Source organism: Dactylosporangium sp. NPDC000555 (assembly GCF_040300025.1).
Taxonomy (GTDB): domain Bacteria; phylum Actinomycetota; class Actinomycetes; order Mycobacteriales; family Micromonosporaceae; genus Dactylosporangium.
In genome coordinates this window covers 1-46760 of record NZ_JBEPDB010000076.1, presented here as the reverse complement: position 1 = coordinate 46760, position 46760 = coordinate 1, and the positions used below count along the sequence as shown (strand labels likewise).

Here is a 46760-nt window from a genome sequence, read left to right as displayed (position 1 = left end):
CACGGGCGGCACGGACGGCACGGGCACGGGCGGCACGGACGGCACGGGCACGGGCGGCACGGACGGCACGGGCACGGGCGGCACGGACGGCACGGACGCGGGCGGCACGGGCTGGGTCGGCGGTGCGCCGGCGCGCCTCCGGCGAAGGATCAGGCCGGTCACCAGCACGACAACGCCGGCGATCGCGGTCAGGGCGCCTACGATCCCAACGGCCAGCAGGTAGCGCTGCGGGGTGCGGCTGGGCACGAGCAGGAAGTCGATTGGCGAGCATTCCATCGACAGGAGCGCCTTCGTGCGGTCGCCGCGCAGGGTGCCGTAGTAGCTGAAGTCGTAGTCGGCCACGCCCTCCTTGCCGGCCCGGGTGTCGAAGTGCGTGATCCGCTCCGGCGCGGCCGCGGGGCGCTCGGAGTGGCGCACCACCCAGGAATCCTCAGGGGAGTTGGCGACGTTGCACGGCACGGTGTCGGGCCACGTCTGCTCGATCGGCTGGTAAATCCAGTACTCGTCGCCCTCGTACATGTCGAACGTCGTGAAGCCCTTGCCGCCGATCCTGGAGGCCAGCTTGACGTCCTGCTCGGTCCGCGAGACCGGCCCGAGCAACACGCCGGCGCCGATGCCGCACACCAGCAGCGAGACAATCAGCAGTACTCCGCCGACGATGGTGGCGACCGGGCGACGAGAACGCATGATCGGAAAACCTAGCAGCCGAGACAGGATGCCGCGAGCCCCGCCACCCCGTACATTGCCGGTTCTTGGCACCGCGGGCCTGGCAGGACCAGAGCCATGGCCAGGGACACACGCAGCGGCGACCCGCGGTGCGGGCGGGGCGTCGACGGAGCGTTTCGTAGTGGTCGCGGCGGAGGTTCTGCGTGAACGCGTGGCCAGCGATGACCACCTGGTCCCTGCTGTTGCCTGGGCCGTTAGCGTATGAACGTGGGTACCTGGGAGAGTGGCAACTTCGACAGCGACACGGCTGCGGACCATCTGTCGATCCTGACCGCGCGGCTGGTGCGTGAGGTCGAGGACGCGATGGCCGGCGATCCGGTCGAGCTGGAGCCGGACGAGTACTGGGGCGTCGCCGTCCCCTGCAACCTCGAGATCCTGTACGTCCTGGCGAGCCAGGCCTGGGTCGGCGTCGTGCTGCCCGAGGTGGAGACGGTCGAGTCGTGGAGGGCGACCTACCTGGCCGTGTGGGACGCGAGCATCGACGGGCTGGAGCCGACCCCGGAGCACAAGACGCAGCGGCGAGCGGTGCTGGAGCGCACGTTCGACCAGCTTGCCGAGGCGATTCGCGCCAAATAGCCCGAGGAATCTGGACGGACGGTGACGGTCGCCAGCGATCAGCAACACTCGATCGGCGGCAAATCCGGTGTGGCCTCCCGAGATTCCCGAGGCCGAGGCGGGCGCGATCGAAGCTATCAGGAGACCGAGTCCAGGTTGCAGGTGCGCGACCCGAGCGCCGTCGTCTCCCAGGCGAGCCGAGCAAGGTGCCAGCCGAGTTCCGGGCGTCAATGCCGTGTGGACCTGACCGGAAGCGCCACTCGTTCAGCCCTACCGGTCCAGCAGACTGCCGATGCCGTCGATGGCGCCGTCGGGGTACTCGCCGGACACCTCCGGGGCGGCCTGGAACGGCAGGATCCGGTCCACGTCGCCAGGCCGGGCGACGCGAACCTCGGACAGGTCCTCCGGCAGCACCCAGACCTGCACTGTCGCGCCCGGCGTGAGCGCCGCGGCGTCGTCGGAGCGCAGGCGGTACCCGAGGAACTCCAGCACATGCTCCTCGACGCCCTCGAAGCGCAGCTGCAGCCGCACCTTGCGCAGCCGCGACACGTACGGGCGACCGAGCGGGACGATCTCGGCCGCGACGATTTCGGCGCTCAGCCGCGCGCCGCGTCGCAGGATGCGCCGATTTCGCCGGTACGCCCCGAGGCCCACAGCCACGCCGGCGCCCACGGCCACGACCACCAGCGCCCATCCGAGGGCTGCCGGAACCGGCGCCAATCCGATCGCCATCAGCGCAGCATATCGTTCGACCACACGACGCGACTGCTCCTCAAGGTCGTCATGCAGACGACCCGCTGGGCCGCCCTCGGGCTGTCCGTCGGCGACTTGGTCATGGCTCGACGACAGTTGCTGAATCTGAAGCGGCTTGCCGAGCGCCGCCAGGATGAGGGCATGGCCACGGAATGAAGGTCAGGCCAGGAGCCCGCAGCCGAGGATCCGGCGTTGTCTGGCCAGCGACGCCGCCGCCCCGTTCGCGGTGGCCGCTCAGTCGAGACAGAACTCGTTTCCCTCGATGTCCTGCATCACAAGGCACGACTCGTTGACGCCGTCGGCGCGCAGCAGACGCACGCGTACCGCACCGAGCGGGACCAGACGAGCGCACTCGGCCTCGAGGGCAGCCAAGCGTTCCTCACCGACGAGCCCGGTGCCGACCCGCACGTCAAGGTGCAGCCGATTTTTCACGACCTTGCCCTCGGGAACTCGCTGAAAGAACAGTCGCGGACCCACCCCCGAGGGATCAACGCAGGCGAACGCCGAACCCTGCCGCTCCGGTGGCAACGCGCGCTGGAAATCGTCCCAGCTGGCGAACCCCCGAGGTGGCGACGGCACGACGTACCCCAGCACCTCGCACCAGAAACGAGCGACGCGCTCAGGTTCCGCGCAGTCGAAGGTGATCTGGAACTGCTTGATCGCTGCCATTGGGCCACCTTAAAGAAGGGTCCCCGTCATCTCCACAGATATTTCTCTGAGTTCGCTACGGTCTCGCCGGCGTGGGTCAGCTGGAGTAGCGTTCGGCGATCGTGGCGAAGGCGGTTTTGGGTTCCAGGGCATGTCGGGGTAGGTGTCGCCGTTGCGGCCGTCGAGGACCTTGACGATTCCGAGGCTGGCGAGGTCGAGGTCGTCGCGGGGATCGCCGTCGGGGCGGTGGGGCAGGTTGTGGAGCGCGAAGAGGTGTACGAAGGCGCTGTCGACGCCCTCGCTGTCGAAGATGTCGAGCAGTTCGCCGAGGTATGTCGCCTGGCCGGTCTCGTCGCGTTGGTACTGCCCATTCAGCCGTACTGGGATGCCGGTGGTTTCGTCGTATTCGAGGATTTCCATGCTGCGTGGTGCGACGTCGCTCGCACCGCGCCAGGTTGCGGTGCCGAAGCCGGTGATGGCGACGGGTTTGGGTTGTGCGACGAGGGTGCGTACGCCGTCTCGGAATCGGTCGGCGACTTCCGCGGATCGGATGAGTTCGAGGGTCACGAAGTCGAACAGGTCCCAGTCAACGCCCTCGAACGGTATGGCCGCGTAGGTGACCTTGCCGTGGAAGTGTTCGCGGATCGCTGGCACGGCGGTGCGGAGGAAGCGGTCGAGGCGGGAGCGGACTTCGACGATGCGTTCGGCCCGGCCGTCCGGGGTGGCCAGCAGGCGGCTGAGGCGTTCGTCGATACGGTCGCCGTCGAAGAACCCCCGATTCATGATGCTCAGCTCGACGCCGGCGACGAACACGACCTCGGCTCCCGTCGTGCGGAGTCGCTCGGCCCGCTGGGCGGAGTCGAGGAGCAGCGCGAGGATCTGGTCGGTCTGCAGGTCCAGCGGGTACGGCGAGAACCAGACCTCCAGTCCGAGCTCGGCGGCAACACGGGCGGCGACCTCCAGGCGCTGCGGGTCGCCGCCGACGATCTGGACGGCGTTGCAGTGCAGATCGTCGCGGATGATGGTCAGCTCTCGCCGGACCAGGTCGGGGTCGAAGCGCTCCATCGAATTGCGGCCATCAACGACGAAGCCGGTGTCGTAGGTCATGCCCTTGGCTCGCATGTGTGTCGGTCCTTCCCGGGGTCGGGTGCTGTCAGGGGGCGGGTTCGAGGCGACGCTACCAAATTTTTGCGTGCACGCAAGTTTGCGCGTACGCAAGTACTGTGCGATGGTGAGGGCGTGACAACAGACCGGCCCACCCTGCGCGAACGAAAGAAGCAGGCCACCAGAGAGGCACTTCGGGCGGCGGCGCTGCGCCTCGCGCTGGAGCGCGGGCCGGAAAACGTCCGCGTCGACGACATCGCCGAGGCCGCCGGCGTGTCGCCGAGGACGTACAACAACTACTTCTCAAGCCGTGAGGAGGCGATCATCGCGGCGGTCACAGCAGAACGTGCGTCACGAGTCGCGGCAGCCGTGACCACCCGCCCCGCCGATGTCAGCCTCGCCGACGCGGTCATCGACGCCGTCATCGGGCAGTACACCGACCCGGGCGACCACGCGCGTCACGCACTGCTGATGATCACGACCAGTCCCGCCCTGCGCGCCTGCTACATCGACACCGTCACCGCGATCGAGGGCCCGCTCACCGAAGCCATCGCCGAACGCTGCCCAGGCATGGACCAACTGACCGTTGAGACGCTGGCCGCCAGCGTCAGCGCCGCCACCAAGGTCGCGATTCGGCAATGGCTGAAGTCGACGAGCAAGGCCGCATCGCTACCCGGCTTCGTGGTGACCTCGGGCTCCCTGCCGGACCTCACACGGTCCGCGCTGATGCCACTCGCACCGGCACTCGACACCGCCGCGAACCGCTCACGTCACTGACACCGCCTCGATGAACGCGGCGGCCCGCTCCGGCCCATCTGAGCACGCGATAATCCCGGCGACGTTGGAGGTCATCCCCGCGAGAATGGCCGACATGGACGAGGTCGAGGTCGTCGTCGCCCATCACGAGCGCGCGACCCTGCGCGTCGGCGACGTATTCCTGAAGATCGACACTGATCAGACACGCACCGATGTCGAGGTCGAGGCGATGGCCATGGCGCCGATCCCGACTCCCGAGGTCTTGTGGCGCAAGCCGCCCGTGCTCGCGCTCGCCGCTCTCCCAGGCACAGCACTCGGCCGCCTCGGCGAGCCATCGACCGCGTCGCCGGCGGCGTGGGCCGCGGCGGGTGCCGCCGCCCGGATGCTGCACGACGGGCCGCTGCCGCCATGGCCCGGTCGGAGCCTCGACGAAATCGCATCGCAGCTCGACGGCGAATGCGAGTGGCTCGTCGCGAACGGCGTCCTTCCCACCGGCCTGGTCACGCGCAACCGCCGGATTGCCGAGGCTGCGCTCCGGCCGTGGGCACCGGTGTTCACACACGGCGACCTGCAGATCACCCACGTCTTCGTCGACGGTGACGAGATCACCGGCGTGATCGACTGGTCCGAGGCGAGCCAGGGCGATGCGCTGTACGACCTCGCCACCTTGACGCTCGGACACGAACAGCACCTTGCCGACGTCGTCGCCGGCTACGGCACCGACGTCGACCTCGACGTGATCCGCGCGTGGTGGTCGCTGCGAAGCCTGCTGGCGGTCCGCTGGCTGTTCGAGCACGGCTTCGACCCGTCCTCGCCAGGCTGCGAGGTCGACGTGCTGAGGTCCCGGCTGTAGGGCCGCACGAGCCCGACGGCCACGGTCTCAGCGCGCCGCGTGATCCGCGGCGAAGCCGATGGGACCGCGAGGACCACCGAGGTGCGGTATCACGTGTTCCCCAACGAGCCGGATGAGCTTGTTCTTGTCGCCGCTCGCGCCGATGCACAGGATGTTGTCGACGCCCCTGTCGCGCAGCTGAGCGATCCTGTCGAGCCAGTCAGAGGGTGCGCCGACGACACCGATGCGGTCGGCCAGATACTCGCGCAGCTCGTCGCCGACCAGGCCGCGGTTCGGGTTGTCGGCGTCCGTGCGGAGATGCGCCGACATGTCGTATCGCTCGCCCAGCTCTCGCAGACCGGCGCGGTAACGCTCGGGTACGTCGGTCAGGCCCGGGTCGTGTCGTGCCAGGTTCGCGCCGGCGGCGGCCATCGAGACGTCGCTCTCGGCGTGGGCCTCCGCCGCGGTCGTGCCGATGCTGGTGCGCGCGTACCACCACAGCTGCAGGTCCTCGAGACGGCGTCCCGACCTTCGCGCGCCAGCCGCGACCCACTCACGCGCCCGAGCGACGAGCTCCTCACTGAGTCCTGTCTCAATGATGACGCCGTCGGCGTACTCCCCCGCCGTCTCCAACGCTCGTGGCCCAGACCCGCAGACGACGATCGGGACCGGCGCCGCATCCCAGGACAGTCGCAACGGCTCGCCCCGGTGGAGAACCTCCTCGCGTGACCACAGCGCGCGCAGAGCCTGCACGTGCTCGCGCAACTCACTGATGCGCGCGGGGCGCCGGGCACGCCCCGTCCCGATGCCGACGAAGACCCGCCCCGGGGCAAGCTCGGCCACGGAGGAGAACGCGCTGGCCACGACGAGCGGATCGCGATGGTGGGGCGTGGTGATGGTGGTGCCGATCGAGCAGTGGGCGGTGGCGTGGGCGAGCTCCGCCAGCGAGACGAAGGTGTCGCGCATGTGCTCGGGGTTGTCGCCGACGGAGACGAAGGTGAAACCCGCCTCTTCGGCTGCGGCGCCCTGTCGGCGTAGTTCGCCGGCACCGGTCGAGTTGAGCTGGACCCCGATTCCGAACCGGCCGTCAGCAACGTCCGAAGCTATCACGGCAGCCCCCTTGTGATCTGCTTACAACAGGTCGACTGCGGATCGACTGTGGGCGAAGCCGCGCCGGACGCGCTGGATCGAGCGCCTCGCGGCGAGTCGTGGCCGTCCATCGTGGCTAGTGATGTCCGCAGATTCCCTGAACTTAGCTGCCGCAGTGCTCCGAGTTGACGTCGTGAGATCCTTGTCACGAAAAAGTATTCCGTATACTGTCTACCTGCTGGCCGGATCGGCATGACAGGTCAACCGTCGGCTGAGGGGTATCAATCTGCGGTCCGGATTGACCCTTTTGCCTGGAGTAGGGGTACGGGCTGGCGCGTGTCGCCACGCGGACAGGTGCAGCAGCCGGTAGCGCAGGGCGACGGGTTCGGCATCGACGAGGTCGGACTGGTCGTGCGGGCCCAGCGGTCGGTCACCGACCCGCCGGCACACTCGCCGGCCGTCACAGCGGCCGCCCCTCCTGTCGCAGCGTTCCGGCTGGGAACGCCTATGGTGCAGATCACTGCCCGCCAGGACCGCGTGTCCGGCCCGGACGGCGCTCACAGGCTGTCGAGCGGTTCCCCGCAGTCAACGCGGCTGGGCGACCGGCCGGTGACGCTCGGCGAAGCGGTCACCACGCCTGTCGTCTTCAACAAGTGCCGGCATGACCATTCCCATGCCCCGGCGCATGTTCTACCTTAAGAATCTCAGACTGCATACAGAACTTCTAGATCCCGAGGAGACCCAGTGCGGGATGCAGTGATCGTCGATGCGGTACGCACGCCCATCGGCCGGCGCGGCGGCATGCTCAAGGACGTCCACCCCGTCGACCTCTCGGCGCACGTGTTGAAAGCGTTGCTGTCCCGCAACGGCCTCGAGCCCGAGCTGATCGAGGACGTCATCTGGGGCTGTGTCACGCAGATCGCCGAACAGTCCAGCAACGTCGGGCGACTCGCCGTGCTCGCGGCCGGTTGGCCGGAAATGATTCCCGGCACCACCATCGACCGGGCCTGCGGATCGAGCCAGCAGGCCATACACTTCGCCGCCGCCGGTGTCGTGGCCGGACACTACGACATCGTGATCGCCGGCGGGGTCGAGATCATGAGCCGGGTCCCACTCGGCACGGCCCGTAGCATGGGCGAGCCCTACGGACCCAAAGTCAAGGCGCGCTACCGACGCGACTCCTTCAGCCAGGGGGAAGGTGCCGAGGCGATCGCCCAGCGTTGGGGGCTCAGCCGGCGCAGGCTCGACGAGTTCGCCCTCGAGTCGCATCAACGCGCCATCGCCGCGACCGACCGGGGCGCGTTCGACGATCAGATCGTGCCGGTGACCGTGGGCGACGAGGTGGTGCGCCGCGACGAAGGGATCCGTCGCGACACGTCGCTGGAGAAGCTCGCCGCGCTCAAGCCAGCCTTCGCCGAGACGGGCGTCATCCACGCCGGCAACGCCTCGCAGATCTCCGACGGCGCCGGCGCACTGCTCATCATGACGGGAGAACGGGCCCGCGAGTTGGGGCTGCGGCCTCTCGCCCGCTACCACAGCGGAACCGTTGTGGGCGACGACCCGGTGACCATGCTGACCGCGCCGATCCCGGCCACCCAACGACTGCTCAAGCGGTCCGGACTCTCGATCGGCGACATCGGCGCGTTCGAGGTCAACGAGGCGTTCGCACCGGTGCCGCTGGCATGGGAGATCGAGACCGGCGCCGAGCATGCCCGGATGAACCCGCTCGGTGGCGCGATCGCGGTCGGGCATCCCCTGGGCGGTTCCGGCGCCATCCTCATGACCCGCTTGGTCCACCATATGCGCGACGCCGGCGTGCGGTACGGGCTGCAGACGATGTGCGAGGCCGGTGGCATGGCCAACGCCACCATTCTCGAACGGCTCGGCGACTAAAGGCGTGACGATCAGCTGCCGCGAAACTCCCGCCGGCAGCCGTCCGCGGTGTGGCGTCAGAAAGGACATCATGCAGCTATCGGAGAGTTCCATCGTGGTCACCGGGGGATCCTCGGGCCTGGGGCTGGCCACGTTACGCCGGCTCGAGCAGGAGGGGGCGCGGGTCTGTATCGCAGACCTCAACCCACCGGCGGCCGACGACGTGGCTCGGCTCGACCCGACCACGGTCTACGTCCCGGCCGACATCACGGACGAGACGGCCATGACGGCGGTCTTCGACCGGGCGGAGGCGGAGCACGGACCGTTGCGCGGGCTGGTGCACTGTGCCGGGCGCGGTGGCGACCGGACCAGGATCGTCAACCGTGACGGCGAGCCCGGGTCATTGGAGACGTTCGCGGAGGTAGTCCGGATCAACCTCATCGGCACCTACAACGTGTTGCGGCTCGCCGCTGCCCGGATGGTACGCACCGAGCCGCGGGACGGGGAGCGCGGGGCCATCGTGCTGACGGCGTCCGTGGCCGCGTTCGAGGGCCAGATCGGTCAGACGTCCTACACCGCGGCCAAGGCGGCCGTGCACGGGATGACCATCGTCGCGGCCCGCGATCTGGCCAACCGGCTCATCCGGGTCAACACCATCGCACCCGGGGTGTTCGACACCCCGATGCTGGGCCGCCTGCGCCCGGACATCCGCGACGGCCTGGAGGCGATGGTGCCGCACCCGAGCCGGCTCGGCGCGCCCGATGACTACGCCCATCTGGCGGTGTCCATCCTGCAGAACCCGTACCTCAACGGGGAGACCATCCGCCTCGACGGCGCCATCCGGATGGCGCCCCGCTGAGCCCTGGTGACCGGAAGGCCGGCCCGACGCCGGTCTTCCGGTCACGGCCCGGCCGCTGGAGGTGGCAGCGTAGGACTCTCGCCGCCGACAACGGTCCCGATCCGGTCGCAAAGGCGACGCAGTTCGGCTCCGAGACTCGCCGCAACGTCGTCGGTCGTCAGGTTCGTGAAGCCAACCGCGGCGGCGACCAACGCGATCTTGCCATCGGGACCGAAGATGGGCGCCGCGACCGTACTGACGCCGAGGGCGAAACCCTCGTGGTCGACCGCCCAGCCCCGCTCGCGGACCGCGACGAGTTCCCGCCGGAACTGGGCGACCCGGGTGAGGCTCTTGGGCGTGAACTTGTGCAGCCCGTCCTTGAGCGCCTCGTTCAACGTCTTGGGATCGTCATAGGCGAGGAAGACGCGCCCGAACGAGCCGCCCTGAATGGGCAGGTGGGCGCCCGCCCGCACGGTGATGCGCACCCGTTGGGCCCGTTCGATCTTGTCGACCATCACGATCTCCCCGACGTTCACCCGCCGGTAGAGCACGATGGTCACGTTGAACGCCTCGAGCAGCTCGGCCAGATGACGTTTGGCCAGCGCCACATCGCTGAACTGTCCGCTCGCGGCCATGCCCAGTTCCATGAGCGCCGGCCCGAGCGCGTAGGTCCGCGCGCCCTCGTCGTAGGCGAGGACGTCCAGGCTCACCAGGGTCCGCAGGGTGTAGAACGTCGTGCTCTTGTTCAGCCCGCTGTCCTCGACGATGTCGGCCAGCGGGAGCGGGCCCCGCGCGGCCAGCATCCGGATGATGGCGAAGGCTCGCGCGACCGCCGGAACGCGGTATCCGTCATCGTTCGCGCCATGCGCCGGCGCAGTGCTCTTCGCCATGAGTCGGTCCTCCGATCGAAGTCCGGCACAGCATATGGAACCGCGACGGAAGCCGGGCGGGCATCCGGCCATCACGGTCCGCGGCCTCCCTCGGCCGGTCCGGCCGCGTCCGCCTGGCCCGGACGCCGCAGCCGTGGGCCGCGGCGGCGAGACTCTCCTGTCAATCCTTGACGGACACATCGGGCCAGAGTTAACTGACAGAACATCGTTCTACTTGTGGAACCAACGGGAGCACGAGTGCCCATCGCCGCGGACCACGGTTCGGATCAGGATGTTCTCCTCGCACGCCGCGAGTCGACCTTGGTCATCACCATCAACCGGGCCAGCCAACGCAACGCGATCAATGCGTCCGTCGCGGCCGGGCTCGCCGACGCTCTTACCGAACTCGATGAGACGCCGACCTTGGCGGCCGCGGTCATCCAGGGCGCGGGGGGAAACTTCTCGGCCGGCTTGGACCTCAAGGCGTTCGCGCGTGGCGAGCGCGCCTCGGTGCCGGGTCGCGGGTTCGCCGGAATCGTCGAATCTCCGCCGCGCAAACCCCTCATCGCCGCGGTGGAGGGTTGGGCGCTCGGCGGCGGGTTCGAGATCGTCCTCGCCTGCGACCTGACGGTCGCCGGCGAGAGCGCACGTTTCGGGCTGCCCGAGGTGCGCCGGGGCCTGGTCGCCCGGGGCGGCGGTGCGTTCCGGCTCCCGCGGCGACTGCCTCATGCGGTGGCGATGGAGGTCCTGCTCACCGGGGAACCCCTCAGCGCCGCACGCGCGGAACGGTTCGGCCTGATCAACCGGGTCGTCGCGGATGGACACGCGATCGACGCGGCGATCGACCTGGCCGGGCTCATCGCGCGCAACGCGCCGCTGTCCGTGGCGGCGTCCAAGCGGGTGCTCATCGAGTCCGCGGACTGGCCGGTCGGCACTGGCTTCGAGCGTCAGCGCCATCATTTCGACCCCGTGTTCGCCTCGTCGGACGCGCGGGAGGGCGCGGCCGCCTTCCGGGAGCGTCGCGAACCCACGTGGACGGGTCGATGATGCGGGTCGGACTGAGCCTCGGGCACTCGCGGCCGCTGGGTGAGCTTCCGGCGCTGCTGCGCCGGGCGGAGCGGGCGGGCGTCGACTCCGTCTGGGTCTCCGAGGCATACGGCACCGACGCGGTCAGCGTGCTGGGCTACCTCGCCGCCTTCACCGACACGATGCGCCTCGGCACCGCGGTCCTGCAGATGCCGGCCCGCACCCCGGCGAACACCGCGATGACGGCCCTGACCCTCGACCAGCTCTCCGGCGGCCGCCTGGTCCTCGGGCTGGGCAGCTCCGGCCCGCAGGTGGTCGAGGGCTGGCACGGGGTGCCGTTCGCGGCGCCGCTGGCGCGCACCCGGGAGTACGTCTCGATTGTCCACGCGGCCGTGGCCCGCGAGGCGCCCCTGCGCCACGAAGGCCGCCATTACCGGATCCCCTACCGCCGGCCGGATGGCAGCGCCCAGCGCTCGATCAAGGCGTCCGTCCACCCGGTGCGCCCGCGGATCCCGATCTACCTGGCGTCCAACGGTCCGAAGGCGGTCAGCCTCGCCGCCGAGATCGCCGACGGCTGGCTGCCGGCCTTCTACTCCCCCGAGAAGCCCGAGGTGTACGCCGCCGCGCTGGCCGAGGGCACCGCGGCTCGCGACCCGGCGCTGGGCCCCCTCGACCTGGTCGCCACCGTGCACATCGCGGCCGGCGACGACCTCGCGGCCTGCCGCGACGCGGTCCGCCCGGCGTTCGCGCTGTACCTCGGCGGGATGGGCTCGCGGGAGACCAACTTCTACACCGCGCTCGCCGGCCGGATCGGCTACGAGGCCGAAGCGCGGGCGGTGCAGAATCTCTACCTCGACGGGCACCGGGCGGAGGCGATCGCGGCCGTCCCCGACGCGCTGATCGACGAGCTCGCCCTGGTCGGCCCGCTCGACCGGGTGGTCGACCGGCTGCGGGTCTGGCAGGGCGCGGTCGACGCGGTGACCCTCAAGACCACGGACATCCCGCTCGCGGAGAGGCTGCTGGCGGCGCTGTGAGCACGGCGCCGGCGCGTCCGCGGTCATCCGCCTGCCTGACGGCTCAGGATCCGGGGCCCGCCACCTCGTCGACAAGGCCGTGGGCGAGGGCGGTGGCGGCGTCCCAGCGCTCGCCGGTCAGGACCAGCTCCACGAACCGGTGCGCGCCGATCCGGGCTGGCATCGACACCGTGCCGCCGGAGCCGGGTATCAGCCCGAACCCCGCCTCGGGCAGCCAGAACCGAGCGTCGGGGGTGGCGACGACACGGGCGGCGAACGATGCCAGCTCGACGCCCGCGCCCACGCAGGCGCCGTGCACGGCGACGGTGAGCCGCGGACCCCGCAGCGCGACCAGACCGGCCAGCGACCGCGTGGTCCGGGTGAGGTGGCCGGCCAGGGGGCTCGCGGCGGTACCGAACTCCGCCAGGTCACCCCCGGAGCAGAACGACGACCCGGCGCCGGTGAGCACGATCCGCGCGGTGTCGTCGATCAGCAGGCCGCCGAGCACCTCGCACAGCGCGTCGCGCATGCGAGCGTCCAACGCGTTGTGCCGGGCCGGGCGGCGCAGCTCGACGGTCACCGTGTCGCCCTCGCGGTGCACGGCGATCCTCGGCTCGTCCGCGTCGCCGGCCGGCCGCACGTCCCGGCGGGCCAGCCAGTCGCGGTGCGCGTCGCCGGACTGCAGCGCGGTGTACGCCAGGGACTCGAGGAACAGCCCGTGCGCGGCCGACGCGGGCGGCTGGCGGACCAGCCGAGCCGCGGTCAGCGCCGCCACGGCCCGCGGGGCCACGAACGCCGCCTCCCAGGCCGCCAGCCGGTCGGTCACCGCCGTCCCGGTGCCGGCGACGGTCCAGTCATCCGGTGCACCGGGCCCGGCTCGGGCGCGCAGGTCGCAGAGGCCGAGCGGGCCGTCGGCGCCCGGAAGGCCCGGCGTGTCGCCCCGGGCCCGGCCCACGGTCAGCGCGGGCAGCCCCGCCATCGCCGCCGCGAACGACGCCGCCGCCGAGAGCCGCAGCCAGTCCTCGTCGGTGCCGTCGAGTACCGCGAGGGCGGTCTCGCCCGCGCACTCGTGCGCGACCTCCGCCGCCAGCGCGGCCGGCGAGGGTACGGCGGCAAGGTCGATGCGCAGCACCCGCGGTGGCGCGCTCACCGGCGCACCAACCCGATGAGCGCGGTGTCGGTGGCCCGCCGCCACGGCGCCTCCGCCTCGGTCGCGAGGAGGCCGACTCGGCCGCCCAGCCATGCGAGCGGTCCCTCGTCGGTGAAGCCGATCGCGCCGTACGCCTGGTGACACTGGTACAGCGTGCCCCGTGCGGCCCGCGCGGCGGAGGCGAGGGCCACCTGCCCGGCCGGCCCGTCCCCGGAAGCGGCGGCGCGCCGCACGAGCGCGCCGGCCGCCGCGATCCGGGCCGCGCAGTCGGCCAGCGGCAGCGCGACGCCCTGAAAGTCGCCGATCGGCCGGCCGAACTGCCGCCGGGAGCGCGCGTAGGCGGCGGCGTCGGTCAGGATCCGCTCGGCGACCCCGACCAGGTAGCCCGCGTGGGCGAGGTCGGCCAGCAGCACCGCCGTCTCGGGGGCGGGCAGCCGCCGGTCGCGCCGGGCGGTCACGCCCGCCCACCGCTCCTGGCCGAGCATCACCGCCGGTGCGCCGGGCCGGACGTCGGCCAGCAGCCAGATCTCGCCCGCGCGCAGCCCGGTCAGGTCCAGCAGGACCGCCGCCTCCGCCGCCCACGGCAGCCGCTCGGGCGCGCCGGCCGCCACCACGGCCCGGCCGGCGGCGACCGCCTCGGCCGTCGCGGCGTCGTCGAGCACCGCGGTGGCCAGAATGGTGTGCCAGAGCGGCCCCGGCACGCCGTGGCGGCCCAGCGCCTCGGCCGCCGCGGCGACGTCGACCGCGCCGGCGCCGGAGTCCGGCGCGCCGAGCCCGAGCACGCCGAGCTCGGCGAGGGCCCGCCACGCCTCGGCCGGGAACGCCGGGCCGGAGGCCCCGCCCCCCGGGTCCGGCTGCCAGGACTTCTGGTGGTCGCGGACGAACGCCGCGATCGCGTCCGCGAACGCGCGCTGGTCGGGGCCGTACGACGGGTCAAGCACCACCGGTCACCTCCCGCAGCCGGCGCCGGTCGACCTTCATCGTCGCGGTCAGCGGCAGCTGGTCCATGACGTGGAAGACCTTGGGCACCTTGTATCCGGCCAGTCGCTCGCGGCAGAACCGGCGCACCTCGTCGACGTCGATCGCGCTGCCCGGCACCGGGACGAGGGCCGCCTCGACCCGCTCGCCCCACTCCGGATCGAGCCTGCCGAAGACCGCCGCCGCGGCGATCGCCGGGTGCGCGCAGAGCGCGTCCTCGACCTCGGCCGGGAAGACGTTCTCGCCGCCGGTGATGACCAGGTCCTTCGACCGTCCGCGCAGGTGCAGAAAGCCGTCCGGGTCGAGCAGGCCGAGGTCGCCCGAGCGGATGCCGCCCGCATGGCGCGCGGCGGCGGTCTGCTCGGGGTGACCCCAGTACCCGGTGATCTGCCACGGCGCCCGGACCACGATCTCGCCGACCTCGCCGCGGGGCACCTCGGCACCGGCCGGGTCGACAATCCGCAGTACCACGCCCGGCACCGGCGCTCCGACCCCCTGGTCGGTGCCGTCGACCAGCTCCCAGGAGCGCAGCCGGGCGACGGCGCCGAACTCGGTCGCGCCGTAGCCGGTGATGAGCTCCGCGTTCGGGAACGCGAGGCGCAGCCGCGCCGGCAGGTCGGGCTCGCTGCGCGTGGAGCCGTAGAGGATGCGCCGCACCGCGCCGGTGGCCGCCGGCTTGCAGGCGGGGTGGTCCACCAGGCGGCGCAGGGCAGTCGGTGCGCCGAAGAAGCGCGTCACGGTACCGCCGGTCACGTGCCGCAGCACGTCCGTCTCGTCGAACCTGGTCAGGAAATGGCATGCCCCGCCGACGAAGAGGGTGCCGAACGGGCCGGTCACCAGCGCGATATGGAAGAACGGCGAGAAGAACAGCTCCAGGTCGGTGCGGCGGACCTCCATCGCCGCCACGCACGCGGCGGCGTAAAGCCACAGCGACCTGTGCGTCCAGCAGCCGGCCTTCGGCAGCCCGGTCGTGCCGCCGGTGCCGAAGAGGATCGCCGGCGCGGCCGGGTCGACCTCGGACAGTCCACGGCCGGGCGGGCCGAGCAGCGGCGCGAGCGCGGACAGCGGGCCGGCGCCGCCATCGGGCAGCACCAGCGGGTCGTCGCCGAGCCCGGCGCCGGTGGCGTCGGCGACGATCAGCCGGGGCGCCACGGGTTCGAGGTAGCGGCGCACCTCGGGCGGGGTCAGCTTGATGTTGAGCGGGGCCGCGACCGCGCCGGCGGCCATGGCCCCGAAGATGAGTGCCAGCTGCGCGGCGCCGGGCGCCAGGGTGGTCGCGACCCGGTCGCCCGGTGCCACCCCGCGCTCCCGCAGCCCGCCCGCGATCCGCTCCACGGCCGACCAGAGCTCGCCGTAGCTGACGTCGCCGCGCTCGTCGCGCACCGCGAGCCGGTCCGGCGCGTGGCGGGCGTGCGCGGCGATCGCGTCGAGGTACCGCGCGCTCACCGGTTGCCCGCCAGGCCCAGCGCGCCCCGGGCGATCACCGAACGAATGACCTCCGACGTACCACCCGCAATCGTCTCCATCACCGTCTCCCGCCACAGCAACTCCAACTGGCCGCCGGTCTCGGCGGCGCTCAGGTGCCCGGCGTCGAACGCCGCCCGGGCGATGCGCTGGCTGGCCGTGCTGCCCAGCAGCTTCGCCTCGGCCGCCGGCACGGTCGCGTCGGCGCCGGCCTCGGCCGCCGCCAGAGCCACCAGGGCCGCCACCTCCGCCTCGGCCACGTCCACCGCCAGCTCGCGCAGCCGCCGCACCATCGCCGGGTCGTCCAGCACCCCGGCCGGACGGGCCCAGGCGACGAGGTCGTCGTAGTCGCGCCGGACCCGGCCAGGCAGCAGCATCAGGTGCCGCTCCAGCGCGAGCGCGTCGCGAATGAGGTCCCACGCCGCCCCCTCGGCGCCGACCCGGTCCTCGACGCTCACCCGGACCTCGTCCAGGAAGATCTCGTTGAGCCGGTGCCCGTCGATCGTGCGGATCGGGCGGATGGTGACGCCGGGCGCGGTGAGGTCGAGGATCAGCAGTGTGCGGCCGGCGTCGACGCCCCCGGCGCTCGCCCGGCACAACAGCCACAGGTAGCGGGAGTGGTGCGCGTCGGAGGTCCAGCGCTTCTCGCCGGTGACCCGGTAGACGTCGGCGTCGCGGACCGCGCGAGTGCGCACGGCGCGCAGGTCCGAGCCGGCCTCGGGCTCGGAGTAGCCCAGCGCGAAGCCGACCTCGCCGGCGCGGATGCCGGGCAGGTATCGCGCCCGCTGCTCCGGCGTGCCGTGGTTGATGATGGTCTTGGCGACCATGCCGACCGCGATGTCCGGCCGGGCGGCCCGGGCGTAGGCGAGCTCGTCCCACAGGATGTACTCGTAGGCGGGCGAGCGGGCGGCTCCCCCGTGCTCGGCCGGCCAGGCCAGCGACAGCCAGCCCCGCGCGCCGAGCGCCCGGTAGAGGATGCGGACGTTGCCGCCCCGGCCGTGGAAGAACTGGTTGGGCTCGACCAGCTCCGGCCGCTCGCGCAGCAGGCCGCGTACCTCCGCCCGGAAGCGCTCCTGCTCCACGGTGAAGTCCCAGTTCATCGGCCGGCCGTCCAGCGCGGCGGGCGCTTCTCGGCGAACGCCCGGGCGCCCTCGGTGAAGTCCGGATGGTTCCAGTGGGCGCGCGCGAGCGTCCAGCCGTGCTCCAGCGCCTCCTGTCGGGGCACGCCGATCGAGTCCCAGATCGCCTGTTTGGAGGCCATCACGGCCGCGGGCGAGTTGGCGGCGATCGCGAGGGCGATCTCGCGGGCCGTCCTGTCCAGCTCGGCCGGCGGCACGACCTCGTCGACCAGGCCCAGCTCGTGGGCGCGGGCCGCCGGCATCCGGTACGAGCGGCCCATCAGCGTCATCCGCAGCACGGCGCCGAGCGGCATCCGGTGTGCCAGGCCGATGTTCTCGACCGCGCCGACCTGCCCGACGCTCACGTGCGTGTCCATGAAGACGGCGGACTCGGCCGCGACGACGATGTCGGCGTCGGCGACGAAGTGGAGGCCGCCGCCGGCCACCAGGCCGTTGACCGCGCAGATCACCGGCTTCCACACGTCGTTCTGCAGCGGCGACCAGACGATGGCGGTGCGCACGTTCTCCGCCATCGAGGAAGTGGTGCCGGACTCGGCGACCTCCTTGACGTCGGCGCCGGTGCAGAAGTGCCGCTCGCCGGTGCCGGTGACGATCACCGCCCGGACGTCGTCGTCGGCGCGCACGTCGGCCCAGATGCCGGCGAAGACCGGCCGCATCCGGCGGCTGAGCGCGTTGCCCGCCTCCGGCCGGTTGAGCCGGATCGTCGCCACGCCGTCGGCCTTGGTGTACACGACTTCTTCCGTCACGTAGTTCTCCCGCCTCACTGGTACGGGCGCGATGGCGCGGCTGGAGCCACGACCACCGCGCCCGGGTCACTGCACTCAGGACAGCCAGGCCGCCGCCGAGTAGAACTTGAGCTCGCCGTGGTACTTGTCGAGGTGGACGTTCTTGCGGTAGATGAGGCCCTGCAAGGAGTTGGCGTAGAACAGGTACGGCAGGTCGGTGCCCAGCTCCTGGTTGACGATCTGGTACTGCTTCTTCTGCTCGTTGTGGTCCGCGGTGGCCTCGGCCGCCTTGAACGCCGCGTCGACCTTCGGGTTCTGGTACTGGCTGTAGTTGCGCGGCTGGCCGGTCTTGAACTGCTGCGCCAGCAGCGGCACCGGGTCGTCGAAGGCGTTGACCGTGTGGCAGCCGAGGTCGAAGTCGTGCGATGTGAGCAGGCTGACCACCTTGGTCACGTCGACCATCTGGATGTTGATGGTGATGCCGATCTTCTTGTACATGTCCTGGATCAGCTGGGCCAGCTTCGCCCGGGCCGGGTTGTTGGAGCACATCAGCGAGTAGGTGAAGCTGGCCTGTCCGGTGTCGGCCCGCACCTGGTCCATCAGCTTCTGCGCCTCGGCGAGGTTGAAGTCGGGCCAGATGCCGCCGTCGTTGGGCATCGCCCAGGTCTTGTCGGGCGAGAACGGACCGTGCGCGATCGGCATGCCGCCGTCGAAGACGACCGTGTTGATCGCGCTCTTGTCCATCGCGAGCATCATCGCGCGGCGGACCCGCTGGTCGGAGACCTTCTTGACGTTGATGATGATGCCCTGACCGCCGTTGCTCACGATCATCTTCTGGTCGAGGTTGGTGTCGGCCTTGGCCTGCTTGAAGTCCGGCGCGTCGATCGACGGGCCGATCTGCACGTCACCGGACTTGACGCTGGCCAGCCGGGTGACCCCGTCGGGGACGGGCCGGAACACCAGCTTGTCGAGGTAGGGCAGGTCCTTCTGCCAGTAGCCGGGGTTGCGGTTGAGTACGAGCTGGGAGTCGGGCGCCCAGCTGTCGAAGACGAACGGGCCGGCGCCGACCGGGTGGACGTTGTAGTCCTTGCCCCACTTCTGCACCGCGACCGGCGAGGCGATCCAACCGGGCTGGTCGACGAAGACGGCGGCGAAGGAGGCGGAGGGAGCCTTGAGCTGGAAGGTGACCGTCTGCGGGTCCGTCGCCGAGACCGACTCGATCTCGCTGAGGTTGGCCCGGGCGCGGGAGGCGTTGGCGGGGTCGAGGTGCCGCTTGGTGTTGAAGACGACCGCGTCCGCGTCAAGGGGTGTGTCGTCGCTGAACTTGACGTCGGGACGCAGCTTCATCGTCCAGGTCTTGAAGTCACTGCTGGCGGTCATGGACTGGGCGAGGTACGGCTGGGGGATGCCCTTGTCGTCGAGGCGCATGAGCGAGTCGTAGACGGCGAGGGCCTGGGCGCCGCCCAGCAGTCCCTGATCGGCCTTGACCGGGTCGAGGCCGTACATCTCGCCGTAGGTGCCGACGGTGAGCGTGCCGCCGCGTTTCGGCGTCGCGTCGCTCGAGGCCGTGCCGGGACTGGTCGTGGCTCCGGTGCCGCATGCGGATGCGAGCAGCGAGGTCGCGGCGACGGTCGCGAGCAGCCGGGGAGCGGCCCAACGCCGTCCGCGAAGTTTGGGGTGTGTGAACATCGCATCTCCTCTTGGGAGGCAAGAACTTCGTTCGGAGAGCAGAACACTGTTCAGGCCAACCTAGGAGCGATCCCCGACCCCGTCAAGGTGTCATTACGGCAGACTTCGGCGCTGCTCCTGGCCGTGACGCGGGAGCGCGCGCCGCGGAAGCGGGCCGCCGCGACGGTCCGCCAGCACGGGTGACGCCAAGTTGTCTACTGTGGACCCGGGATCCCGCCCCGGTCATGAAACAGGCCTACGCGAACCGCTCCACGAGGCCGCTCCATCCGCGTATCCGCTCGGCGTTGTCCGCGGGGCTCGCGTCGGGCAGCGCGAACACGCACCGCTCCGCGCCGGCCGCGGCGTAGCGCTCGATCGTCTGGGGCCGGGGTATCGCGCGGAACACCGTGACGCCGGGTCGCGGCCGCCCACAGCTCTCCGCCAGCTCGAACAGCTCACCGATCATGCGATCGAGCCGGTCCGGGTCGAACTTGCCGGCGTTGGGCATCCAGCCCGCGCCCAGCGTCACGACCCGCCGCAGCATGTTGCGGTGGTTGCCGCCCACGAGCACCGGTGGGTGCGGCCGCTGCACGGGCTTGGGCCAGGAGTGCAGCGGCGCGAGGGTGAGGTGCTTTCCGGTGTACGACGCCTCGTCCTCGCCCCAGATCGCCTGCAGCGCCCGCACCGCCTCGACCATCGCCGGCATCCGGGTCGCCGGGTCGACGCCGTGGGTGCGCATCTCGGCCGCGTTCCAGCCCGCGCCGACGCCGAAGAGCACCCGGCCGCCGCTGAGCTGGTCCAGCGTCGCCACGGCCTTGGCGAGGGTGACGAGGTCGTTCTGCAGCACCAGGCAGACGCCGGTGCCGACCTTCAGCGTGGCGGTCGCCGCCGCGATCGCGGTGAGCGTGACGAGCGGGTCGAAGACGTGGCGGTACTCGTCGGGCAGGTCGCCGCCGAGCGGGAACGCGGTGTCCTGCGCCGCCGGGACGTGCGTGTGCTGCGGCACGAGCACGCACTCGTAGCCGAGTTCCTCCGCCAGCCGGCCGAACTCCTGCGGCGGCAGGGCCCGGGCGGTCGGTACCATGAACAGGCCGAACCTCATCCGACCACCCCCTGCTCGCGCAGCGCGCCGACGTCGGCGGCGTCCAGGCCCAGTTCCGCGAGCACCTCGGCGGTGTGTGCCCGGGGCCCCACCCGCGGGCCGGCGATGGTCGCCGGGGTCCGCGACAGCCGCGGCGCGGGCGCGGGCTGGGTGAGCCCGTCGACGTCGACGAACGTGGCCCGCTCGCGCAGGTGGGGATGCTCCGCCGCCTCGGCCAGCGACAGCACCGGGGTCACGCACGCGTCGACGCCCTTGAACAGGTCGGTCCACTCCTGCCGGGTCCGGGCCGCGAACACCTCGGCGAGCGCGGCCCGCTGGGCCGGCCATCGGGAGCGGTCGTGCTGCGGCCAGTCGGCCGGGTCCAGGCCGAGGGTGCCGAGCAGGGCGGCGTAGAACTGCGGCTCGAGCGCGCCGACCGCCATGAAGCCGCCGTCCCCGGTGGCGTAGGTGCGGTAGAACGGGGCACCGCCGTCGAGGAGGTTGTCCTCACGCGTCGCGTTCCACATGCCCCGCTCCCGCATCGCGTGGAACAGGCCGGTCATCGAGGCGACGCCGTCGACCATCGCGGCGTCGACCACCTGCCCCTGGCCGGACGAGGCCCGCTCGACCAGCGCGGCCAGCACGCCGACGGCGAGGTAGAGCCCGCCGCCGCCGAAGTCCGCGACGAGGTTGAGCGGCACGGGTGGCGGCGTCTGCCTGGCACCCATCGGGTGCAGCGCCCCGGCGATCGAGAGGTAGTTGAGGTCGTGGCCGACCGCATGGGCCAGCGGGCCGGTCTGGCCCCAGCCGGTCATCCGGCCGTACACCAGCCTCGGATTGCGGCGCAGGCACTCCTGCGGCCCGATGCCCAGCCGCTCGGCGACCCCGGGGCGCATCCCCTCCAGGAACACGTCGGCCCGTTCGAGCAGCCGCAGCAGCAGGTCGCGCCCGGCCTCCTGCTTCACGTCGAGGCCGATGCCGCGCTGCCCCCGTGTGCGCGGGTCGTCGGCGCTCGCCAGCCCGGTGACCGTGCCGTCGCCGGCGGCCCGGTCGATGCGCACGACATCGGCGCCGAGGTCGGCCAGCAGCATCGTGGCCAGCGGGATAGGCCCGGCCGCGGCCAGGTGCACCACGCGTACCCCGCTCAGCGCTCCAGCGATCATGCCCACACCACACCCTCGTCGCGGTAGGCCGGGAGCTCCTCGGCGCTCAGCCCGATCATGTCGCCACCGTCCAGATCTGCGGAGCCGTTCCCGAACGGCGCAAGCGGTTGCGGGTCTCGAGGTGGATCAGGTGGGCGTACGCCTCGGCGAGTGCGGAACGCTGCACGTACCGCGGGCCGCGGGGCACCGCCCACTCCACCGAGTGGCACACCTCCCAGGCCGTGCGGGCGCCGGCGCGGACCAGCGCCTCGACGTGGTCGAGCCGCTCCTCGTGATGGGCGGTGAGCGCGGCCACCCGGTCGGCCAGCCCGCGGAAGCGGTTCTCGTGGCCGGGCAGCACCAGCGGTTCGCCGTAGTCGAGGGTGGCGCGCAGCGAGGCCAGGTAGTCGGCGAGGGGGTCCGGGTCGGACTGTGTGTGGTAGCCGATGTTGGGGGTGATCCGGGGCAGCAGGTGGTCGCCGCTGAACAGGATGCCCGCGTCGGGGTCGTAGAGGCACAGGTGACCGGGCGTGTGCCCGGGCGTGTGCACCGCGCGCAGCGTCCGCCCGGTCAGCGGCACATTGTCGCCGTGCTCGAGCAGTACATCGGGATCGACGACGGACATGGTGGCGAGCACCGCCATGCTTTCCGCGGTGTCCTCCACCTCGGCGGCCGGGGCGCCCGCGGCCACCAGCCACGCCCGGTTCAGCCGGCGCATCTCCTCGCGTCGCCGGTAGCGCGCGTCGATCAGGCCGGCGTCGGCCGGGTGCATGGCCACCCAGCAGCCGGTCTCCTCGTGCAGCCGCCCGGCCAGCCCGTAGTGGTCCGGGTGCAGGTGGGTGACAACGACGCCGCGGACCGCGTCCAGCCCGATGCCGCCCGCCGTCAGGCCCTCGCGCAACGCCTCGAACGACACGGCCGCGCCCCAGCCCGCGTCGACGAGCACCACGCCGTCGCCGGATGCCACCGCGTAGACGAGCACGTAGCGCAGCGGGTTGTCGGGGATCGGGACCGCGACCACCCACACGCCCGGGCTCGCCTCCGCCGCGTACGGCAGCTCCAGCCACTTCGCCGGCACGACTCGCCGCTTACTTCAGCGCCGAGACGCCGAGCAACTGCTTGCCCAGCTGGAGGATCTGGATCTGGCTGGTGCCCTCGGGAATCGTGGCCTCGCGGGCGTCGCGGAACAGCCGCTCGACCGGAGACTCCTCCATCAGGCCCGCGCCGCCGTGCACCTGCAGGGCGAGGGTGGCCGCCTTGCCGGCCGACTCGCCGCAGTAGTACTTCGCCATCGAGCATTCGTAGCGGCCCGAACCGCCGGCGTCGAGCGCACGGGCCGCGTCGTAGCCGAGCAGCCGCGAGGTCTGGGTCAGCGTGGCGATCTCGACGACCATCTGCTGCACCAGCTGGAAGCCCGCGATCGGTCGGCCGAACTGCTCGCGCCGGGTGGCGAACGCGACGGACTCGTCCAGGCACGCCTGGCACAGCCCGACCGCGCCCATGGCCATGTTGAGCCGGCCCAGGTTGACCGCGGCCATGACGCTCGCCAGGCCCCGGCCGGCCTCGCCGAGCACGTTGGCGACCGGCACCCGCACCTGGTCGAACACGAGCTCGCAGCTGGTTGTCGAGCGCACCGGCATGTGCGGGATGTCGTGCGCCTCGTACGGCGACTCGCCCTTGTCCACCAGCAGCGCGCTCACCCCGCCCGGCTCCTCGCCCACGACCTTGACCAGCAGGATGCCGAAGTCGCAGGCGAGCGCGTTGGTGATGTACATCTTTCGCCCGGTCACCACGTAGTGATCGCCGTCGCGCCGGGCGGTGGTGCGGATCGCCGCGTCGGAGCCGGCGTCGGGCTCGGTGACCCCGAACCAGCCGAAGCGCGCCCCGGCCAGGTGCGGCTCGAGGAACCGGGCCCGTTGCTCGGCGGTGCCGGACGTGGACAGCAGGCGGGCCACCATGCTCTGGACGTTGAGGGTGGTGCGCAGCGAGCCCCAGCAGCGCCCGGCCTCCTCCATGAGCAGCGCCTGGACCATGTGGCTGGTGACGTCCGGGCCGCCGGGCACCACGCCGCGGACGTACCCGAACCGGTAGAGGTCGGGCACGATGTGCCACGGGAAGGTTCGGCTCTGCTCATGCTGGGCCACCAGCGGGCGGACCTTCGCGTCGAGGTAGCCGCGCACGGTGTCGCGCAGCATCCGCTCCTCGTCGCTGAGCTGGTGCGGTGGGGACGCGACCGAGGTCACGTCTGTCTTGCTGACTTCCACTGTGAACCCACCTGTCCTGTCGTGGCCGCGGTGGCGACCGCCTGGCCCGAGATGGTGCGACCGATGCGGTCGCAGGTTTCGCGCAGCAGCACCCCGTACTCCTCGGCGATCTCGTCGGTGAGCACGCTGGTGAAGCCGACGGCGGCGGCGACCAGGCCGGTCGTGCCCTCGGCGCCGAAGATGGGCGCGGCCACGGTGCTGACGCCGAGCGCGAAGCCCTCGTGGTCGACCGCCCAGCCCTGCTCGCGCACGACGGCGAGTTGCCGCTTGAACTCGCGGACGTTGGTGACGCTGCGCGGGGTGAACTTCTGCAGTCCGCCCTTGAGGATCTCGTCGACGAGCTTGGGCGGGTCGAAGGCGAGGAACGCCCGGCCGAACGATCCACCCTGGATCGGCACGTGGACGCCGGCCTGCAGGGTGATCCGGACCCGGTGCACCCGCTCGATCTTGTCGACCAGCATGATCTGGTACGGGTTGACGCGGCGGTACAGCACGATCGTCACGTTCATCCGCTCGAGCAACTCGGCGAGGTAGCGCTTGGCGACGGCGATGTCGTTCATCTCCTCGCTCGCCGCGACGCCCAGCTCCATGAGGCCCGGGCCGAGCTCGTAACGGCGGCCCTGCTCGTTGTAGAGCACCATGTCCAACGACACGAGCGTGCGCAGCGTGTAGAAGGCGGTGCTCTTGTTGAGCCCGGTCCCCTCGACGATGTCGGTCAGCGGCAGCGGACCCTGTGCGGCGATGAGCCGCAGGATCTGGAAGGCGCGCTCGACCGCGGGGACGCGGTAGCTCTCGTCGGCCACGTTGTTCTCGGCCGGTTGCTTCGACATAGCCACGCTCGTTGTGTCCTTCGAGTGTTGCGAGGAAGGGGCTGGATCGACCGTGCTCGTTGCGAGGCTCGGTCCGCCCTGGAAGAACGGCAATGCTATCAATGCAGAGTGGCGGTCACAGGCCCAGATCTCCCTTCGCCAGTCGCCCGGCCACGAGCCGGCGGAGAATCTCCGAGGAGCCGTCGGCGATCTGCACGGTCCGCAGCGCCTGCCACGCTTCCGCGAACCACATCTCGCTGGTGATGCCCATGCCGCCGAAGGTCTGCATGGCCCGGTCGATGACCCGGGTGCCCATCTCGACGGAGTACATCTTGGCCATGGCGACCTCCTTCAGCGCCGGCCGGCCCTGGTCGACCAGCCCGGCGGCGTGCAGGCCCATGAGGTGGGCCGCGTAGATCTGCGTGGCGCACTCCGCCAGCGGGAACGCGATGCCCTGGTTGTCGATCAGCTTGACGCCGAAGGTCGTGCGCTCCTTGGCGTATTCGATCGCCTGCTCCAGCGCCCACCGCGCGAGCCCGACCGCCTTGCCGGCGTTGAACAGCCGGCCCTGCGCGATGCCGCCGAGGCCCAGCCGCACGCCCTGGCCGGGCTCGCCGACCACCTGGCTCTCGTCGGCCTCGACGCCGTCCAGGGAAAGGATGCCGTGGTTGCCGCCGATGTGCCCGTAGAGGGTGATGACGCTGTCGAGCCGGAACCCGGGCGCGTCGGTGGGCACGAGGAACGCGGTGATGCCGCCGGTGCGGGCCCGGGCGGCCTCGGGGTCGGTGACCGCGAACACGAGCGCGAAGTCGGCGTGCGGGCCGTTGGAGATCCATTGCTTGGTGCCGCTGATCCGGAAACCACCGGGCCCGGCCTCGGCGCGGGTGGCCATCGTCCACACGTCCGACCCGGCGCCGGGTTCCGACATCATGAAGCACATCGTCTTCTCGCCGGACAGCAGCTGGGGCAGCACCTTGCGGCGCATCCGCTCCGAGGCGGCGGCGAACACGAAGCTCGGGCCGGTGGCCCAGTGCGCGAGCGCCTCGTGGGCGAGCCAGTGCCGCGCGCCGCACACGTGGTGGATGAGCTCCCACGCGGCATACATGGTGACCGCGCCCTCTCCCCCGCCGCCGAGCTCCGCCGGGACCACCATGTGATAGTAGCCAGCTCGGGCGGAGGCCATCCGGATCTCGCGCTGGAGCTCCTCGACCTCTTCGGTGTAGCGGCCGTCGGGACGGTAGCGCCGCCGCGGGTCGTCCAGCAGGTCGGCGTGGCGCTCGTGCCGGCTGATCACCTCGGTGTGCAGGAACGACCGCAGACCCTCGAGGATCTCGGCGGTTTCTGGCGGGAGGTTCGACACGCGCGGTGCTCCAATTCCTCTTCTAGAACAAAGTTCGGTACTGAGAACATCGTCGTGACGGCCGCAGCCGCTGTCAACCCTTGGAGACAGCGGATGCGTCACGCCGCGGGGCGGGGAACATCCGTTGGTACGGCTCGCTGATCGCGGTCGCCGACATGGGCACGTCGACCACGAGCGGGCCGTCGCCCGCGCCGCGTACGGCCTCGCCGATCGCGTCGGGCGCCGCCGCGCGCACCCCGCGCACCCCGAACCCGGCGGCGATCGCGGCGAAGTCGGGCCGGCCGAAGCGGGCCAGGCCGCAGTCGCCGCCGCGGGCGCCGAGGCGGTGCACCTCCGCACCGTAGGCGCCGTCGTTGAGCACCACCACGGTGACCGGGATCCGCTCCCGGGCCAGGGTCTCCAGCTCCTGCACGTTCATCAGCAGGCTGCCGTCCCCGTCCACGACCACCGCCGGTGCGCCGGTGGCCAGCGCCACCCCGACCGCGGTCGGCATCGCCTGGCCGATCGTGCCGAAGTCATACGTGCAGAACAGCTGCCGAGGGTCGTCCCGGGTCAGCGTGATCGCGGGGAACCACCAGAAGTGGCCGACGCCGAGCACAACGCGGGCGTCGGGCGGCAACGCGCGGTCCAGCGCGCGCATCGCATCGAGCGGGTGCAGCGTCGAGCGCTCCAGCGCCGCCCGCTGCGCGGGCAGGTCCGCGTCGTCATACGCCGCGGCGCCGGCGATGCGGGCGGCCACCGCGGCGGTGCGGAAGCGCTCGCCGGCCGGCAGCGCGGCAGCGATCTCGGGCACCACCGCCCGCAGGTCGCCGCGGACCCGCAGCGCGCCGCGCGCCCGCGGGTCGAGGTCGACCTGGATCACCTCCCCGCGCGGGAAGAGCCGGCCGCTGTCGGTGGTGTGCGCGCTCAGGCTCGCGCCGACCGCCAGCACGCAGTCGGCCTCGCCCAGCAGTTCACGCGCCGTGCGCCGGGAGAAGCCACCGGCCAGCCCGATCGCGAACGGCTCGCCGCGGTAGAGGTCCTTGGCCAGCAGCGTGGTGGCCAGCAGCGCGCCCGCACGCCGAGCCAGCGCGGCGACCGTATCGGCGGCGCCGGCCTCCACCACGCCGGCCCCGGCCAGGATCACCGGCCGGCGGGAGCGGGCGAGGCGGCGCACCGCCTCCGCGACCGCCGCGCGGTCCACCGGCGGCGGCACCGGCGGCCCCTCGTCGCTCCGCGGCGGCCGGTACGGGCCGGGATCGGCGATGTCGCCCTCCTGCGCGTCGATCGGCGCGCCGACGACGACCGGCCGGCGCTCCCGCCGCGCCTGGACAAGCGCGCTGCCGAGGTCCTCGTCGACCGATCCGGCCCGCAGCAGCCGGAACGCGGCTCCGGCGGCGGCCGCCACTGGCCCCTGGTCGAGATACTGGAAGCCAGGCTGCCCCGGCCGGCCTCCCGGTCCGCGCGGGGTCGCACCGGCGACCACAACCACGGCGCTGCGGTGCCGGGCCGCGACCGTGAGCGAGGTCACCGTCTGGGTCAGCCCCGGGCCGGAGGTGACGGCGCAGACGCCGGGCCGGCCGCTCGCGCGGGCGTAGCCGTCGGCCATGGCCAGCACCGCTCCCTCGTGCCGGCCCTGCACCACCCGCACGCCCCGGTTGACCAGGGCGTCGAGCAGCATCATGTTGCCATCGCCCATCAGCGCGAACACCGCCTCGACGCCCTCGGCGACGAGGATGTCGGCCATCCGCTCCACCACTCTCACGTGCCTGACCTCCTGGCAGAATCGGTAGCTTGAGAAACTCGACCGGCCCGCTGCACGGCCTGCGGTTCGCCGAGACCGGAGCCAGCCGCACGGCGGGATACGCGGGTCGGCTGCTGGCCGGCCTCGGCGCCACGGTGCTGCGGCTGCGCACCCCGGCGGACCCGCCCCGGCCGGACTGGTACGACGCCGGCAAGCAGGTCCGCGACATCGCCGCCGCCGACGTCCCCGCGCTCATCGCCGGCGGCGGGTTCGCCGGCGTTGTCCGCGCGCCGGAGGACCCCGAGCCGCTGGCCGACTGGGCGGCGGCCGGCGCGCTGTTCCTGCGCGGCCCGCGACCGCAGGCCGGCCCGGGAAGGCTCCTCGCCCACCTGCGCGGCGCGGCGCTGGCCGCCCGCCTGCTCGGCCTGCCCGTCGACGTGGCGGGCGACCGGCTGCCCGGCGAGCGGGCAGCGCTGCGCGGTGCCGCCGATGCCCCGGCCGCGGAGCGCTGCCGCCTGTACCGGGTCGCCGACGGCCACATCGCCGTCAATCTCGCCCGGGACGAAGACCTCGACCTGATCCCGGCCTGGCTGGTGCTCGCGGCGGACAGCCCCGCCGGCGCGGACGGTCCGGTGGCCACCCGCGAGGCGGCCTCGGCGCTGCTGGACAGGCTGCTGCGCGCCGTACCGGCCGAGCGCGCCGTCGCCGCCGCCCAGGAGCTCGGCCTCGCCGTCGCGCCCGTCGCGGCGCCCCGGGAGGCGGCGAACGACGCGCAGGCCCGGGCGCGCGGCCAGGCCGGCCTGCCGGCGCCCTGGCGCATCGAGACCCTCCCCGGCCCGCCGGCGTCCCGCGCCGGGCGGCCGCCCCTGGTCGTGGACCTCACGGGCCTGTGGGCCGGGCCGCTGAGCACCGGGCTGCTCGCCGCGTGCGGCGCGCGGGTGGTCAAGGTCGAGGGCCCGGCCCGCCCGGACGGGGCGCGCGGCGGCGATCCCCGCTTCTTCGACCTGCTCAACGCCGGCAAGCGGGCGGTCGCGCTGGACCTGCGCTCCGCGGCCGGCCGGGCCGGGCTCGACCGGCTCCTGCGGCGCGCGGACGTCGTCGTGGAGAGCCTGCGCCCGCGCGTCACCGAGCAGCTCGGCATCGACCCGCACGACTGGCTCGCCACCGGGCCGGGCCGAGTCTGGGCGAGCATCACCGGCTACGGGCGCACCGGCCCCTGGCGCAACCGGGTCGCGTTCGGCGACGATGCCGCGGCGGCCGCCGGTGTCGCGGTGCTGTCCGGCGGGCCCGACCGGCCCGAGCTGGCCGGCGACGCGCTGGCCGACCCGGTCACCGGGCTGCACGCGCTGGTGGCGATCCTGGCCGCCCGCGCGGACGGGCGCAGCCACCTGGTCGACATCGCGATGCGCGAGGCCCTCGGCCACGCGCTCGGCGACCCGGACGCCGACCCGGAGTGCCGCCTGCCCGACCTCACCAGGCTGCGCCCCGCGGGCGGCGGCTGGCTGGTCGACGGCGACCCGGCCCGGCCCGCCGTCGCGCCACAGGCCCGTACCGCCACCGGCCGGGCGCCAGGCCTCGGCGCGGACACCGACGCCGTACTGGCGGAACTGGCGCAGCCATGAGCGAGTGAGGCCCGGCGCGTGGGACACGGCGCGGCCTAGTCCGAGGACGGCAGCGGCCGGGCCGCCTTGAGCGCCATCGGCTCGCCGCAGCACTCCACGGCACCCTGGCCCGGCTTCGTGCACAGCAGCTCGCCGCCGCAGGTCTGGCAGACGTACCGCTTGCCCAGCTGGTTCATCCCGTCACCGCCCCGCCGTCGTCATCGGCGCGCCGCAGCACCGGGTCACCCCGGCCGGCGGGCGCACCACCACCAGCTCGCTGCCGCAGGAGGCACACCGCAGCCGGGTCCCCACGGCGACCGTCGTGTCGCTCATCGCCCTGTCTCCTTCGCACTCGCGCCCAGCCCCTTGGGCCGGGTGCCGATCACCTGCTGCCGCTCGAGCTCGGCGAGCTCGTCGGCGTCGAGCCCGAGCCGGCCGGTTAGGATCGCGGCGTTGTCCTGCCCCAGCGTCGGCGCCGGGGACCGGTGGTGCTCCTGCGGGCCGGTCGAGTACCGCATCGGCCAGCCCGGAAACTCCACCCGGCCGGTGACCGGGTGGGTCAGCGGGGTGAAGTACCGGCGCTCGACCAGCTGTGGGTGGGTCAGATAGCTCTCCGGCGCCGGCAGCGCGGCCACCGGCACGCCGGCCGCCCGCAGTGCCCCGGCCGCCTCCGCCGACGTGCGCCGCGCGCACCACGCGGCGAGGTCGTCGCCGCCGAGCGCGTCCCGCTCGGCCTCGCCGCGCAGTGTCACCGCCACCCATCCATCGGTGGTCCGGTACACGCCCTGGTCCAGCGCCCGCGGGTCGGCATTGCCGCGGCGCATGGGTACCGCGCCGGTGAGCGAGTGCTCGATCACCTGGCCGCCGCCCGTGCAGGCGACCACCTCGATCTGCGGTACCTCGACGAGCTGACCCTCGCCGGTGCGGTCGCGATGCGCGAGCGCGGCGAGGGCGGCCACCGCGCCGTGCATACCGACCACGGGGTCGGCGTAGCCGCCCGGGGTGGCCGGCGGCAGCTCAGGGTGCCCGGTCATCCAGGCCAGGCCGCCGCCCTGCTCGAACGCGTGCCCGAAGCCGACGTTGTCCCGCCACGGCCCCTCCAGGCCGAAGCCGGGCAGCCGCACCATCACCAGCCGGGGGTTGAGCTCGTGCACGGCATCGAAGCCGAACCCGAAGGCCTCCACGACCCGGGCCGAGTAGTTCTCGACCAGCATGTCGGCGTCGGCCAGCAGCCGGCGCAGCAGCTCGCGGCCGCGCTCGGAGTTGAGGTCGAGGGTCACGTCGCGCTTGTTGAGGTTGGTGCCCTGCCAGACGTCGCTGCGCTCGTACCAGTCCTCGCCCAGCTCGCGGAACGTCTTGCCGTAGCGGAAGCCGTCCGGCCGCTGGACCGACTCGACCTTCACCACGTCGGCGCCCATCGCGCCGAGGTAGCAGGTGAGGTACGACCCGGCCCAGAACGATGCGAGGTCGACCACCTTGAGCCCGGCCAGCGGCGGCTCACCCGGCGGCGGCCCCGCGCCGGCGATCCAACGCGCCCGCACCGGGGGCTCGGCGGCGACCTCACCGGTGTGCTCGCCGAGCAGCGGGGCGGGCCGGCGCACGCCGACCGGCGTGCCGGACAGCCGCCACGGGAAGCCGGGCGTGAGCACGTCGCCGCCCCGGCTGGCGCCGGTGTGGAAGAACGGCCGCTCCTGCCACTGCGGCAGCCGCGGCATCGTCGCGCCGTTGGACACCGGGATCGAGGGGACCCGGAACGCCTGGCACAGCTCGATGACCTCGTCGGCGGTGTGCCGCTCCAGCCACTCGGCGGCCTTCGCGGCGAACTCGCCGAGCCGCGGACCGCCCTGCTTGAGCGCCGCCCATTCGTCGATGAACTCGGGCATCCCGAACAGCAGGCACATGTCCTCCCACTGCTGGGCGGTCAGCATGTTGATGCCGACCCAGCCGTCCTTGCACGCCACCACGTCCAGGGGCCGGTGCTGCGCGCTCACGCTGCCCCACCCCAGCTTGCGCAGGGTGTGTGCGTAGAGGGTGGGCGGCGGCAGCGCGCTGTGCGCGGCCTCGAGCTTCGACACGTCGGCCACGACGCCCCGGCCGGTGCGCCCGGCCGCACGCAGCGCGGTGAGCGCCGCGACCGCGCTGAACACGCCCGCGACGTACTCCTGCAGGTCGCCGCCGACCTGTACCGGCACCGAGTCGGGCCGGGTGCGGGGCGCGACCCAACCGGCCATCGCCTGCAGCGTGAACCCGGTCGCCGGCACGTCCCGGAACGGCCCGTCCTGCCCGAAGTCGGACAGGCGGACCCGGACCAGAGCCGGGTTGAGCTCGTCGAGCCGCGGGTCCGGATAGCCCGCCACGGCCAGGCCGCCCGGGCCGAGGTCCTCCACGAGCAGGTCCGCGCGGGTGAGCAGCCGGTCCAGCTCGGGGCCGTCGCGCACGTCGAGCGCGACGCTGCGCTTGTTGGCGTTGAGGTACTCGAACAGGCCCGACGACCCGCTCGCCGCGAGCGGCCCCTGCCGGCGCAGCGGATCGCCGATCCCCGGCGGCTCCACCTTCACCACATCGGCGCCGAGGGCGGCCAGAAGCCACCCCGCGTACGGCGCCGCGATGCCCGACCCGAGCTCCACCACGCGCAGCCCGGCGAGCGCGCCTCGCTCGCTCATCCCGCCGCCACCTCCCCTGCCCGGCCGGGTGCCACCAGCGCCCGGACCTCGTCGCCGACCACGCGGCGCAGCAGCTTGCCGGCCGCGGAGTACGGCAGCTCGTCGCGCAGCACGATCAGCGACGGCGTCTTGAACGAGCCGAGCTCGGCCCGGCTGTAGGCGGTCAGCTCGTGCACGTCGAGCCGGCCCGGCGCGTGCGGCACCACCATCGCCGCGACCACCTCGCCCCACTCGTCGTCGGGCACGCCGACCACCGCGACCTCGGCCACGCCGGGGTGGCGCAGCAGCGCATCCTCGATCTCGCCGGGCGAGAGGTTCTCGCCGCCACGCACGATCACGTCGTCGGCGCGGCCGTGGACGAACACGAAGCCCTCCGCGTCGACCTCGCCGACGTCGCCGGTGACCAGCCAGCCGTCCGCGACCGCGGCGCAGCGGCCGGCGTACTCCCCGGAAACCTGCTCGCCCCGGATCCAGATCTGGCCCCGCGCGCCGGCGGGCAGCGGCGCGCCGGCCTCGTCCCGCACCGAGATCTCGACGCCCGGGATCGGCCGGCCCACGGAGTGCAGCCGGCGCCGGCCCGCCTCGTCGGGGGCGACGAGCGCGGCGCGGTGGTCCTGCGGGCCGAGCACCGCCACCGTCGAGCTGGTCTCGGTCAGCCCGTACGCGTTGACGAAGTCGGTGCCCGCGGGGAACAGCTCGAGGGCCCGGGTGATGACCGGGGCCGGCATCTGGGAGCCGCCGTAGCTGAGCGAGCGCAGGCTCGCGACCCGGTCGTCGCCGGGGTGCATCGCGGCGACGATCCGCGCCAGCATCGTGGGCACCACGAACGCGTGCGTGACGCGCTCCCGCGCGACCGCGTCGAGCCAGCGCTGCGCGTCGAACGACTCCAGCAGCACCGCCCGCCGGCCCTGGAAGACGTTGCTGAACAGGCTCATCGTGCCGGCGATGTGGAACGGCGGCACGGCCACCAGCGCCGCCTCGTCCGGCTCCGCGACGCCGAACTCGGCCGAGGCGAACAGGTACGACATCAGGTGCCGATGGCGCAGCACGGCCTGCTTCGGCGCGCCCGACGTGCCGCTGGTGAACAGCCGCACCGCCTCCGCGTCGGTGTCGACCTCCGCGGGGCGATCGTCGCCGGACCCGGTACCCTCCAGCGGCGAGGTCCAGGGCTCCAGGCGTGCGAACAGGGCGTCGAGGGCCCGGCGTGGCAGCCGCGGGTTGACCGGCGCGTAGACCAGCCCGGCCCAGGCGGCCGCGAAACACGCCTGCGGCACGGCGAGGGAGTTCTCGCCCGCCAGCGCCACGTGTCGCGCGCCGGTGCCGGCGAGCCGCTCGGCCGCCGCGGCCACGCGGGCCCGCAGATCGCCGTAGCTGATCGTGCGGCCCGCGCAGGTGAAGGCGCCGGCCGACGGGAACCCGTCGGCCGCCATCTCCAGCACCGTGGCGACGTTCACCCGCGGCCCGCCGGGTCCTGGCCCAGGATCAGGCCGCTGGTCGGCACGCCGGTGCCGGCGGTGACGAGCACGTGCGCGGCGCCGGGCACCTGGTTCACGGCGGTGCCACGGATCTGCCGCACGGCCTCGGCGACGCCGTTCATACCGTGTACGTAGGCCTCGCCGAGCTGGCCGCCGTGGGTGTTGATCGGCAGCTCGCCGCCGAGCTCGATCCGCCCGTCGTGGACGAAGTCCTTGGCCTCGCCGGGCTTGCAGAAGCCGAACTCCTCCAGCTGGGGCAGCACGAAGGGGGTGAAGTGGTCGTAGATGACGGCGGTGTCGATGTCCTGCGGGCCGAGGCCGGCGGTCGCGTACAGCTGCCGCGCGACCACGCCCATCTCGGGCAGGCTGCCGATGTCGGGCCGGTAGTAGCTCACCATCGTGTGCTGGTCGTGCGCGGCGCCCTGCGCACCGGCGGCGATCGCGACCGGCTTCTGCGCGAGGTCGCGGGCCCGTTCGAGGCTGGTCACCACGATCGCCACCGCGCCGTCGCTCTCCTGGCAGCAGTCCAGCAGGTGCAGCGGCTCGGCGATCCACTTGGAGCGCTGGTGGTCCTCGATGGTGATCGGGCGGTTGTAGAAGTACGCGCTGGGGTTGGTCGCCGCGTGCTTGCGGGCCGCCACCGAGACCTGGCCGAAGTCGACGCTCGTCGCGCCGGTGTCGTGCATGTAGCGGCGGGCCTGCATGGCGACCCAGGAGGCCGGGGTGGTGAGGCCGAACGGCAGCGTCCAGTCCCAGCGGTTGACGGTCTCGGTGGTCGGCTTCGCGGGTACGCGGGCGGCCGCGCTGTTGCCGAAGCGGCGGGAGCCGGACCGCGACCTGAGCGCCCGGTAGCACACGACCACGTCGGCGACCCCGCTGTGCACCGCCATCGCCGCCTGCTGCACGACCGCGCAGGCGGCGCCGCCGCCGTAGTGCACCCGGCTGAAGAAGGTCAGGTCGTTCGCGCCGATCGCGCGGGCGACGTCGATCTCGGAGTTGGGATCCGAGGTGTACGTCACGAAACCGTCGACGTCGGCCGGGGTGAGCCCGGCATCGCGCAGCCCGGCGACGACCGCCTCGGCGGCGAGGGCGAGCTCGCTGCGCCCGGCGTTCTTGGTGAACTCGGTCGCCCCGATGCCGGCGATCGCCGCGCTGTTGTTCAGGTCGCGGTTCACGCGCCACCCCGCGGCAGGAAGAGCGAGACCGTGCCGGTGACGTGGTCGCCGAGGGAGTTGGCGCCCCGGATCCTGACGTCGACCGAGCCGTCGGCCTTGGCCGAGACCGTGCCGGTCATCGTCATCGTGTCGCCCGGGTGGTTGGAGACGCCGAGCCGGATGGCGATCTTGCGGACCAGCGCCTCCGGACCGGCCCAGTCGGTGACGTACTTCCCGACCAGGCCATTGGTGGTCAGGATGTTCATGATGATGTCCTTCGAGCCGCGCTCGCGGGCGCCGGCCTGGTCGTGGTGCACCGGCTGGTAGTCGCGGGAGGCGATCGCGGTCGAGATGATCTTCGTGACGGTCAGCGGGATGGGCAGCGGCGGCAACTCGTCGCCGACCTGGACCTCGTCGTAACGGCGGGTGGCGGCCAGGGTGGTCATGCGTGCTCCTCGGTGGTGTGCGTTTGCAGGGCCGCGAGGCGGGCCAGGTGCCAGGTCGCGGAGCCGTGGGCGAGCTCGGCCCGCTTGCCGGCCAGCAGGTAGTGGTGCAGCGGGTAGTCGGTGTCGACCCCGATGCCGCCGTGCAGGTGCTGGGCCCGGCCGAGCACCCGGTGGCCGGCGGTGCCGGCCCAGTACTTGGCGATCGCGACCTCACGCTCGGCGGGGCGGCCGACGGCGAGGCGCCAGGCGGCCTGCAGGGCGGTGGCACGCATCGCCTCGACGTCGATGTAGGCGTTCGCGGCATGCATGGTGACCGCCTGGAACGCGGCGATGGGCCGGCCGAACTGCTCGCGCTTGCCGGTGTAGTCGGCGGTCAGCTTCAACGCACCGGCCGCGATCCCGGCCGCGAGGGCGCACTCGGCCGCCGCCGCGTGCTGGCGCAGCAGCGCGAGGTCCGCGCCGGCGAGCAGGTCGTCCGCGCCGACCGCCACGTCGTCGAGCGTCACCGCGAACTCGGGCGAGCCGTCGGTGGTCGGCTGCGGCGTCAGCGTGACGCCGGGCGCCGCCGGGTCGACCAGCACCAGCACGACCCCGTCCGGCGTCGCGGCGGGCGTGACCATCCGGGTGGCGACGCCGGCGTACGGCACGCAGACCTTCCGGCCCCGCAGCCGCCCGCCATCGAGGGTGCTCGTCACGGTGTCCAGCCCCGCCGGCCCGGGCTCGGCCAGGGCGGCGGTCAGCACCGTGTCACCGGCGACCACGCCGGGCAGCAGCGCGGCCCGCTGGGCGGGTGAGCCCCACCGGGCCACCGGCAACGCACCGGTGACGAGGCACGGCAGCAGCGGCACCCGCGCGACGGCCCGGCCGGCCTCCTGGAGCACCAGCGCCAGCTCGACCATGCCCAGGCCGCTACCGCCCTGCTCGGCCGGCACCGCGATCCCGAGCAGGTTCGCCTCGGCCAGCTGCTGCCACAGCGTGCGGTCGAAGGGCTCGCCGCCGCCCGAAACCGCGCGGGCGCCCAGGATCTCGGCGGCCAGGTCGCGCACGACGGCCTGCTCCTCGGAGAGCGAGAAGTCCACCGCGCTACTCCTTCGCCGGATGGAACCGCGGGACCGTGAGGTCGTCGTCGACCTTCACGAACCCGACCGTGAGCGGCATGCCGATGGTGACCTCGCCGGCGGCCACGCCGTCGAGGTTGGCCAGCAGCCGGACGCCCTCGTCGAGGTCGGCGAGCGCGACGATGTACGGCTCGGTGACGCCCTTTGGCAGCGGATGGTGCATGACCACGTAGCTGTGCAGGGTGCCGGCGCCGGCCGCGCGCACGGTGTCCCATTCCAGGCTCTGGCAGGACGGGCACATCGGCAGCGGCGGGTGGCGCAGGGTCTGGCAGGCGGTGCACCGCTGGATCAGCACCTCCTCGCGGGCCGTGCCCTCCCAGAAGAACTCGGTGTCCTCGCTGACCGCCGGGCGCATGAACGGATAGCCGGCGGCCGGCGGAGGCTCCGCCGACTTCTCCTCGGCCGGCTTCGCGGCGCTCGCGGCGGGCGGCGTCGCCGGCGCCGCGGCCTTGGCGCGGGGGCGGAAGCAGATCACCCGAAACATGTGGGTGCCGACCTTCTCGCCGTTCTGGTCGTACAGCGTGGTCCGGGTGGTCACGAAGTGCCCGTCGCCGAGCCCGGTGCGCTTCTCGTCGGAGATGGACTCGACCACGCCCCTGGCCACGACCCGGTCGCCCGGCCGCAGGTAGCGGAAGTACTCCTGCTCGCAGTTGGTGGCCACGACGGAGGTGAAGCCGGCCTCGGCGAGCGCGGCCTTGATCTCGGCGACCTTGTCCTGCGGGCGGGGGGCGAGCCCGTTCATGATCCACGCCTGGAGCATCGCGGGCGGCGCCACGATCCCGCCGTGCACCGACCGCGCGGCGAGCTCGGCGTCGGTGTAGACCGGGTTCCGGTCGTCCATCGCGTCGCACCAGTGGGCGATCATCACGTCGTTGACCGGGAACCGGCCGTGCTGCTCCGGGCCGAGCTCGGCGCCCTCGAACCTCTCGCGCAGCGCGGCGATGAACGTCGCCGCCGGTGCGGCCTCAGTGCTCTGACTCACGGATGGGTGCCTTTCTCGGTACGGGTCACGGCGGGGATGCGGGTCAGCGGGGTGCCCGCGGCATGTGCAGGCCCGCGGTCGCGATGATCTCCCGCTGGATGTCGTTGTTGCCGCCGCCGAACGTGCCCACCACGACCTCGCGGTAGGCGGACTCGAGCCGGCCGGCGAGCGGCGCGCCCTCGGCGGCGGCGGTGAGGTGGCCCTCCGGGCCGACGAGGTCGAGCAGGGCCCGGATCGACTCGATGACGGTCTCGGTGCTGTACACCTTCGCGGCGGACGCCCCGGCCGGCGCCAGGGTGCCGGCGCCGACCGCCCAGGCCATCTGCCAGTTGAGCAGCTTCATGGCCTCCAGCCGGGCCTCCACCTCGGCCAGCACCTGGCGGGCCCACGCCTGGTCGAGCAGCACCCCGTCGCCGTAGGGCGCCCGGGCCGCCCAGGCCCGCACGTCGTCGAGCAGTTGCAGGGCCAGGCCGCCGTACGCCGCCATCGCCACCCGCTCGTGGTTGAGCTGGTTGGTGATCAGCCGCCAGCCGGCGTTCTCCTCGCCCACCCGGTTGGCCGCCGGGACCTCGACGTCGTTGTAGTACGTGGCGGTCGTCGGCCGGGCGCGGGCCATCATCGTGTGGATCGGCGTGACGCTGAAGCCGGGCGAGTCGGTCGGCACGATGAGGATCGAGATCCCCTTGTGCTTGGGCGCGTCGGAGTCGGTGCGCACGGCGAGCCAGATGAAGTCGGAGATCTCGCCGCCGGTGGTGAAAATCTTCGTGCCGTTGACGACGTACGTGTCGCCCCGGCGCACCGCGCGGGTGGACAGCGACGCCAGGTCGGTGCCGGACGAGGGCTCGGTGTAGCCGATCGAGAAGTCGATCTCACCGGCGATGATGCGGGGCAGGTAGTAGTCCTTCTGCTCCGGCGAGCCGAAGCGCATCAGCGTGGGCCCGACGGTGTTGAGCGCGATCGTCGGCACCGGCACGTGCGCGCGCTGCGCCTCGTCGAAGAAGATGAACTGTTCCAGGGCGGATCGGCCCTGGCCGCCGTACTCCCGCGGCCAGCCGATGCCCAGCCAGCCGTCCGCGCCGAGCCGCCTGGTCACCGTGCGGTAGTGCGCACGCTGCGCCGCCCGGTCGGCCGGGTCGACGTCCGCGTCCCGCATCACATCGGCGAAGTAGGCGCGCAAGTCCTGGCGCAGCCCGTACTGCTCGGTCGTGTAGTCCAGATACATAAACCACGTTCCCGTCACAGAACCTTGTTCAGAGGAACGTAACTGGCTAGCGTCAGGGTGGTCAAGGCGGTCGCCGGAGAAACCCGAATCCTTGCCAGGGAGCCACGATGCGCGAAGCGGTGCTGGTCGAAGCCGTACGGACGCCGATCGGCAAACGGGGCGGTGAGCTGTCCGGCGTACACCCGGCGACGCTGCTGGCAACGGCGTTGCGGGCGGTCGTCGACCGCGCCGGGATCCCGGCGAGCGAGGTGCAACAGGTGTTCGGCGGCTGCGTCACGCAGGCCGGCGAGCAGGCCGCCAACATCACCCGGTTCGCGTGGCTGTCCGCCGGGCTGCCGCAGGAGACGGCCGCGACGACGGTCAACTGCGCCTGCGGCTCCGGTCAGCAGGCCAACCACATCGTGGCGGCGATGATCCAGGCCGGCGTGCTGGACGTCGGGATCGGCTGCGGCGTCGAGGCGATGAGCCGGGTCCCCTTGTACACCAACCGCGTCGCCGGTCAGCTCGGGCACCGGCCGCCGGAGTGGGACATCGACATGCCCAGCCAGTTCGGCGCGGCCGAGCGCATCGCCCAGCGGCGCGGGATCTCCCGGGCGGAGCTGGATGAGTTCGGCGTCCGCTCGCAGCACAACGCCCGCCGCGCCTGGGACGAGGGCCGATTCGACCGCGAGATCGTGCCGGTGCGAGGGTTCGCCCGCGACCAGGGCCTGCGCGACACCACGCTCGAGGGCGTGTCGGCACTGGCGCCGGTCGAGGAGGGCAGCCTGCACACGCCGGCCACCATCTCGCAGATCTCCGACGGCGCCTCGGCCCTGCTGTGGATGAGCGCGGACCGGGCGCGCGCGCTCGGGCTGCGGCCACGGGCCCGCATCGTCACCCAGCTCGTCGTCGGGTCCGACCCCTACTACCACCTCGACGGCCCGGTGGAGGCGACCACGCAGGCCCTGCGCGACTGCGGCATGTCGATGTCGGACATCGACCTGTTCGAGGTCAACGAGGCGTTCGCGGCCGTGGTCCTGTCGTGGATGCGGGTACACGAGCCGGACCCGGACCGGGTCAACGTCAACGGCGGCGCGATCGCGCTCGGCCACCCGGTCGGCGCCACCGGCAGCCGGCTCATCACCACGGCCCTGCACGAGCTGGAGCGCACCGACAAGAGCACGGCACTGGTCTCCATGTGCGCCGGCGGTGCGCTCGGCACCGCCACCGTCCTCGAACGGCTCTGACGGCCACGACCGTCCGTCGTGGAATCCCCCGGGTCCACGACGGACGGTGGCGCGCTCAGCGCGCCCGGCCGGCCCAGGCACCGCCGTCCAGCGCCCGCACCGAGGCGGCCATGAAGCCGTCGGTCACCGGCTCCCGCTTCGCGAACACCGGCCCGAGCTCGGCCGCGAGGCCCTCGGGCGTCCAGGTGCCGCCCGGCGCGTCGAAGCGCCGGTCCACCTGCGGCGCCGCGAGCAGCGCCACCATCCCGGCGTAGGCGACGAACACCTGGCCGGAGAGCCGGTCCGCGGCCGGGCTCGCGAGATAGGCCACGAGCGGGGCGACCTTGTCCGCGCCGAACGGGTCGTCGGCGACGGTGTCGTCGCCGGCCGCGGTCATGCGGGTGTTGGCGCGCGGGCAGATCGCGTTGGCCCGCACCCCGTAGGCGGCGCAGCCCCGCGCGGTGGCCAGGGTCAGCGCGATGATGCCCGCCTTGGCCGAGGCGTAGTTGGCCTGCCCGGGCGCGCCGATCAGGGCCGACTCCGAGGCGGTGTTGACCACTCGGGCGTACACCGGGCCGCCGCTGCGCTTCGACCGCTCCCGCCAGTGGGCGGTGGCCCACCGCGAGGTGGCGAAGTGCCCGCGCAGATGCACCCGCAGCACGGCGTCCCACTCCTCCTCGGACATCCCGAAGAGCATGCGGTCGCGCAGGATTCCGGCATTGTTGACGAGGACGTCGAGGCGGCCGAACCGCTCGACGGCCGTCTCGACCAGCCCCTTGGCGAAGGCGAAGTCGGCCACGTCGCCCGGGCCGGCCACCGCCTCCCCGCCGGCCGCCGCGATCGCCGCCACGACGGCCTCGGCCGCGTCGGCGTCGAAGTCGTTGACCACCACGCGGGCGCCGCCGTCGGCGAGCGCCAGCGCCTCGGCCCGGCCGAGCCCGCGGCCGGCCCCGGTCACCACCGCGACCAGGCCGTCGAGCCGGGTGCTGCTGTCGTCCATCGCTTCCCCATTCTTGCCACGAACCGTCATGTCAGGAGCCGTTCCCGGCCGTGCGCGGCGAAGCGCGCCCGGATCGCCTCGACGTCGGCCGCCTCCAGCCTGCGGTAGCCGGCCGAGCGCGGCGGGCACCACCAGACCGGGTCGGCGCAGTTCCACCGCTGCATCGCGAGCGTCGCCTTCACCACCTTGTTGGTGGCGGTCTGCGGCAGCCGCTCGGCGACGCGCACGAATGCGGGCGCCCACTTCGTGCCGGTGTCCGGCTGCACGGCGAACCAGGCCGCGAAGCCCTCCGGGTCGAACGGGCGGCCCTCGTGCAGTACCAGTGCCGTCATGACCTGGTCGCCGGCGACCGGATCGGGCACCGCGTAGACGGCCGCCAGCACCACGTCGGGGTGGCGCGCCAGCACCCGCTCGATCGGCGCCACGGCCAGGTTCTCGCCGTCGACGCGCAGCCACTCCTGGCTGCGCCCGGCGAAGTAGAAGAAGCCGGCCTCGTCGCGGTAGCCCAGGTCGCCGCTGTGGTACCGGCCGTCGCGCAGCCGCAGCGCCGTCGCCTCGTCGTTGTTGTAGTAGCCCTCGAACGTACCGGGACCGTCGAAGTTGACGATCTCGCCGACCGCCTCGAGCGGGTTGCGCAAACGGCCGCCCGCGTCGAAGACGGCCCGGGGCCGCTCCGCCACGGTGTCCGGGTCGACGATCCGCACGTCCCCGCGGGCCAGGCCGAGCGAGCCGGACGGCGTCTCCGGCGTGCGGTAGAAGCGCGCCCCGCCCTCGGTGCTGCCGAACGCGTCGACCACCTCGGTGTCGAACCGGCGGGCGAACTCGGCGATGTCGTGCTCCGACGCCTCGTTGCCGTAGGCCAGCCGCAGCGGGTTGTCGGCGTCGTCCGGGCCGGGCGGCGTCGCGAGGATGTAGGACAGCGGCTTGCCGACGTAGTTGGTGTAGGTGACGCCGTAGGCGCGCACGTCGTCGACGAACTCCGATGCGGAGAAGCGGCGCTTGAGCACCATCGTGGCGCCTCCGGCCAGGGCCGGCCCCCAGCCCGCGACGATCGAGTTGGAGTGGAACATCGGCATCGCGATATAGACGGTGTCCTGCGTCGTCATCCCGGTCGTCACCGCCATCCGGGCCGCGCGCAGCCCGACCGTGCCCTGCGTGCATCGCACGGCCTTGGGCGCGCCGGTGGTGCCCGAGGTGAAGATCAGCATGAAGAGGGCGTCCGCGGGCGGCAGCCGGTCGGGGATCGGCGCGCCCTCGTGCTCGGCGAGCAGCTTCGGGTAAGCGCTGCCGTCGATCGTGACGACCGGCGGCAGGCCGGGCACGCCGTCGAGCAGCGGAAGGTACCGCTCCTCGGTCAGCACCACCTGGCAGTCGGTGTGCCAGATGTCGCGGGCCAGCTCCGCGCCCCGGCGGGTCCGGTTGAGCCCGACGACCGTCGACCCGCCCAGGGCCGCCGCGCCGAGCATGAGGCTGAACTCGGGGACGTTGTCGAGGAGAACGCCGACATGGAACGGGCCGGGGCGGCGGGAGCCGGCGAGCCAGGCCGCCCGCTGCGCGCTGGCCCGCACGTGCTCGTCCCAGGTCCAGCTCGCCCCCTCGAAGCGCAGGCCGGTGCGGTCGTCGCCGGCCCGGGCGAGCAGCAGCTCACCGACGGTCGGCTCGCTCATGACGTCACCTCCGTCCGCGGCTCGCGCGGGAGCCGCAGCACGCGCTCCGCGATGACGTTGAGCTGGATCTCCATGGTGCCTCCGCCGATGAGTCGGGCCGGGACCCCGAGGTAGTCGCGGCTGGCATCGCTCGCCGACGCCCCGTCCGGGCCGAGCAGGTCGAGCGCGGCCGTGGCGACGGCCCGGTGGTGCTCGGCCGCGGCGACCTTGAGCACGCTGGACTCCGCCCCGGAGCGCAGCCCGGACAACCGCAGCAGCACGGAGCGCAGGATGAGCGAATGCAACGCGTGCTGGTCGGCGGCGAGCAGGCCGAGCGCGACCGCGGTGGCCGGGTCGTCCCGGCCGCCGGCGCGGGCGACGAGCGCCTCCCAGCCGTCGACGACCTTGCCGGCTATGCTGACCCGCTCGTTGGCGAGCGTGGTGCGCGCCGCCACCCAGCCCTGGCCGGGCTCGCCGATCAGGCAGTCGTCGGGGACGAACACCTCGGTGAGGAAGACTTCGTTGAACCCGTACGCCCCGTTGGCCTGCCGCAGCGGGCGCACCTCGACGCCCTCGGTGTGCAGGTCGACCACGAAGCACGACAGGCCGCCGTGGCGCGGGGCGTCGGGGTCGGTGCGGGCCAGGCACACGCCCCAGTCGGCCTCGTGCGCCCGCGAGGTCCAGACCTTCTGCCCGGTCAGCCGCCAACCGCCGGGCACCCGCACGGCCTTGGTCGACAGGGCGGCGAGGTCTGACCCGGCGCCCGGCTCGCTGAACAGCTGGCACCACACGGTCTCGCCGCGCAGCGCCGGCGGCAGGAACCGCTCGCGCTGCCCCGGGGTGCCGAAGGCGAGGACGGTGGGCAGCGTGAACGCGCCGATGCGCAGGTCCGGCGCGGCGATCCCGGCCCGGGCGAACTCCTGGGCGATGACCAGCTGCTGGGCCGGGCCGGCGTCGATGCCGTACGGCGGGGGGTACTCCGGTGCGACATAGCCCTGTTCGGCGAGGTACCGCCGGCGCCGCGGCTCGGGCAGGGCGGCGGCCCGGTCGACGACCTCGGCCGCGGCGCGGCGCAGCTCGGGCTCGTCCAGCTCGACGTCGAACGTCCGGGCGGCCGCGCGACGCCGCCCCGCCAGCTCGGCCGCCCACCCTGCCGGCGTGCCGAGCAGCTGGCCGAGCGCCACGGCCCGGCGCCAGTACAGGTGGATGTCGTGCTCCCAGGTGTACCCGATGCCGCCGAGCACGGTGACACAGTCCAGCGCCACCTCGCGCGCATCGGCCGGGCCGCGCACGGCGGCGGCCGCGGCGGCCACGCCGAGCTGCGCGGGCCCGTCGGCCACGGCGCGGGCCGCGTCCCACGCGGTGGCGGCGATGAGCCCGCAGCGCACCCACAGCCGCGCCAGCCGGTGCTTCACCGCCTGGAACGAGCCGATGGGGCGGCCGAACTGCTCCCGGACCCGCGCGTACTCCAGCGCGGTGTCCACGCACCAGAGAGCGAGGCCGGCCGACTCGGCGGCGAACAGCACCGCGGCCAGGTCCCGGACCCGGGCGGTCCGCACGCCCGTGGCCGCATCGACGCGCAGGCCTTCGGCCACCGCACGGCCGAGGGACCGGGTCAGGTCGACCGGCTCGGCGGCGGCGACGGTGAGCCCGGCGTCGGCGCCGGGCCGGGCCACGAACCACACGTCGGTGCCGTCGCCGGCCCGAGCGCACAGCAGGGCGAAGGCGGCCCCCGGCAGGGCGAGAACCGGCTCGGAGCTGCCGTCGACTCGCCAGCCGTCCGCGGTCCGCGAGGCCCGCAGCCCGCCCGGGCCGAGCGCGCAGGCCGCCGGGCCGTCGGCGGGCGGGCGATGGCCGGCGTCGGCGAGTACGGCGGTGGTGAGCACGGTGGGCAGGAATGGCCCGGGCAGCAGCGCCCGTCCGGCCGCCTCGACGACGACGGCCAGCTCCACCCAGCCCTCGCCCGGCGGATCCCAGGCGGGCACGAGGTCGCTCAGCAGCCCCTGCTCGGCGAGGCGGGGCCAGACGGCTGGCAGCGTCCCGGCGGCGAAGCCGTCGAGGCCGGCCCGCACGGCCCCGGCCGGCAGGTGCCGCCCCAGCAGGCCGGTCACCGCGTCGGCCAGGTCCCGCTGCTCGGCCGTGAGCGCGATACCGCTCATGCCGAAACCTCCGCTTCGCTCCGACTGCGGCATGAGCTGAACCTGCGCCCATAGTGAGCGGCCCCTACGCTCCGCTTCGGGCCGCTCACGCCGAAACCTCCGCTTCGCTCCGACTGCGGCATGAGCTGAACCTGCGCCCATGGCGAGCGGCCCCTACGCTCCGCTCCGGGCCACTCACGCCGAAACCTCCGCTTCGCTCCGACTGCGGCATGAGCTGAACCTGCGCCCATGGTGAGCGGCCCCTACGCTTCGCTTCGGGCCGCTCACGTGGCCAGGCCCAGCACGCGGGCGGCGTTGCCGTGCAGGAACCCGGGCCACACGGAGTCCTTGAACGGCACCGCGGGCAGCTCGGTCATGATCCGCTCCAGGCTCAGCCCGGACGGGAAGTAGCCGGCGTACAGCACCTTGTCCGCGCCGCGGGTGTTGGCGTAGTCGACGATCGCCGCCGGGTAGTGCCGTGGCGCGAACGCCGACGTGGAGTAGTACAGGTTGGGCCATTTGAGCATGAGCTTCACCGCCAGATCGGTCCACGGCTCGCAGCCGTGGCGGGTGACGAGGACCAGCTCCGGGAAGTCGTACATCACCTCGTCGATGAGCTCCACGTGCTGGGCGGCCATCCGCACCCGGGGCCCGGGCACGCCCGCGCACACGAAGACGGGCAGGCCGAGCTCGACGCACTTGGCGTAGATCGGGTACATCTTCTTGTCGTTGATGGGAACCTGAGGAAGGTAGCCCGCGGGAAACAGCGAGACCGCACGCACGCCGCTGGTCTCGTACTCCCGCACCAGCTGCCGCAGCGCGTCCATGCCGTGGTGCGGGTCCAGGCGCAGCTGCGGGATGAACCGGTCGGGGAAGCGGCGCAGCGCGTCGCGGGACACGTCGTCGTTGATCCGGATGAGTCCTTTGTGGACTCCCCAGCGGTCCATCTCGGCCACGGTGACCGCGACCGGGTCGGCGGTGGGCAGATCCTTGGGCACGTCGCGGAAGAGGAACTCGGCCGGGAAGTCGAGCTCCTCCCGCGACTCGCGGTCCTTCGTCTGGCGCCTGATGTAGTCGTACTGACCCCATCCGGCCTCTCGGAAGCCGATCATCGTGTCGATGACGGGCGCACCGGCGGGGAACGGCATCGCGCGTCAGTCCTGCGGGAGCACGACCGGCGGCAGCGGGTGCCGGTACAGCGTCGCGGCGTTCTGCGAGCACATCTGGCGCAGTTCGGCGGGCGGGATGTGGCCCCAGCACTTCTCCACGACCAGCTGCGTGTCCGGCCACGTGCCGTCGCCGTGCGGGAAGTCGGTCTCCAGCATGATGTTCTCGACGCCGATGACGTGGCGCAGGTCGATCGTCGAGGGGTCGTCCAGCGTGCAGAACCAGAAGTTGCGGCGCAGCACGTCGGCCGGGCGATCGCTCCAGCCCAGGCCGTAGCCGGACCGTTCGATGAGGTTGTCGAGGCGGTCGAGCATCATCGGCACCCAGCCGATGCCGCCCTCCGACATGGCGATCTTCAGGTTGGGGTACCGCACGGGGTAGCCGGACCAGAGCCACTCGGCGCAGGCGGCGAGCGACAGCTGGCCGAACAGCGTGGCCGCGAGCGGCTGCCGGGCCGGGCCGACGTCCTTCGGTGTGGGGTATCCGCCACTGGATCCGACATGCAGGCTGATCACCGTGCCGGTCTCGGCGCACGCCTCGATGATCGGGTCCCAGTGCCCGCTGAACAGCGACGGCAGGCCCAGTCCCTGCGGGCGCTCGGGCAGCGTGACCGAGCGGAACCCGCGCTCGGCGTTGCGGCGGATCTCCGCGGCGCCCTCCTGCGCGTCGGCCATGTAGATCATGCCGAGCGGGATCATGCGCTGCGGGTAGGGCGAGTACCAGTCCTCGAAGAGCCAGTCGTTCCAGGCCTTGACGGCGGCCTTGCCGAGCTCGGCGTCCTTGCAGTGGGTGAACACCCGGCCGCAGAAGCCGGTGACGCCGGACGGGAAGTTCATCGCGGCCCAGACGCCGTTGATGTCCATGTCCTTGACCCGCTCGTGGATGTTCCAGCAGCCGGGGCGCATCTCGTCGTAGCGGGCCGGCTCGAATTCCACCGTCTCCTTGCGGCGGCCCGCCTGCGCGTGCGCGCCGACCTGCACCAGGCGCTCGCCGTTGAAGATCCAGCCCTCGTTGCCGTCGTCGTCGACCACGACGCGGGGTGCCTGCTCGGCGAACTTGGCCGGGAACCGCCCCTCGAACGCGTTCGGCGGCTCGACCAGGTGGTCGTCGACCGAGATGACCGTGTACTTGACCTCACGTGGTTCGGGCTCCGGCAAGAACAGCTCCGGGCGTAGCTGCGTCACGGTGGTCTCACCTCTGTTCACTGTCGAGTGGAAAATGACACGCCACGAAGTGGCCGTCGCCGGCCGGGCGCACCGTCGGCTCCTGCAGCGCGCACAGCTCCTGCGCCCGCGGGCAGCGGGTGCGGAAGCGGCAGCCGGACGGCGGGTCGAGCGGCGAGGGCAGCTCGCCGCGGAT

44 protein-coding genes are annotated in these 46760 nt (G+C 72.8%); 10 read left to right on the top strand and 34 right to left on the bottom strand.

The window, feature by feature from the left end; genetic code table 11:
* Window positions 1–687: hypothetical protein (locus ABT297_RS33320; RefSeq protein ID WP_350556440.1), on the bottom strand; the 687-nt coding region annotated here is incomplete at its 3' end.
* Between the two features lie 246 nt (window positions 688–933).
* Between ABT297_RS33320 and ABT297_RS33315 the strand changes: the two genes are divergently transcribed.
* Window positions 934–1302 (top strand): DUF4259 domain-containing protein, encoded by a 369-nt coding sequence (locus ABT297_RS33315; RefSeq protein ID WP_350556438.1) that lies wholly within the window; start codon window positions 934–936, stop codon window positions 1300–1302.
* Between the two features lie 249 nt (window positions 1303–1551).
* Here the strand turns inward: ABT297_RS33315 and ABT297_RS33310 are convergent, their stop codons facing one another.
* Window positions 1552–2013 (bottom strand): DUF3592 domain-containing protein, encoded by a 462-nt coding sequence (locus ABT297_RS33310; RefSeq protein WP_350556436.1) that lies wholly within the window; start codon window positions 2011–2013, stop codon window positions 1552–1554.
* Window positions 2014–2064: 51 nt separating this feature from the next.
* Here ABT297_RS33310 and ABT297_RS33305 point away from each other — a divergent pair, with 51 nt between their 5' ends.
* A complete protein-coding gene (locus ABT297_RS33305; RefSeq protein ID WP_350556434.1) occupies window positions 2065–2190 on the top strand; it encodes a hypothetical protein in 126 nt (41 codons plus the stop codon).
* Window positions 2191–2268: 78 nt separating this feature from the next.
* On the opposite strand, the gene ABT297_RS33300 is transcribed toward ABT297_RS33305, so the two are convergent.
* Window positions 2269–2703, bottom strand: a complete 435-nt coding sequence (locus tag ABT297_RS33300; protein WP_350556432.1) for a VOC family protein — start codon at window positions 2701–2703, stop codon at window positions 2269–2271.
* A gap of 9 nt (window positions 2704–2712) precedes the next feature.
* Window positions 2713–3804 (bottom strand): glycoside hydrolase family 113 protein, encoded by a 1092-nt coding sequence (locus ABT297_RS33295; RefSeq protein ID WP_350556430.1) that lies wholly within the window; start codon window positions 3802–3804, stop codon window positions 2713–2715.
* Between the two features lie 66 nt (window positions 3805–3870).
* Between ABT297_RS33295 and ABT297_RS33290 the strand changes: the two genes are divergently transcribed.
* Together ABT297_RS33290 and ABT297_RS33285 are read left to right on the top strand one after the other, a co-directional pair.
* Window positions 3871–4563: a TetR/AcrR family transcriptional regulator gene (locus tag ABT297_RS33290; RefSeq protein WP_350556428.1), complete on the top strand. Its 693-nt coding sequence runs from the start codon at window positions 3871–3873 to the stop codon at window positions 4561–4563.
* A 94-nt stretch (window positions 4564–4657) separates the two neighbouring features.
* A complete protein-coding gene (locus tag ABT297_RS33285; RefSeq protein WP_350556426.1) occupies window positions 4658–5395 on the top strand; it encodes a phosphotransferase family protein in 738 nt (245 codons plus the stop codon).
* 27 nt (window positions 5396–5422) lie between these two features.
* On the opposite strand, the gene ABT297_RS33280 is transcribed toward ABT297_RS33285, so the two are convergent.
* Complete coding sequence (locus ABT297_RS33280; protein ID WP_350556424.1) at window positions 5423–6484, bottom strand: LLM class flavin-dependent oxidoreductase; 1062 nt, start codon at window positions 6482–6484, stop codon at window positions 5423–5425.
* 723 nt (window positions 6485–7207) lie between these two features.
* On the opposite strand from ABT297_RS33280, the gene ABT297_RS33275 reads away from it, so the two are divergent.
* A complete protein-coding gene (locus tag ABT297_RS33275; RefSeq protein WP_350556422.1) occupies window positions 7208–8356 on the top strand; it encodes a thiolase family protein in 1149 nt (382 codons plus the stop codon).
* Window positions 8357–8426: 70 nt separating this feature from the next.
* The gene (locus ABT297_RS33270; RefSeq protein ID WP_350556420.1) at window positions 8427–9194 is read left to right on the top strand and encodes an SDR family NAD(P)-dependent oxidoreductase; all 768 of its coding nucleotides are present in this window, start codon (window positions 8427–8429) and stop codon (window positions 9192–9194) included.
* A gap of 41 nt (window positions 9195–9235) precedes the next feature.
* On the opposite strand, the gene ABT297_RS33265 is transcribed toward ABT297_RS33270, so the two are convergent.
* Window positions 9236–10063 (bottom strand): IclR family transcriptional regulator, encoded by an 828-nt coding sequence (locus ABT297_RS33265; protein WP_350556418.1) that lies wholly within the window; start codon window positions 10061–10063, stop codon window positions 9236–9238.
* Between the two features lie 237 nt (window positions 10064–10300).
* Here ABT297_RS33265 and ABT297_RS33260 point away from each other — a divergent pair, with 237 nt between their 5' ends.
* Complete coding sequence (locus ABT297_RS33260) at window positions 10301–11089, top strand: crotonase/enoyl-CoA hydratase family protein (protein ID WP_350556416.1); 789 nt, start codon at window positions 10301–10303, stop codon at window positions 11087–11089.
* Window positions 11086–12102 (top strand): LLM class F420-dependent oxidoreductase, encoded by a 1017-nt coding sequence (locus tag ABT297_RS33255; protein ID WP_350556414.1) that lies wholly within the window; start codon window positions 11086–11088, stop codon window positions 12100–12102. Before ABT297_RS33260 ends, ABT297_RS33255 begins: the two co-directional genes overlap by 4 nt.
* A gap of 43 nt (window positions 12103–12145) precedes the next feature.
* Here ABT297_RS33255 and ABT297_RS33250 read toward each other — a convergent pair whose 3' ends face one another.
* From ABT297_RS33250 to ABT297_RS33190, 13 genes are all read right to left on the bottom strand, one after another.
* On the bottom strand, window positions 12146–13231 hold the full coding sequence (locus ABT297_RS33250; protein WP_350556412.1) for an enoyl-CoA hydratase/isomerase family protein: 1086 nt from the start codon (window positions 13229–13231) through the stop codon (window positions 12146–12148).
* Entirely contained in the window at window positions 13228–14175 is a 948-nt protein-coding gene (locus ABT297_RS33245) for an acyl-CoA dehydrogenase family protein (RefSeq protein WP_350556410.1), read from the bottom strand. Before ABT297_RS33245 ends, ABT297_RS33250 begins: the two co-directional genes overlap by 4 nt.
* Complete coding sequence (locus tag ABT297_RS33240; RefSeq protein WP_350556409.1) at window positions 14165–15655, bottom strand: class I adenylate-forming enzyme family protein; 1491 nt, start codon at window positions 15653–15655, stop codon at window positions 14165–14167. The genes ABT297_RS33245 and ABT297_RS33240 overlap by 11 nt, the downstream gene beginning before the upstream one ends.
* Window positions 15652–16773 carry an acyl-CoA dehydrogenase family protein gene (locus tag ABT297_RS33235; protein ID WP_350556408.1) on the bottom strand — a complete coding sequence of 374 codons (1122 nt, stop codon included), beginning with the start codon at window positions 16771–16773 and terminating at the stop codon, window positions 15652–15654. Before ABT297_RS33235 ends, ABT297_RS33240 begins: the two co-directional genes overlap by 4 nt.
* Window positions 16770–17558 carry an enoyl-CoA hydratase/isomerase family protein gene (locus ABT297_RS33230; RefSeq protein WP_350556406.1) on the bottom strand — a complete coding sequence of 263 codons (789 nt, stop codon included), beginning with the start codon at window positions 17556–17558 and terminating at the stop codon, window positions 16770–16772. Before ABT297_RS33230 ends, ABT297_RS33235 begins: the two co-directional genes overlap by 4 nt.
* A gap of 75 nt (window positions 17559–17633) precedes the next feature.
* A complete protein-coding gene (locus ABT297_RS33225) occupies window positions 17634–19226 on the bottom strand; it encodes an ABC transporter substrate-binding protein (protein ID WP_350556404.1) in 1593 nt (530 codons plus the stop codon).
* A gap of 235 nt (window positions 19227–19461) precedes the next feature.
* Window positions 19462–20307, bottom strand: coding sequence for a TIGR03619 family F420-dependent LLM class oxidoreductase (locus ABT297_RS33220; RefSeq protein WP_350556402.1), 846 nt, complete (start codon window positions 20305–20307; stop codon window positions 19462–19464).
* A complete protein-coding gene (locus tag ABT297_RS33215) occupies window positions 20304–21449 on the bottom strand; it encodes a CaiB/BaiF CoA transferase family protein (RefSeq protein ID WP_350556400.1) in 1146 nt (381 codons plus the stop codon). Before ABT297_RS33215 ends, ABT297_RS33220 begins: the two co-directional genes overlap by 4 nt.
* A 55-nt stretch (window positions 21450–21504) precedes the next feature.
* Entirely contained in the window at window positions 21505–22506 is a 1002-nt protein-coding gene (locus tag ABT297_RS33210) for an MBL fold metallo-hydrolase (protein WP_350556398.1), read from the bottom strand.
* Window positions 22507–22516: 10 nt separating this feature from the next.
* A complete protein-coding gene (locus ABT297_RS33205; RefSeq protein WP_350556396.1) occupies window positions 22517–23692 on the bottom strand; it encodes an acyl-CoA dehydrogenase family protein in 1176 nt (391 codons plus the stop codon).
* Complete coding sequence (locus ABT297_RS33200) at window positions 23668–24522, bottom strand: IclR family transcriptional regulator (protein ID WP_350556394.1); 855 nt, start codon at window positions 24520–24522, stop codon at window positions 23668–23670. The genes ABT297_RS33205 and ABT297_RS33200 overlap by 25 nt, the downstream gene beginning before the upstream one ends.
* Before the next feature lie 115 nt (window positions 24523–24637).
* Window positions 24638–25861 carry an acyl-CoA dehydrogenase family protein gene (locus ABT297_RS33195; protein ID WP_350556392.1) on the bottom strand — a complete coding sequence of 408 codons (1224 nt, stop codon included), beginning with the start codon at window positions 25859–25861 and terminating at the stop codon, window positions 24638–24640.
* Between the two features lie 73 nt (window positions 25862–25934).
* On the bottom strand, window positions 25935–27605 hold the full coding sequence (locus ABT297_RS33190) for a thiamine pyrophosphate-binding protein (protein WP_350556390.1): 1671 nt from the start codon (window positions 27603–27605) through the stop codon (window positions 25935–25937).
* 29 nt (window positions 27606–27634) lie between these two features.
* Here ABT297_RS33190 and ABT297_RS33185 point away from each other — a divergent pair, with 29 nt between their 5' ends.
* Window positions 27635–29206 carry a CoA transferase gene (locus ABT297_RS33185; protein WP_350556388.1) on the top strand — a complete coding sequence of 524 codons (1572 nt, stop codon included), beginning with the start codon at window positions 27635–27637 and terminating at the stop codon, window positions 29204–29206.
* A 35-nt stretch (window positions 29207–29241) separates the two neighbouring features.
* Here the strand turns inward: ABT297_RS33185 and ABT297_RS33180 are convergent, their stop codons facing one another.
* The 9 genes from ABT297_RS33180 to ABT297_RS33140 are packed head-to-tail and all read right to left on the bottom strand — an operon-like array spanning window position 29242 to window position 38245.
* Window positions 29242–29382: a hypothetical protein gene (locus tag ABT297_RS33180; RefSeq protein ID WP_350556386.1), complete on the bottom strand. Its 141-nt coding sequence runs from the start codon at window positions 29380–29382 to the stop codon at window positions 29242–29244.
* Window positions 29383–29386: 4 nt separating this feature from the next.
* Entirely contained in the window at window positions 29387–29518 is a 132-nt protein-coding gene (locus ABT297_RS33175) for a hypothetical protein (protein WP_350556384.1), read from the bottom strand.
* Window positions 29515–31848, bottom strand: coding sequence for a CaiB/BaiF CoA transferase family protein (locus tag ABT297_RS33170; RefSeq protein ID WP_350556382.1), 2334 nt, complete (start codon window positions 31846–31848; stop codon window positions 29515–29517). The genes ABT297_RS33175 and ABT297_RS33170 overlap by 4 nt, the downstream gene beginning before the upstream one ends.
* Window positions 31845–33302: a class I adenylate-forming enzyme family protein gene (locus ABT297_RS33165; protein WP_350556380.1), complete on the bottom strand. Its 1458-nt coding sequence runs from the start codon at window positions 33300–33302 to the stop codon at window positions 31845–31847. Before ABT297_RS33165 ends, ABT297_RS33170 begins: the two co-directional genes overlap by 4 nt.
* Window positions 33299–34498 carry a lipid-transfer protein gene (locus ABT297_RS33160; RefSeq protein WP_350556378.1) on the bottom strand — a complete coding sequence of 400 codons (1200 nt, stop codon included), beginning with the start codon at window positions 34496–34498 and terminating at the stop codon, window positions 33299–33301. The genes ABT297_RS33165 and ABT297_RS33160 overlap by 4 nt, the downstream gene beginning before the upstream one ends.
* Entirely contained in the window at window positions 34495–34923 is a 429-nt protein-coding gene (locus ABT297_RS33155; RefSeq protein ID WP_350556376.1) for a MaoC family dehydratase, read from the bottom strand. The genes ABT297_RS33160 and ABT297_RS33155 overlap by 4 nt, the downstream gene beginning before the upstream one ends.
* On the bottom strand, window positions 34920–36002 hold the full coding sequence (locus tag ABT297_RS33150; RefSeq protein ID WP_350556374.1) for an acyl-CoA dehydrogenase family protein: 1083 nt from the start codon (window positions 36000–36002) through the stop codon (window positions 34920–34922). The genes ABT297_RS33155 and ABT297_RS33150 overlap by 4 nt, the downstream gene beginning before the upstream one ends.
* 4 nt (window positions 36003–36006) lie before the next feature.
* Window positions 36007–37023, bottom strand: coding sequence for an OB-fold domain-containing protein (locus ABT297_RS33145; RefSeq protein WP_350556372.1), 1017 nt, complete (start codon window positions 37021–37023; stop codon window positions 36007–36009).
* A 43-nt stretch (window positions 37024–37066) separates the two neighbouring features.
* Window positions 37067–38245, bottom strand: a complete 1179-nt coding sequence (locus tag ABT297_RS33140; protein ID WP_350556370.1) for an acyl-CoA dehydrogenase family protein — start codon at window positions 38243–38245, stop codon at window positions 37067–37069.
* Window positions 38246–38352: 107 nt separating this feature from the next.
* Between ABT297_RS33140 and ABT297_RS33135 the strand changes: the two genes are divergently transcribed.
* Window positions 38353–39471, top strand: coding sequence for a steroid 3-ketoacyl-CoA thiolase (locus ABT297_RS33135; protein WP_350556368.1), 1119 nt, complete (start codon window positions 38353–38355; stop codon window positions 39469–39471).
* A gap of 55 nt (window positions 39472–39526) precedes the next feature.
* Here the strand turns inward: ABT297_RS33135 and ABT297_RS33130 are convergent, their stop codons facing one another.
* From ABT297_RS33130 to ABT297_RS33105, 6 genes are all read right to left on the bottom strand, one after another.
* Window positions 39527–40450: an SDR family NAD(P)-dependent oxidoreductase gene (locus ABT297_RS33130; protein WP_350556366.1), complete on the bottom strand. Its 924-nt coding sequence runs from the start codon at window positions 40448–40450 to the stop codon at window positions 39527–39529.
* Window positions 40451–40476: 26 nt separating this feature from the next.
* The gene (locus tag ABT297_RS33125; protein ID WP_350556364.1) at window positions 40477–42117 is read right to left on the bottom strand and encodes a long-chain-fatty-acid--CoA ligase; all 1641 of its coding nucleotides are present in this window, start codon (window positions 42115–42117) and stop codon (window positions 40477–40479) included.
* Entirely contained in the window at window positions 42114–44255 is a 2142-nt protein-coding gene (locus ABT297_RS33120) for an acyl-CoA dehydrogenase family protein (RefSeq protein ID WP_350556362.1), read from the bottom strand. Before ABT297_RS33120 ends, ABT297_RS33125 begins: the two co-directional genes overlap by 4 nt.
* 263 nt (window positions 44256–44518) lie before the next feature.
* Entirely contained in the window at window positions 44519–45382 is an 864-nt protein-coding gene (locus tag ABT297_RS33115; RefSeq protein WP_350556360.1) for an amidohydrolase family protein, read from the bottom strand.
* A 6-nt stretch (window positions 45383–45388) separates the two neighbouring features.
* On the bottom strand, window positions 45389–46585 hold the full coding sequence (locus ABT297_RS33110) for an amidohydrolase family protein (RefSeq protein ID WP_350556358.1): 1197 nt from the start codon (window positions 46583–46585) through the stop codon (window positions 45389–45391).
* Between the two features lie 7 nt (window positions 46586–46592).
* A partial coding sequence (locus ABT297_RS33105; protein WP_350556441.1) for an oligopeptide/dipeptide ABC transporter ATP-binding protein occupies window positions 46593–46760 on the bottom strand: 168 nt, incomplete at its 5' end.

What these genes read in the sequence shown, in the direction of transcription:
- ABT297_RS33310 (WP_350556436.1), bottom strand. Translation starts at nt 2,013, where the DNA reads ATGGCGATCGGATTGGCGCCGGTTCCGGCAGCCCTCGGATGGGCGCTG.
- ABT297_RS33305 (WP_350556434.1), top strand. Translation starts at nt 2,065, where the DNA reads ATGCAGACGACCCGCTGGGCCGCCCTCGGGCTGTCCGTCGGCGACTTG.
- ABT297_RS33300 (WP_350556432.1), bottom strand. Translation starts at nt 2,703, where the DNA reads ATGGCAGCGATCAAGCAGTTCCAGATCACCTTCGACTGCGCGGAACCT.
- ABT297_RS33295 (WP_350556430.1), bottom strand. Translation starts at nt 3,804, where the DNA reads ATGCGAGCCAAGGGCATGACCTACGACACCGGCTTCGTCGTTGATGGC.
- ABT297_RS33285 (WP_350556426.1), top strand. Translation starts at nt 4,658, where the DNA reads ATGGACGAGGTCGAGGTCGTCGTCGCCCATCACGAGCGCGCGACCCTG.
- ABT297_RS33270 (WP_350556420.1), top strand. Translation starts at nt 8,427, where the DNA reads ATGCAGCTATCGGAGAGTTCCATCGTGGTCACCGGGGGATCCTCGGGC.
- ABT297_RS33265 (WP_350556418.1), bottom strand. Translation starts at nt 10,063, where the DNA reads ATGGCGAAGAGCACTGCGCCGGCGCATGGCGCGAACGATGACGGATAC.
- ABT297_RS33255 (WP_350556414.1), top strand. Translation starts at nt 11,086, where the DNA reads ATGATGCGGGTCGGACTGAGCCTCGGGCACTCGCGGCCGCTGGGTGAG.
- ABT297_RS33235 (WP_350556408.1), bottom strand. Translation starts at nt 16,773, where the DNA reads ATGAACTGGGACTTCACCGTGGAGCAGGAGCGCTTCCGGGCGGAGGTA.
- ABT297_RS33225 (WP_350556404.1), bottom strand. Translation starts at nt 19,226, where the DNA reads ATGTTCACACACCCCAAACTTCGCGGACGGCGTTGGGCCGCTCCCCGG.
- ABT297_RS33220 (WP_350556402.1), bottom strand. Translation starts at nt 20,307, where the DNA reads ATGAGGTTCGGCCTGTTCATGGTACCGACCGCCCGGGCCCTGCCGCCG.
- ABT297_RS33215 (WP_350556400.1), bottom strand. Translation starts at nt 21,449, where the DNA reads ATGATCGCTGGAGCGCTGAGCGGGGTACGCGTGGTGCACCTGGCCGCG.
- ABT297_RS33200 (WP_350556394.1), bottom strand. Translation starts at nt 24,522, where the DNA reads ATGTCGAAGCAACCGGCCGAGAACAACGTGGCCGACGAGAGCTACCGC.
- ABT297_RS33180 (WP_350556386.1), bottom strand. Translation starts at nt 29,382, where the DNA reads ATGAACCAGCTGGGCAAGCGGTACGTCTGCCAGACCTGCGGCGGCGAG.
- ABT297_RS33175 (WP_350556384.1), bottom strand. Translation starts at nt 29,518, where the DNA reads ATGAGCGACACGACGGTCGCCGTGGGGACCCGGCTGCGGTGTGCCTCC.
- ABT297_RS33170 (WP_350556382.1), bottom strand. Translation starts at nt 31,848, where the DNA reads ATGAGCGAGCGAGGCGCGCTCGCCGGGCTGCGCGTGGTGGAGCTCGGG.
- ABT297_RS33155 (WP_350556376.1), bottom strand. Translation starts at nt 34,923, where the DNA reads ATGACCACCCTGGCCGCCACCCGCCGTTACGACGAGGTCCAGGTCGGC.
- ABT297_RS33140 (WP_350556370.1), bottom strand. Translation starts at nt 38,245, where the DNA reads ATGTATCTGGACTACACGACCGAGCAGTACGGGCTGCGCCAGGACTTG.
- ABT297_RS33135 (WP_350556368.1), top strand. Translation starts at nt 38,353, where the DNA reads ATGCGCGAAGCGGTGCTGGTCGAAGCCGTACGGACGCCGATCGGCAAA.
- ABT297_RS33130 (WP_350556366.1), bottom strand. Translation starts at nt 40,450, where the DNA reads ATGGACGACAGCAGCACCCGGCTCGACGGCCTGGTCGCGGTGGTGACC.
- ABT297_RS33125 (WP_350556364.1), bottom strand. Translation starts at nt 42,117, where the DNA reads ATGAGCGAGCCGACCGTCGGTGAGCTGCTGCTCGCCCGGGCCGGCGAC.
- ABT297_RS33120 (WP_350556362.1), bottom strand. Translation starts at nt 44,255, where the DNA reads ATGAGCGGTATCGCGCTCACGGCCGAGCAGCGGGACCTGGCCGACGCG.
- ABT297_RS33115 (WP_350556360.1), bottom strand. Translation starts at nt 45,382, where the DNA reads ATGCCGTTCCCCGCCGGTGCGCCCGTCATCGACACGATGATCGGCTTC.